We start from the raw sequence: 57671 nt of genomic DNA on the forward strand, positions 1-57671 counted from the left end.
CCCCGGCGCATCGCGCCGAGGCCATCGACTATCTCGAATGCACCTTGGCGGCATTCGAGCAGGGCGCCTGAACTCGACCCCGCCCGCGAGCACAGCCGTCGGATTCAACCGCAGCCATCACAGCCGCCGCAGCTCGCACCGCCGCGCGGTGCGGGCGCGATGCGCCGCCCCAGCGCCCGGATCCAGGCAGGCCGTCCCGGCCGCACCAGCGGCACCGCCAGCGCGATACGCAGGCGCCGTGCGGTCGCAGGCGCCTGCTTCTTCAGCACGATCCAGCCGCTGACCGCGACCAGCAGTGCGACCGCAACGTACTGCAGTGCGAGCTGCAGGTCCGCGCTCACCCGGCCCCCAGCGCACGCGCCACTTGGTAGGTCAGCAGCGAGGCCAGGTAGGCCAGCGCAAACAGGTAGCCGGCATTGATCGCCATCAGCTGCCACGAGCCGGTCTCGCGCCGGATCGTCGCCCAGGTCGAGATGCATTGCGGCGCATAGATGAACCACACCAGCAACGATAGACCGGTCGCCAATGACCAGCCGTCGGTGATGATCGGCGTCAGCGCCTGGGCTGCGGCGGCATCGTCGGCGGCCGATAGTGCATAGACGGTCGCCAGCGATGCGACCGCGACTTCGCGCGCGGCCAGGCCGGGGATCAGCGCGATGCAGATCTGCCAGTTGAAGCCGAGCGGCGCGAACACCAGCGCCAACGCATGGCCGAGGCGGCCACCCAGGCTGTACTCGATCGCCGCCCCGGTGGCGCCGTCGGGCGGCGCCGGGAACGAGAGCAGGACCCACAGCAGCACGGTCAGCGCGAGGATGATCCCGCCCACACGCCGAAGGAAGATCATCGCGCGCTCCTTCAGGCCGATCGCCAGATCGCGCGGATGCGGCAGCCGGTAGGACGGCAGCTCCAGCAGCAGCGGATGCTCGCTGCGATCGTGGCGCCAGCGCTTCATCACGAACGACACCGCCAACGCGCTCAAAATGCCGGCCATGTACAGCGCGAACAGCACCAGCCCCTGCAGGTTGAGCGCTCCCCAGACCTGCCGTTGCGGAATGAACGCACCGATCAGCAACGCATAGACTGGCAGCCGCGCCGAGCACGTCATCAGCGGCGCGACCATGATCGTCGCCAGCCGGTCGCGCGGGTCCTGGATCGAGCGGGTGGCCATGATCCCGGGAATCGCGCACGCGAAGCTCGACAGCAGCGGGATGAACGATCGGCCCGACAGCCCGGCGCCCTTCATCAGCCGATCGAGCAGGAACGCTGCGCGCGGCAGGTAACCCGACTCCTCCAGCGCCAGGATGAAGAGAAACAGGATCAGGATCTGCGGCAGGAAGACGATCACGCCGCCCAAGCCCGCGATGATGCCGTCGGCGAGCAGGCTGGTCAGCGGACCGGGCGGCAAGGTCGCCGACACCCAGGCCCCCAGCGCGGAGGTGCCGGCATCGATCATGTCCATCAACGGCGTCGCCCAGGCGTAGACGGCCTGGAAGATCAGGAACATCACCAGTGCCAGCGCCAGCAGGCCGAATACCGGATGCAGCAGCCAGCGATCGAAGGCATCGTCGATCCGTGCGGTCCGGCGCGGCATGCTCACTGTGGCCGCCAGCAGCGCACGCACCTGGGCGTGCAGGTCGCCTTCGGCGTCGCCGCTCGAGGGCGGCCGCGGTCTTGCGACCGTGTCGGCCAGCCGCTGGCGCAGCGCCTGCGCGCCGTCGCGGTGGATGGCGACGGTTTCGACCACGGGCACGCCGAGTGCGGCCTCCAGCGCCTGGACATCGATGGCGATACCACGCCGTGCCGCGGCATCGGCCATGTTCAGCGCCACCACCATCGGCCGGCCCAGCGTCCGCAACTCCAGCACGAAACGCAGGTGCAGCCGCAGATTGGTCGCATCCACCACGCAGACCAACACATCGGGGGCCGGCTCGCCCGGATAGAAGCCGCGGCACAGGTCGCGGGTGATCTGCTCGTCCAGACTCGCCGGCTGCAGGCTGTAGGCGCCGGGCAGATCGAGCAGCGCCCAGTGCGCGCCATCGGGGCCGCGCATCCGCCCCTCCTTGCGCTCGACGGTGACGCCGGCGTAGTTGGCGACCTTCTGTCGGCTGCCGGTCAGCAGGTTGAACAGTGCCGTCTTGCCGGCGTTCGGGCTGCCGACCAGGGCCAGCCGCGGGATGGCCGCCGTGGTCATGCCGCCTCGCCAGCGTGGACCTGGACGCGCGCGGCCTCGCTGCGACGCAGCGCGAAGCGGGTAAAGCCCACGCGCACCAGCAACGGGTCGCCGCCGAACGGCGCCAGCGCAACCACCTCGACCGACTCGCCGGGCACGAAGCCCAGTTCGCCCAGACGGCGGGCGATCGGATCGTGACTGCCGACCGCCTGGACGGCATCGACGAGGCCCGGGGTGCGCGGCGGCAGCTGGCAGAGGTTCAAGGCAGGTCCGGTGCGAATGGGAATGGGTCGCGATTCTACTCCCGCGCGACCGCGACACAGGCGCCCGCCCCACCCTCCGTCATGCCTGGGTCTGTTTCGCCCGCGCAACGCAGCGCCGCGCGCTCTGGCCGCGCTCGAGGCTCGGCCCACAGACGCCACCTCACGCGCCTGGGCGCAGGCGCGTGGCCCTGCGTCCGCGCGCCATCGTGCCCGGGCGCAGCGGTTAGACTGCGCGCTTTCGTTTCGAAAGGATCGCGCATGCTCCCCGATTCCGTCCGCGCCATCGTCACCGGGGGGGTCTCCGGCCTCGGCCTGGCCGTCGCCCATCGCATCGTCGCCGATGGCGGCCGTGTCGCGCTGCTGGACGTCAACGACGACAAGGGCGCCGAGGCGGTCGAGGCGCTGGGCGCCGATCGCGCACGCTACCTGCGCACCGACGTCACCGACGAGGCCGGGGTCGCGACCAACATCGAGGCCGCGCACGCGTTTCTGGGTGGCCTCAATGCCGCGGTGAACTGCGCCGGCATCCTCGGCGCCGGCCGCGTGCTCGGACGCGAGGCGCCGATGCCGCTGGAGACCTTCAGCCGCACGGTGATGGTCAATCTGGTCGGCAGCTTCAACGTCGCCAAGGCCGCGGCCGCGGTCATGCAGCACAACGCGCCCGGCGAGGACGGCGAGCGCGGCGCGATCGTCAACACCGCCAGCGTCGCCGCGTACGAAGGTCAGATCGGCCAGGCCGCCTATGCGGCGTCCAAGGGCGGTGTAGTGGGCATGACGCTGCCGATGGCGCGCGAACTCGCGCGTTTCGGCATCCGCGTCAACACGATCGCGCCGGGCATCTTCTGGACCCCCATGGTCGACGGCATGCCCGAGGCGGTGCAGCAGTCGCTGTCGGCCTCGATCCCGTTCCCCTCGCGCCTGGGCCGACCGGACGAATTCGCCGACCTCGTCGCCCACCTCCTGGCCAGCCGCTACCTCAACGGCGAGACCATCCGCCTCGACGGCGCGGTCCGGCTGGCGCCGAAGTAAGCGATGTCCGTTTCGTCGCCCGGCCTGGCCTCGGGCCTGCTGCTCGCGCTGCTGTCGCTGGCGCCGGCCCATGCCGGCGACGCGGCGCCCGCCGATGCGGGCGCGCTCACCGGCCTGCTCGCCGCGCGCGGCTACGACACGATCCCGATGCGGCGCTATGGCGCGGCGCATCTCGCGGTCGAAGTCAGCATCAACGGGGTCGCCGGCACCTTCCTGATCGACACCGGCGCTGGGCGGACGGTCATCGACCGGGCGCGCCAAGCGCGCTTTGCCGGTGGACGCCAGGCCGATGCGTCAGGCGGGCTGCAGGCGACCGGCGCCGGTGCCGGCAACCTCGCCATCGAGACACTGCCAGGCAGCCGACTGACGATCGGCGAGTACCGGGACGACGATTTCACCGCGCACTTTCTCGCACTCGACCACGTCACCACTGCCTTCTCGCAACGCGGGCTGCCGACGATCGACGGCGTGCTCGGCGCCGACGTCCTCGACCGCGGCCAGGCGGTGATCGATTACCCGAACCTGCGGCTGCACCTCCGCAATCCCGCCGCACCCGCGGCATCCGTCTCCCACTGAACAACGCAGACACCGATGAAAGCCTACGACGTCAAGAAAGGAAACGTGGTCGAACACAACGGCGGGGTCTACCAGATCCGCGACATCGAACGCAGCTCGCCGCAAGGCCGCGGCGGCAATGTGCGCTTCCGCTTCACCATGTACAGCGTGCCGGGCGGCAACAAGCTCGACGCGAGCTTCGACGGCGACGACGACCTGCGCGAGGTCGATCTGGCCCGGCGCCAGGCCAGTTTCTCGTACAAGGACGGCGACGCCTTCGTGTTCATGGATGACGAAGACTTCACCCCCTACACCCTCGACGCCGATGTCGTCGGCGACGGAGCGGGCTACATCACCGAAGGCCTGGGCGGCTGCTATGTCCAGGTCATCGACGATGCGCCGGTCGGCCTGCAACTGCCGCAGAGCGTGGCACTCGAAGTCGTCGACACCCCGCCCGAACTCAAGGGCGGCACCGCGACCAAGCGGCCCAAGCCCGCCAAGCTCAGCACCGGCATCGAGATCCAGGTGCCCGAGTACATCGGCAACGGTGAGCGCGTCTGGGTCAACACCACGACCGGCGAGTTCGGCGGACGCGCGGACTGATTTTCCGGCTCGGGTCGCGCCGTTGGAAACGCCAGCGACCGAGGCGGCGAATGCTTCAGTCGAGTTGCAGCCCGCCCGCCTCGCGATGCAGTTCACGCAGGTGGGCGCCGAGCATGGCGACGTTGCGCTCGGTCGTCGCCAGGCGTCGTTGCGCGTCCGGCGGCAATGCCGCGCGCCCCTGGGTGTCCAGCGCGTCGCGCAGCGCCCGCAGGCGGTGGCCGAGCGCATCGGCCTGCACCCGCAGCGCCGCGCGCTCGGTCTGCTGTGGCAGGCCGTAGCCGCTGTCGAGCAGTTGCGCCGGACGGCTGAGGCCGTCGCCGGCAGCGAGCAATGCCTGCAGCGTATCGGCCGCGGCGCCCTGGTCCGCGGCCGCGAGATGCCAGCGGCGCTTGAGCATGTTGCGCAGCCGCAGCTCCAGCCGCCGCTGCGCGGCGTGCTCGAGCACCAGCAGCGCTGCGCCGTCGCGCTGCCCTGCCGTTGCCAACCATGGCGCGCGCAGATCGGGATCGAGATCGAGCCAGGTGGCGACATCGCCGGTCGGCAATGGCTGCGCCGCCTGGGCGACCGCCAGCAGGGCCGCGTACTCGCGGTCCGCGGCCGGAAAGTAATACCCCTCACGCATGGCGCGATCGGGCGCATCGAGCACCGCGACGTCGGCGATGCCGTCGCGTACAAGCCTGCGCAGCAGGCCGTTGGGCGTGATGCTGCGCAGGCGCGGGCCGTCGAGCCGCGGCACGCCGGCATCGAGCAGTTTCCAGGTCTCCACCGCACAGTTGTTGCCGACGAACCGGTAGCGGCCGTCGTAGCTCCAGTGCACGCTGGCCGCGCGCTCGAGCAATGTCGCGATTTCGTCCGGCGACAAGCGCAGCGGAATCGACTGCAGCCCGCGCAGTTCGATCCTGGTGTACTCGTCGATCACTTGGTCGAGCGGCAGCACGAACAGCCGCGCCGGATAACGTCCCGTCAGCCCGCGCAGGCTGGAGATCTGCACATCGTCGACGAACGCCCGGAACGACAGCACGCGGTGGTGCGCCAGGTCGTAGCGGCAGTCGGGCCCGGGGGTGCGACCCGGCGCGCAGATCACCAGACGCAGCATGCTGTGGCCCCAGCGACTCATCGGCTGCGCGTTCCCCTCGGCGAACAGGTACTCGACCGACCAGACCCGTGCCGGATCGAGCTCCAACAGCAGGTGGCCGTCCTCCTGCGCCTGCGACTCGGCCTCGATGAACGGCAACCCGCCAGCGCAGTCCGCGGCGGGCGGCGCCCAAGCGAAATGCGCGCTGAAGTACGCGTGCAGTGCGGGCCGCCGGCAGGCGTACTCGGGATCGAGCAGGAAGTGCTCGAGATTGACCGCGACGAATTCCGCCGCAGATGCGGTTTCGTAGGCGTCGGGCCGACGGTCGGTCATCGCATTGTGGCGCGCCCGCAGGCCCAGCCGCAGCGGGGCGCGCGGCCAGCCTGCAAGATCGCGTAGCCGCGGATCGCGCGACAGGCCGCCGTAACGGCTGCGGTCGTAGCGATGCGCGAGCTCGTGCACGAGCGCGGCGGACGCGGCCTGCGTCGCCTGGGCATCCAGGCCATCGGCGACCACGGCATCGAGCAGCGCCCGGCGCAGCACGATGCGGTCGCCGATCGCACGCCCGTGCACCTGCGGCGGCAGGTCGTCGCGCCAGCTCAGCTGCACGTCGAGTCCCTCGGCGGCGCGCCAGGCCGGCGGCAGGCGCGCAAGTACCGTGTCGATCAGCCGGGCCGAGGCGGCCTGCGCGTCGGCATCGAGCGGCGGCGTGCCGGTTCCTGCGTCGATCCGCCAGGCCTGCGCATGCGCAGCGCCGGCGGCGAGCAACAGCGCGACGCCCACGGCCCGCAGGCGACGGCGCGAAACCATCGGCTCAGAGCGCGAGGATGGCCTGCGCCAGTTGCAGGTCGCTCGCCACCTGCGCATCGGGCCGCGTCTGCCGCAGGTGGCGCAATGCGGCCTCGAGACGGGCGCCACGGATCCGGCCGTCGCTGGCGACGAAGCCGGCAGCATCTTCGCGCGCCTGCAGGACGATCTTGTCCTTGCCCGAACTGCTGCCCGACGACGCCGAGCTGCCAGCGGACGTCGCACCGCCCGTCGTACCGGCGAAACTGCCGGCAAACGCCGACGTGGACAGAACGAGCAGCGCACAGGCGAGCGAGGATCGGGACATCAGGGGGCATCTCCATCAGGGAGGCCACACTCCACCCCGCCCTCACGCCGCCTTCATGGCGACGGCCGACCGACAGTCATGCATCGAACAGCTTGCCGGGATTGAGCACACCGTCCGGGTCGAGCGCACGGCGGATGCCGCGCATCACCGCGATCTCGGCCGCGCTGCGGGTCGATTCGAGATAGGGCTTCTTGACCAGCCCGATGCCGTGCTCGGCCGAGATGCTGCCGCCGTGCGCGTGCAGGGTGTCGGCGAGCAGCTTGGTCACGCGCTCGCATTGCGCGACGAACGCCTCGTTGGCGAGGTCGGCCGGCTTGAGCACGTTGATATGCAGGTTGCCATCGCCGATGTGGCCGAACCACACCACGTCGAACTGCGGGTACTCGCGCGCCAGCAGCGCCTGCGCCGTCTCGAGGAACGCCGGCATCGCCGAGATCCGCACCGAGACGTCGTTCTTGTAGGGCACGTGCGGTGCCAGGCTTTCGGTGATGCCCTCGCGCAACCGCCACAGCTGCGCGGCCTGCGCCTCGCTCTGACCGATCACGCCGTCCTCGACCCAACCCTGCTCGACGCAATGCTCGAACGCCGACAGCATGGCGACCTCGCCGGCCTCGCCTTCGCAGGCGAACTCGGCGACGACATAGAAGGGGTGCGCGGTCTCGAACGGCGCCTGCGCGCCATGCGCGACCACGTGGTGCAGGGCGCGATCGGTGAAGAACTCGAAGGCCTCCAGGGCCACCCGCGCGCGCAGCGCTTGGAACACCTGCATCAGGCCCTCGAACGACGGCAGCGCCAGCAGCAGCGTGCGCGTGGCCGGCGGCGGCGCGGTCAGTTTCAGGCTGGCTTCGACGATGATGCCCAGCGTGCCCTCCGAGGCGATGGCCAGGTGCCGCAAGTCGTAGCCGCTGGAGTTCTTGACCAGCCCGCGGCCGAGATCGAGCAACTCGCCGGTGCCGGTCACCAGTTTGAGACCGGCGATCCACTCGCGGGTGTTGCCGTAGCGCAGCACCCGGATGCCGCCGGCGTTGGTCGCGATGTTGCCACCGATCGTGCACGAGCCGCGCGCGGCGAAGTCGACCGGATAGGCCAGCCCATGGCCGCGCGCCGCCTCCTGCACCACTTCGAGCGCGATGCCCGGCTGCACGGTCAGGATCCGGTCGACCGGGTCGAAGTCGAGCACGCGGTTCATCCGTTGCAGGCTCAACACCAGTTCGCCATGGGCGGCGACCGCGCCGCCCGACAGCCCGGTCCGGCCGCCCGAGGGCACGATCGCCACGCCTTCGTCGCGCGCCCAGCGCACCGTGGCCTGGACCTCGGCGATATCGGCCGGCAGCGCGACCGCCAGCGGCGCGGGGGTCCAGCGCCGCGTCCAGTCGACGCCGAAATAGGCCAGATCGGCCGGATCGGTCCGCACCTGCAGGGTCGGGACGGCGGCTTGCAGCCGGGCGATGCGGGCATCGGACATGGTGTGGAGGAATCGCGGTACGGCGGGCCAGCCTGCCAGCCGCGCCCGCAGGCGTCCAGCATCCGCGCCGCCTCGGTCCGCGGCCGAAGCGGCTGGCGCGCATCTCTCGGTCCGACACCATCTGCTGCGCTGCAACAGCGGCGGCCTTCTGGCACCATGATGCGCTCCTCCCGACCGGCGGCCGCAGCCTCGATGAAGACCTCGTTTCCCCGCGCGGACATCCGCGTCCTGCTGCTCGAAGGTGTCAGCCAGAGCGCCGTCGACACCTTCAAGGCCGCCGGCTACACGCAGATCGAGGTGCATCCCAAGTCGCTGCCCGAAGACCAACTGCTGGCCAAGATCGCCGATGCGCACATCGTCGGCATCCGCTCGCGCACCCAGCTCAGCGCTGAGGTCATCGCCCACGCGCGCCGGCTGCTCGCGGTCGGCTGCTTCTGCATCGGCACCAACCAAGTCGACCTGGAAGCAGCCGAACTGGCCGGCATCCCGGTGTTCAATGCGCCCTACTCCAACACCCGCAGCGTCGCCGAACTGGTGGTCGCCGAGGCGATCATGCTGCTGCGCGGCATCCCGCAGAAGAACGCGCAGTGCCATCGCGGCGGCTGGAGCAAGTCCGCGCTGGGCAGCCACGAGGCGCGCGGCAAGACCTTGGGCATCGTCGGCTACGGCCATATCGGCACCCAGGTCGGCGTGCTCGCTGAATCGCTGGGCATGCAGGTGCTGTTCCACGACATCGAGACCAAGCTCTCGCTTGGCAACGCCCGCAGCGCGACCGGGCTGGACGACCTGCTCGCACGCAGCGATGTGGTGACCCTGCACGTACCCGAGACCCCGGCGACCAAGCTGATGTTCGGCGCCGCGGAGCTCGCCGCGATGAAGCCCGGCGCGCACTTGATCAATGCCTCGCGTGGCACCGTGGTCGACATCGACGCGCTCGACGCCGCGCTGCGCACCGGGCATGTCGGCGGCGCGGCGATCGACGTGTTCCCGGTCGAGCCCAAGGGCAACGATGACGTCTTCGACTCCCCGCTGGCCGCCCACGACAACGTGCTGCTGACCCCGCACGTGGGCGGCAGCACGCTCGAGGCGCAGGACAACATCGGCATCGAGGTTGCCGCCAAGCTCGTGCGCTACAGCGACAACGGCAGCACGCTGTCGGCGGTCAATTTCCCCGAGGTCACGCTGCCCGAGCATGTCGGCAGCCACCGCATCCTGCACCTGCACCGCAACGTGCCCGGCGTGCTGGTGAAGATCAACGAGGTGTTCTCGCGCCAGGCGATCAACATCGACGGCCAGTATCTGCGCACCACCGCCAATGTCGGCTACGTGGTCATCGACGTCGGCGCGACCCGCGAGCAGGCCGAGCGCCTGCGCAGCGAATTGTCGAAGATCGACGGCACGCTGCGCACGCGAGTGCTGTACTAGGCCATCGGGATCGGGGCATCGGGCCGGCGGGCCCTCGCGAAGCTCAGCCGACCGGAATCCCCCACCCGTCCAGACACTTGCGCGCCATGCGGCGCAAGGACGCGTCGTACTCGGTGCCGGCGGCGACGTCGGCAAGGGGGCGCCACGCGAGCGCATGGGATTCGGCGCTGACCGCGAAACGCTCGTCGGCACCGGCACGCACGAGATAGCGCACGTCGTAGTGCCAGTGCGCGGGCACGCCCTTGTGCTCGGGGATCCAGTGCCGATCGAGATCGAAGATCGCCGGCAGCACCGCCACGCCCTGCAGGCCGGTCTCCTCCTCGGTCTCGCGCAGCGCCACGCGTGCCAGGTCGATGTCGCCGTCGGCGTGGCCACCCGGCTGCAGCCACAGATTCAGCTTGCGGTGGTGGGTCAGCAAGGTGCGCTGGCCGTCGGCCGAGACCACCAGCGCCGATGCGGTGAAATGGCCCGCGAGGCGTTCGCGCACGAACGGATCGAGCGGATCGTCGAGCAGCGCAACGAACTCATCGACGGTCGCACGCTCGTCAGGATGCCGAACCGCGTAGTGGGCGAAGGCGGCGGCCAGCGCTGGCGCGCGCGATGGGCGGGAAGCGGACATGCGGTGCGGACCTGGAGCAGCGTGGGGACGCGCAGCATCGGCGCTCGGCCGCGCGGCTGCAAGGTGGCCGGCACCCGAACGCAGAATGCCTGCGGCTTGACCGCACCCCGCCCCGCGCCGAAAATTATCTCTGTATCGCGATATGGAGATATTCATGGACCTGGAAGCCTGGTCGGCGCGGCTCAAGACCCTCGCCGATCCGACCCGCGTCCGGCTGCTGGCGCTGCTCGAAGTCGAGGAACTGACGGTGGCCGAGCTGTCGTCGATCACCCGACTCGCGCAGCCGCGCGTCTCCACGCACCTGGCGCGCCTCAAGGAAGCCGGCCTGGTCCGCGATCGCCGTGCCGGCGTGTCGGCTTACTACCGATTCGACGACGCCGCGCTCGACCCGGCACAGCGCGCATTGTGGCAGGCGCTGAGCACCGGCAGCGACGATCCGTTGCTGCGCCAGGACGCCGAACGCATCCCGTCGGTGCTGGCGATGCGCGCCGCAGACCAGAACTGGGCCGACAGCGTGGCCGGCGACATGGAGCGGCACTACTCGCCCGGGCGGACCTGGGAAGCCCTCGCGCGCTCGGCACTGCCGTTGCTCGAGACCGGCGACGTGCTCGACATCGCCTCGGGCGATGGCGTCCTCGCCGAACTGCTGGCGCCGCACGCCCATCGCTACGTCTGTCTCGATGCAAGTGCGCGCGTGGTCGCCGCGTCGGCCGAGCGCCTCAAGCGCTTCCGCAACGTCGAGGTCCGCGAAGGCGACATGCACGCGCTGCCGTTCGAGGACGCCAGCTTCGACCTCGTCGTGCTGATGCATGCGCTGACCTATGCCACGCGCCCGGCGCAGGCGGTCACCGAGGCCGCGCGGGTGCTGCGCCCCGGCGGCCGGCTGCTGCTGTCGAGCCTCGACCGCCATGGCCATGAAGCGGTCGTGCAGGCCTACGGCCATGCCAACCTGGGGTTCCCTGACAAGGAACTGCGCCGCTTCGTCACCAAGGCCGGGCTGGAGATCCACAGCGCCGAGACGGTGACGCGCGAGAAGCGGCCGCCGCACTTCCAGGTGATCTCGATCATCGCGAGAAAGCCGTGACCTGGCTGCACCCCGACCGCGTCGCCGCGCTCGAGGCCGCGCTCGCGCAGCGCATCCTCGTGCTCGACGGCGGCATGGGCACGATGATCCAGCAGCATGGACTGACCGAGGCCGATTACCGCGGCACGCGCTTCGCCGGCGGCTTCGACGCGCTGCACGCTGTCGACGGCCATGCCCATGGCGCCGGTTGCGGCTGCGAGGCCGCCGACCAGCGCGGCAACAACGACCTGCTCACGCTGACCCGGCCCGACATCATTGGCGGCATCCACGCCGCCTATCTCGAGGCCGGCGCCGACCTGGTCGAGACCAATACCTTCAACTCGACCGCAGTGTCGCTGGCCGATTACCGCTTGCAGCACCTGGCACGCGAACTCAATCGCGAGGGCGCCGCGCTCGCGCGCGCGGCCTGCGATGCCGCGCAGGCGCGCACGCCCGGGCGGCCGCGCTTCGTCGCCGGCATCCTCGGCCCAACCAGCCGCACCGCATCGATCAGCCCCGACGTCAACGATCCGGGCTTCCGCGCGGTGACGTTCGAGGACCTGGTGCGCATCTACCGCGAGGCCGCCCATGGCCTGATCGAGGGCGGCGCCGACGTGCTGATGGTCGAGACGGTGTTCGACACCCTCAATGCCAAGGCCGCGCTGTTCGCGGTGGAGACGGTGTTCGACGATCTCGGCGGCCGGGTGCCGGTGATGATCTCGGGCACGATCACCGACGCCTCGGGCCGCACGCTGTCGGGACAGACCGCCGAAGCGTTCTGGTACTCGCTGCGCCATGCGCGGCCGCTGTCGATCGGGCTCAACTGCGCACTCGGCGCCAAGGACCTGCGGCCCCACGTCGACACCCTGGCGCAGATCGCCGAGGTCCATGTCTCCTGCCACCCCAATGCCGGGCTGCCCAATGCCTTCGGCGGTTACGACGAAACCCCCGAAGACATGGCCGCGACCCTGCACGAATTCGCGACCGCCGGGCTGCTGAACATCGTCGGCGGCTGCTGCGGCACCACGCCTGCACACATCCGCGCGATTGCCGACGCGATGCGCAATGTCGCCCCGCGCACGCCGGTCGGCCACCGGGCCGACGCCGCATGAGCGCGCCCGCAGGCCAGTCTCCAGCACCGCGTTTCACTCGCCTATCGGGCCTCGAACCGCTGGTGATCACCCCGGAACTGCTGTTCGTCAACGTCGGCGAACGCACCAACGTCACCGGCTCGGCCGCGTTCCGCAAGCTGATCCGCGAAGACCGCTACGCCGAGGCGGTGGAGGTCGCGCGCCAGCAGGTCGAGGGCGGCGCGCAGATCCTCGACGTCAACATGGACGAGGGCATGCTCGACTCCGAGCGGGCGATGACCACGTTCCTGAACCTCATCGCCGCCGAACCCGACATCGCACGTATCCCGGTGATGGTCGACTCCTCGAAGTGGAGCGTGATCGAGGCCGGCTTGCGCTGCCTGCAGGGCAAGGGCGTGGTCAACTCGATCTCGCTCAAGGAGGGCGAGACGACGTTCCTGGCACAGGCGCGCAAGGTACTGCGCTATGGCGCGGCGGTCGTAGTCATGGCCTTCGACGAGACCGGCCAGGCCGACACCCGCGCGCGCAAGGTCGAGATCTGTACCCGCGCCTACCGACTGTTGACCGAAGTCGTGGGCTTCCCGCCCGAGGACATCGTGTTCGATCCGAACATCTTCGCGATCGCCACCGGCATCCCCGAGCACGACAACTACGCGGTCGACTTCATCGAGGCCACGCGCGAGATCCGCGCCACGCTGCCGCATTGCCATGTCTCGGGTGGCGTGTCGAACGTCTCGTTCTCGTTCCGCGGCAACGAGGTCGTGCGCCAGGCGATCCACGCGGTGTTCCTGTACCACGCGATCGCGGCCGGCATGGACATGGGCATCGTCAACGCCGGCGCGATGCCGATCGTCGACGAACTCGATCCCGAGTTGCGCGCGTGCGTCGAGGATGTCGTGCTCAATCGCCGCTCCGACGCGACCGAACGGCTGCTCGAACTGGCCGAGCGCTACAAGGGCCGCAAGGGTGCGGCCAAGACCGAAACACTCGCCTGGCGCGAAGCGCCGGTCCAGCAACGCCTGACCCATGCCCTGGTGCACGGCATCGACCAGTACGTCGACACCGATACCGAAGAAGCGCGGCTACAGTTCGCGCGGCCGCTGGAAGTCATCGAAGGGCCGCTGATGGCCGGCATGAACGTCGTCGGCGACCTGTTCGGCGCCGGCAAGATGTTCCTGCCGCAGGTGGTCAAGTCGGCGCGGGTCATGAAGAAGGCGGTCGCCTGGCTGCTGCCGCACATCGAGGCCGAGAAGGCGCGCACCGGCGATGCGGGCAAGTCCAATGGCCGCATCGTGATCGCGACGGTCAAGGGCGATGTGCACGACATCGGCAAGAACATCGTCGGCGTGGTGCTGGCCTGCAACAACTTCGAGGTCGTCGACCTGGGGGTCATGGTGCCGGCGCAGACGATCCTCGACAAAGCCCGTGAGGTGCAGGCCGATGTCATCGGCCTGTCGGGGCTGATCACCCCATCGCTGGAAGAGATGAGCCACGTCGCGCGCGAGATGAAGCGTCAGGGCTTTGCGCTACCGTTGCTGATCGGCGGGGCCACCACCTCGCGCGCGCACACCGCGCTGAAGATCGCGCCGCATTACGGCGCGCCGACCGTCTGGGTCAAGGACGCCTCGCGTGCCGTCGGCGTCGTGCAGTCGCTGATCAGCCCCGAACTGCGACCGGCCTTCGTCGCCGCCAACGATGCCGACTACGCCGAGATCCGCGCGCGCCACGCCAATCGCGGCGACGCCAAGCGGCTGGTCGCACTGGACAAGGCGCGCGCCCAGGCCTTCGACGGCGGCTGGGAGACCTATGTGCCACCAACGCCGCGCCGCCCCGGCCTGCACGTGTTCGAGGACTACCCGCTCGACGACCTGCTGCCGGTCATCGACTGGACTCCCTTCTTCAATGCCTGGGAGTTGTTCGGCAAGTATCCAGCGATCCTGACCGACGAGATCGTCGGCGCGCAGGCCAGCGAGCTGCTGGCCGATGCACAGGCGATGCTGCGCCGGATCGTCGAGGAGAAATGGCTCACCGCCAAGGCGGTATTCGGGCTGTGGCCGGCGACCCGCGTCGGCGACGATGTCGACGTGGTCGTCCCCGAGCACGCGCACGGCCGCGTCCGCTTGCACTTCCTGCGCCAGCAGGTCGACAAGCCGGTCGAGCGGCCGGACTTCTGCCTGGCCGACTTCATCGCGCCGGCCGACAGCGGCGTGCAGGACTGGATCGGGGCGTTCGCAGTCACCGCGGGCATCGGGATCGAGCCGCACGTCGCGCGCTTCGAGGCGGCACACGACGACTACAACGCGATTCTGCTCAAGGCGCTGGCAGACCGTCTGGCCGAAGCGTTGGCCGAACGGCTGCACCAGCGCGTGCGGACCGACTACTGGGGCTACGCGGCCGACGAAGCGCTCGACAACGACGCACTGATCGGTGAGCAGTACCGCGGCATCCGCCCTGCCCCAGGCTACCCGGCCTGCCCCGAGCACAGCGAAAAGCGCACGCTGTTCGACCTGCTCGGCGCCGAGGCCAACGCTCGCATGACGCTGACCGAGAGCTTCGCGATGCTGCCCACCGCGGCGGTGTCGGGCTATTACTTCAGCCATCCGCGCAGCCAGTACTTCGTCGTCGGCCGGGTTTCCAAGGAGCAGGTGCACGACTACGCCAAGCGCAAGGGCGTGCCGCTGGCGCAGGCCGAACGCTGGCTGGCCTCGAATCTGGACTACGACCCGGATTGAGCGCCGGGCTGCGCATGCCCATCACGACCGCCCCGCTATCCTCGGCGCCTGCTTCGCGCTGAGGATCTGTGCATGCTTCGACGCCGTACCGCCGGCGCCCTGACGTTGGCCGCGATCGGTTGCCTGGCCGCCGCCTGCAGTCCCGTTACCGGCCCATCGGCGACCATGCAAGCCGATGCGCCGCCCTCGCCCCCGCCGATCGTCATCGAGCATGCTCGGGTGTTCGACGGCGAGCGCGACCTGGGCCAGGTCACGCTGGTGATCCGCGACGGCCTCGTCGCACGCATCGCGCAGCCGGACGCCGACGACCTGCCCATCGACGCCGAGCGCATCGACTACCGCGGCCGGTTCATCGTGCCCGGCCTGGTCAACGCCCACGCGCACGTCGGCAACACCGAGGGCACCGCCCACGGCGACCGCTTCTACACCCGCACGCACGTCGCGCGCGACCTGCGCCAGTTCCAGGCCTACGGGGTCACCACGGTGATGTCGCTGGGCATGAACGGCGCGGCGTTCGGCGACATCCGCAACGCCGTGACCGGCGATCCGACACTGGGTGCGCAACTGCTCGGCGCAGGCGGCGGCATCGGCGCACCCGGCGGCGCGCCGCCCGCCGCGAACATGGGTCTGGTGCACGATCCAGTGGCGCGCCCGGCGACCGCCGCCGCGGCCCGCACCGCGGTCCGGGCGCAGGCGGAAAGCGGCGTCGACATCGTCAAGTTGTGGGTCGATGCCCTCGGCGGCCAGGTCGCACCGATGGCACCCGAGGTCTATCGCGCCACGATCGACGAGGCCCATCGCCAGAAGCTGCTTGCCGCCGCGCATATCCACGATCTCGCGCCGGCCACCGATCTCGTCGCCAGCGGCCTGGACATCGTCGCCCACGGCGTGCGCGACCAGCCGGTCGACCCGGCGTTCGTCGCCGCGCTGCGCACCTCGAACGCCGGCTACATCGCGACGCTGCAGATCGACGAGGCGAACTACATCTATGCCGAGCATCCCGAGTGGCTGGAAACGCCATTCCTGCGCAACGCGTTGCCCGAGGCAGTCCGCGCCCAGTGGTCCGATCCGCAGTGGCGTGCCGACACGCTGCGCGACCCACAGACCGCGAAGGCGCGCGCCGCGCTCGCCACGAACCTGCGCAATCTGTCGACGCTGCGCGAGGCCGGCGTCCGGATCGGGTTCGGCACCGATGCCGGCGCGCTGCCGCGCCGCGTGCCGGGCTTCGCCGAGCACCGCGAACTCGAACTGATGATGCAGGCCGGTTTCAGCCCGCAACAGGCGCTGACGGTGGCGACCCGCGATTCGGCGCACCTGCTGCGCCTGGACGACCGCGGCCTGCTGCAGCCGGGCCGACGTGCGGACTTCATCGTGGTCGCCGCCGACCCACTGGCCGACATCCGCAACCTGCGCACGATCGCAGCAGTCTGGCAGGCCGGCCGCAGGGTCGCGGGCCCGGTTGCCGAGTACCGCGCGCCTTGAGTCACCCCAGAACCGGGGTCAGAGTCGGATTGTCACGCAGAATCTCGCGTGCTGCCGTGCGCTCGATCGCCGTGGGCGCCGCGCGGTCGCCCCTTCCAACCCACGCCGTCAGCGGAAACCGACCGCCACGCCGAAGCCGCCCTGCCAATCGGTCGCGTCGCCGCCGACCCCGCGCAGCAGCGACAAGTCGAACTGCACCCGCGGTTGCGGACGCCAGGTCAGGCCGCTGCCGATGACCGTCCCGGCCTGCGTTCCGCCGCCGACACCCGCCTCGACATAGCCGGCGAACGTGCCGGCCTCGAACAGGTCCAGGCTCGGCGCGATCTGCCAGCCGCTGCCGTCGTCGTCGTGCTGATAGCCGGCGAACAGCGCGTAGCCGCGCCCGCCGTCGGTCTCGCCCTCGACCGACGCGCCAAAGCTGCGCAGGTGGGTGTCGGGACGCAGCCCGCGCGATCCGGTCGCCAGGCCGTAGCGTGCCAGCAGCGCCCAGTCGAGCGCACCGGCGCTGGGCAATGCCCACTTCAGGCCGACACTGCTGTCGCCCGCGCCCTCGGCCACCTGCCGTGCGCCACCGGCATCGCGTGTCGACGTGCGCTGCCACGGCGCTGCCGACAGCTGCACCTCCAGCGCTGCGCCCAGGCCCACGCGCAGCGTACTGCCGGCGGTCGTTTCAGTCGTGCGCACGCCTTCGTCGCGATCGTGCTCGAAGTCAGGCAGGCCCTGCTCCCAGGCCACCTGCCCGGGCGCGAGCACGGCCGCCGAGAACCCGATCCCCGGTCGGTCGAATGCGATCTCCTGCGCCCAGGTGGTGCCGACCGGCAACAATGCGAGGCACAGCCCGGCGGCGCGCATGATCACCAGACCAGGTCGTCGGGCACTTGGTACTTGGGATCACTGTAGGGGTCGTCGCCCACCGGTGTGGACGGGTCCACCTTCAGCGCGACCGCCTGCGCAAACATCGTTTCGGCCTCGGCCAGCACCGCCGCGGTCACCAGCAGGTAGCGGCCGTTGACCTGCACCACACCGAGTTCGCCGGCATTGAGCGCGCGCAGTTGCTCGGCATCGACATGGATGCGCTTGATCTTGCCGCCATATTCGAAATGCCGGGCGATATCGGCATCGGCGCGGTTGAGCGCCTTGTCCTTGACGAACGCTTCGAGCTTGGCGCGCGCCTCGCGGCGCAGCCGGGCCTGTTCCTGCCGCTGGCGCTCGGCCTCGATGCGCTCGTCCTTTTCGCGCTGGGCGCGGATCGCATAGGCCTTGGCCAGGTCGATGTCCTCGCGCAGCGGCCGCGGCTTGCGTGGACCCTGTGCATCGCGTCGGCCGGGCGGCCGCGCCGGTCCATCCGGCCGCCCCCCCTCGGCCCGCTTACCGCCACTGCGGCGCTCGTCCGGACGTCCCCGGCGCTCGTCGCGGCGCGGTGGCGGCTTGGCCGGTTTGGCCGGCGCCTTGAAGCCCAGACCGAGCAGCTGGTCGCGCAGGGTATCGCTCATGGAGGAAGGACCTCGCCTGGAACGGAAACAGTGGACATGGAGAACAATGAAACAGCGGTGGCGGGCACCGACCGGGCACACAGGCCCGGCACTGGACTTTCGATCATGCGGACGCGTCAGTAATGCGGCGGGGGCGGCTCCTGCCCCGGGTCCGGAAACTGCACCGTACGCGCCTGGCGCAGGTCGTCCATGACCCGGCGCAACAGGCCGGTCTGGGCCACGAGTTCGAGCCGCGCGGCGGTGAGCGCGTCGTTGAGCTCGGAGATCGTGTGTTCCTGGAAGGCCAGCCGCGTCTCCAATTCGGTCACCCGCTGCTCGAGCGCCGAATGGACCTCGGCATCGATCTTGGCACCGGTCATCGCACGGCATCCCCACCGTCGCGGCCCGGCGATGCGCGCCGCGACGGTGCGTGGATCACTTGACGATGTCCTGCAGCTCGACCTCGAAGGTCAGCGCCTGGTTCGGACCGATCGGACCCGAGCCCATCTCGCCGTAGCCGAGCTTGGCCGGGATCCACAGTTCGTACTTGCTGCCGACCGGCATCAGCTGCAGGCCTTCCTGCCAACCCGGGACCACCTGGTTGAGCGCGAACTGCGCCGGCTCACCACGATCGTAGGAGCTGTCGAAGGTCTCGCCGTTGAGCAGCGTGCCCTTGTAGTGCACGCGCACGGTGTCTTCGGGACCGGGCTTGGCGCCGGTGCCCTGGGTAACGACGCGGTACTGCAGGCCCGACGCCGTGGTCTGCACGCCTTCTCGCTTGGCGTTCTCGGCGAAGAACGTCTCGGCCTCGGCGGCGTTGGTCTTCGCCTTCTCCTGCATCTCGGCAAGCTGCTTGGCCTGCATGCGCTCACCGAAGGACTGCATCACCTTCATCGCCTGCTCGTCGGTGATCTCGATGGCCTTGTCGTCGAGCGTCTCGGCGATTGCGCGCTGCAGGGTCTTGAGGTCGATCTCGTCCTTGACCTGCTTGAGCGACTCGCCCATCTGGTTGCCGATGATGTAGCTCACCTGTTCGCGCTCGGTCTTGAGCCCGGCGATCTCGGTGCTGCTGGCGGCCTCGCCGCTGGCGTCGGCGGCGCCCTGGACCGGCTTGCCGGTCTCCTTGTCGATCGGCTTGCAGGCGATCATCGCCAGCGGCAGCACGGCCACCAGGCCGACGAGGGCGATACGCGATGTGGTCTTCATCTTGAAGGACTCCGGGAGAAAGGATTGCGGAATTGAGCGTGCGAAAGCGGCAGCGAAACGCCGCGGGAATGGAAACGCGATCAGAGAATGTCGATCAGCTCGACGTCGAACACCAGTGTGGCGTTGGCGGGAATGTTGGGCGGGCTGCCCTTCGGCCCGTAGGCCAGGTCGCCCGGGATCCAGAACCGGTACTTGCCGCCGACCGGCATCAGTTGCAGGCCCTCGGTCCAACCGGCGATGACCTGGTCCAGGCCGAACACCGCAGGCCCGCCGCGTCCGTAGGAACTGTCGAACTCGGTGCCGTCGAGCAGCGTGCCGCGGTAATGCACGCGGACGCGATCGCCCGCACGCGGGCGCGGCCCCTGCCCTTGCCGCTCGACGCTGTACTGGATCCCCGACGCGGTGGCGAACACCCCGGGCTTGCCGCGATTGCCGGCCATGAACGCCGCGCCGGCGCGGCGATTGGCCTCGGCGGCATTGGCGGCGCGTGCCTGGGTCCGGCCCGCCATCGCCTCGCGGATCTGCGCGATCCGCGCCTCGTCGAGCGTCGGCGGCCGGCCTGCGATCGAGTCGGCGACCGCACGCACCAGCGGTGCGACCTCGATCTCGTCCTTGAGCGGCGCGAGCGATCGGGCGATATCCACCGCCACCATCTGGCTGACCTTGGTCGTGTCGATCGCGGGCGGCTCGCTGCCCGGCGGCAGTCCCGGCACCGGACGGCCGCTGCGCGCCGCGATGCGCTGGGCCAGCGCCACGCCAAGCTGTCGAGTCTCCTCGGGCGGCAGCGACGGCGGCTTGCCGTCGAGCGCGCTCGCGAGCGCCTGCTCGAAAACGCGCATGTCCAGGTCCGCGCCCACCTGGCCCAGCGAGCGGCCGACATCCAGGCCGACCACATAACTGGTCTGGGTGCGATCGGCGGCCGGCTCGGCGGCGCCGGCCTGGGCACCGACGGCGATGAGCAGCGCCACGACCCCGGCGCGCATCAGATTGGACATCCGTTGGTTCTCCTGCCCGGTCAGGGCGATGCAGCCGATTATTGTCGCGGCCAGCGCGGCGCGGGGCAATCTCGACCTGCGACGACTCAGATGCGCTTCAGCGCGCAGCCGGTCGCGGTGCCTGCAGCGCGCGCTCGATGGCAGCGACGATCTGCGGGTCGTCGGGCTTGGTCCGGCTGCCCCATTGCGCCAGCACCCGGCCATCGCGCCCGACCAGATACTTGTGGAAATTCCACTGCGGCGCCTGCCCAGTCGCCGCCGCCAGTTGGCGGTACAGCGGCGCCGCGTCCGGACCGACCACGTGCACTTTCTGGAACATCGGGAACTTCACCCCGTAGGTCAGCGTGCAGAAGTCCTGGATCGCCTGCTCGTCCTCGAACTCCTGTTCCTTGAAATCGCCCGACGGAAATCCAAGCACCGCAAAGCCCTGCCCGCGATAACGCGCGTGCAGGCCCTCGAGGGCCTCGAACTGCGGCGTGAAGCCGCACTTGCTGGCGGTGTTGACGATCAGCAGCACGTCGCCGCCGTAGGTCCGTCGCAGATCGACCGGCTCGCGGCCGGCCAGCGGACGAAAGCTGTGGCCGAGCAGGTCGGAGCGTCCCGGCGTCGACTGCGCAATCGCCAGTGACGCGGCCAGCAGGCCCGCCGCACAGGTCGCCAGGATCATGGACAGGTGGATTCTTCGCATCGCGCACTCCCGTGAAGGCACCGGCCTTCGTATGCCATCAGTTGGGTGGACGTCCGCCTCGCGAGGCATTGACACCCCCTGCCGTGGTGTTATAGTTGCCTACAACACCTACCCACCAGAGCAGGACGGTCCCATGACCCGCAGGCTCCAGACCCCGATCATCGCATGTGGCGTTTCCGCTGCGGCCCTGTGCGCCGTGTTGCTGGCCGCTGCCCCCTCGCTGTCGGCCGGCCGCGACGCCACCGCTTCGGCGGCAGGCGGACTGAACGTCGCGACCACGGCCGCCGCCCGCGACGTCGCCATCGGCGATGCCGAACCGCAGGACGCTGCCCCGCGCAGCCGCAGCCGGCGTGGCCGCAGCGCGATCGCGATGCCCTACTTCTCATTCGCCCGGGGCACCGGCGGGAGGGGCTGACATGGCCAACATCGAATGGAGCGACGGCGCCCCGATCTACCGACAGCTCAAGGAGCGGGTGATCGCGATGATGCTCGACGGGGTGCTCAAGCCCGGCGACGCGCTGCCCTCGGTACGCCAGGTCGCCGCGGAATACCAGCTCAACCCGATCACCGTCTCGCGCGCCTACCAGGAACTGGCCGACGAGGCGCTGGTCGAGAAGCGCCGCGGCCTGGGCATGTTCGTGACCGAAGAAGCCTCCCGCAAGCTGCGCACCAGCGAGCGCGAGCGCTTCCTGCACGAAGAATGGCCGCTGGTCGTGGAACGGATCGAACGCCTGGGGCTGTCGGCCCAGGACCTGCTGCAATCCATCGGCCATGGAGCCAATGCATGAACGCCGTGCTCGACGCCCCCGTCATCTCCGCGCGCAACCTCGACAAGACCTACAAGGGCACGCGCGCGCTCGCCGGCGCCAGTTTCCAGATCCCCGCCGGACGCATCGTCGGACTGATCGGCCCCAACGGGGCCGGCAAGACCACCGCGCTCAAGGCGATCCTCGGCCTGATCCGTTGCGATGGCGACCTGTCGGTGTTGGGCCGCGACCCGCGCCGCGAGCGCGATGCGCTGATGAACGATGTGTGCTTCATCGCCGATGTCGCGGTGCTGCCGCGCTGGATGCGGGTCCGCGACGCGATCGACTTCGTCGAGGGCGTGCACCCGCGCTTTGATCGCGCGCGCTGCGAGCGCTTCCTGGCCAATACCAAACTGCGCCCCAAACAGCGCGTGCGCGAAATGTCCAAAGGCATGATCGTGCAGCTGCATCTGGCGCTGGTGATGGCGATCGACGCTCGGCTGCTGGTGCTCGACGAGCCCACGCTCGGCCTGGACATCCTCTACCGCAAGCAGTTCTACCAGCGCCTGTTGGAGGACTACTTCGACGAACAGAAGACCATCGTCGTCACCACCCACCAGGTCGAGGAGATCGAACACATCCTCACCGACGTGCTGTTCATCCGCGACGGCCGGATCGTGCTCGACGCACCGATGGACGATGTCGCCGAGCGCTTCGTCGAGGTCCTGGTCGAGGCCGACCAGCTCGAAGCCGCCCGCGCCCATCGCCCGATCGACGAGCGGTCCCTGCCGTTCGGCAAGACCGTGATGCTGTTCGACAACGTGCCCGCTGCCGCGCTGGCGGCGTATGGCGAGACCCGCACGCCCGGTCTGGCGGATCTGTTCGTGGCCACGATGAAGGGAGCCTACGCATGAATGCCACCATCGAGACCGTCGCCGCGCCCGCACCTGCGCGCACGCCGCCCCATGCCACCCACCGGTTCGGGCTACTGCTGCGCCGCGAATACTGGGAGCACCGCGGCGGCATGCTGTGGGCGCCGCTGATCGCAGGCAGCCTGTCGCTGCTGCTGTCGGTGGGCCTGCTGATCACGATGATCTTCGTCGCACGCCGCCAGATCGCCAGCGGCTCGCGGATCGAGTACGAAGGCGTCACCATCAATGGGCTGGACCTGAGCGCACTGGCCAGCCAGCTCAGCGGCGACGACCTGCGCGAACTCGCCGACGGTCTCTATGCCACCCTGCTGATGTCGGCGGCCTGGCCGTACATGGTGATGATCTTCGTCGCGTTCTTCTATTGCCTGGGCGCGCTCTACGACGACCGTCGCGACCGCAGCGTGCTGTTCTGGAAGTCGCTGCCGGTGTCGGACACCGCGACCGTGCTGTCGAAGGTCGTCACCGCCGCCTTCGTGATCCCGGCAATCTCGACCGCGATCGCCATCGTCGTCATGTTGCTGTTCCTGACGGCGCTGAGCGTGGCCGCCGCCGCGCACGGCGCCAATCCGCTGCCGCTGCTGTGGGGCAACGGCATGGCCTTTCTGCTCGCCGCGCAGTTGGTCGCCGCGATCCCGGTCTACGCCGCATGGGCGCTGCCGACCATCGGTTGGCTGCTGCTGTGCTCGGCCTGGGCGCGCAGCAAGCCGTTCCTGTGGGCGGTGCTGCTGCCGCTGGCCATCGGCGCGGCCGCGTCGATGACCGGGCTGCTGCAGTTGGTGGGCCTGGACCGTCACTGGCTGTGGAACAACGTGATCGCGCGGCTGCTGCTGGGCACCGTGCCGCTGACCGGCGCGGACCTGTCGTATCTGCAGCACGCCGCGGCCAGCGGCGACCAGATCAGCAACCTGCTCAGCGTGACCGGGGTCTACGCGAACTTCACCACGCCCTCGATGTGGGTCGGCATCGTGGCCGGCGCCTTGATGATCGCGCTGGCGATCCGGTTGCGCCGCTGGCGCGAGGAAGGCTGACCACACCCTTGGGCATCCCATTTGACGACCGCAAGGAGCATCCATCCATGAAGTCCGCCGCCTTTTCCGCGCTCGCCGTGTTCGCTCTGGGCCTGTCGCCGGCCGCGTGGTCCGCCCCACCGCAGGACAGCGTCCGCGACGAGGTGCGTCGCGAGCTCGCCGACGCGCGACAGGAGATCAGGGCCGATCTCGCCAAGGCCCGCACCGAGCTGGAGACCGAGGACCTTGATGTCCGCGACAGCCTGCGGTTCGATCGCGACGGGCGCCGCAAGCGCGATCGCGACGCCAAGCTGCCGCGCGCCGCGATCACGCCGCGCGGCGACTTCCTCATCGATGACCGCGCCGTGGCCATCGACGCCCACCAACGTCAGCAACTGCTGGCCTACCGCGGCCTGGTCATCGAGATCGCACGCACCGGCATCGACATGGGCGAGGTCGCGGCGCTGGCGGCTGTGGACGCCGTGGACCGCGGCACGTTCGGGCTCGTGTTCAGCGCCCTGACCGGCAGTCTGGAGCGCCGCATCGAGCGGAACGTACGCCAGATCGTGGAACCCGGCGCACTGCAGATCTGCGCGCGCATGCCGGCGCTGCATGTCGCCCAGCAGCAGTTGGCGGCGGATCTACCCGCGTTCCGTCCCTATGCACGGCTGGAGGCCCGCGATGCCGACTCCTGCCGCGACGAGGTGCGGCGCAGCTTCGCATCGCGCTGACCCGTCCCTGGGCGACGCCTCGGCGCACGTCGCAACGTCCCCGTTCATCCCATCGCCCGCACCATCACCCGAGCACCGGCCCGGGCCAACCACAGGACTCTTGATGATGAAATCGCCTTCCGGTTCCCGCGCCTCCGCCTTCGCTTTCATTGCGTCCATGCTCGCCGCGCCGCTGGGCGCACAGGCCGACGATGCGCCGCAGTGCCGCCACAGCGAACCACGCGAAGCGGCGATGGACTTCGAGGGGATCCGCATCGTCCGTTTCGAGATCGGTCATCACACCTTGCGCGTCGAGGGCGCCGCACAGCCAGACGCGCACCTGCGCGGCCGCGCCTGCGCATCGAGTTCCTCGGCGCTGGCGTCGTTGACGGTCGATGTCAGCCGCGCCGGCGAAGTGCTGACGGTGAAGCTGGGGCGCGCGCCCACGGGCGGCTTGTTCGGCCCCCGCTATGCCTACCTCGATGTGTCCGGCCAGGTGCCCGCCGATGTGCTGGTGCAGGTCATCGCCGGTTCGGGCGAGGCCTGGGTGACCGGGGTCGCAGCGGCCAGCGCGGATGTCGGCTCGGGCGACGCCGAACTGCGGCGGATCGCCGGCCGCGCGACGGTCAAGACCAGCTCGGGCGACATCGTGGTCGAGGACGCGGGCGAGCTGAAACTGCTGTCGGTGGGCTCGGGCGACGTGAGCGCGCAAGCGATCCGCCACGACGTCGAGGTCGGCAGCGTCGGCTCCGGCGATCTCGAACTGCACCGTGTCGGCGGCGATATCCGCATCGGCAGCATCGGCTCGGGCGATGTCGAGATCCGCGACGCGTCGGGCAGCGTGCGCGTCGATTCGATCGGCTCGGGCGACCTGGATGCGCAACGCGTCGCTGGCGACCTGATCGTCTCGTCGAAGGGCAGCGGCGACGTCCTGGTGCGCGAAGTGCGTGGCACCGTCGATCTCCCGCGCAAGCGCTGACGCTTTCGCCCTCATCCATTCCAGGAGCGGGTCCATGCCTCGTTTTCTTCGCTCGAACACGCTTTCCTTGGCGCTGCTGCTCGCCTGCACCGCCGCACTTCCGGGCTGCAGCCGCGATCCCGCGATCGATGCGACCGCGACTGCGCCTGCGACCGACGAGACCACCGCAGCCGCGGCCGACGATGGCTTCGTTGCACGCACCACGCGTCGCGCGCTCCACGCGGCCCGTGCCGAACTGGCCGAGGGCAACATCGCCATCGGCGGCAAGGGCAGCGGGGGCGTCGATATCAACGGGGTCCGCGTCGGCGACAAGGACGGGCGGACCGCGCACCTGCCCAGGGCCGAGATCAGCCCGGCGGGCGACCTGTTGATCGCAGGCAAGCCTTCGGCCATCGACGCGGCCCAGCGCGAACTGCTGCTGGCGCACCGTGGACATATCCTGGCGATCGCCGATGCCGGCATCGCGATCGGCATGCAGGGGGCGCGGCTCGGTGCGGACGCCGCCAAGGGCGCCATCACCAGCGTGCTGTCGGGCAAGTCCGATGTCTTCGAGGCGCGCATGGAGGCAGAAGGCGCGCGCATCGAGGCCGAGGCGCGCAAGCTGTGCGATCTGCTGCCGCCGTTGCTCCAATCCCAGCAGACGCTGGCGAGCGCCCTGCCGGCGTTCCAACCCTACGCCACGATGACTGCCGCCGACATCGACGATTGCCGCGAGGATGTCGCCGAACACAAGGGCGCGGCGGTGGAGGCCGCAGCGGGCGAGACGACACCGTAGCCCGGTTCGGGTCACCGAGCCGATCCAAGGAAGGCGCGTCCCATGCATCCCGATATCCACCACCGCCTCGATGCGATCGAGCGCCGCCATCGTCTCGCCGTGTTCGGGCTGGGTGCCGTCTGCCTGCTGCTGGCGATTGCCTGCATCGCCCTCTGGCTGCGGTCATCGACAACCGAGCTTCCGGACCGCTTGCGGCTACGCGAACTGGTCGTCGTCGATCCGGCAGGCGTCGAGCGCGTGCGCGTCTCCGGCGATTTGCCCGATGCGGTGATCGACGGCAAACGCGTCGATCGCGGCAGCGCCGCGGCCGGCGTCATGCTCTACGACCGCAGCGGCCAGGAACGCGGCGGCTACGTGACCTGGGACGACGGCGACAACGTCGGCCTGACCCTCGACGGCCGAGAACGCCAGAGTGCGCTGTTCGTCGCCGGCCCCGACGGCGCCGCCGCACTGCAGATCTGGCACGGCGGCCGAATGCTGGACCTGCGCGCGGATGCCGACGGCGCGCGCCTGAGCCAGTCGGTCGATGGCCGCGTGCAGGTGCAACTGCCGGAAGTCGCCGCGTTGTCGGCACCGACCTGCACGCTGTTTCGCGGCGGCCTCGCCGAGGAAGTGCCCGGCGGCCTGCCGCCGGCGCAGGTGCGCGGCCTCTGCGAGGGCCGTTTCAGCGAAGCGGCCTGCACCGCGTGCCTGGGGCGCAACGACACCCCCAGGTAACGCGAACGGCCCCATCGGAAGGCGCGTCGCTGCGACAAGCCCGTGCCCCCACCCGACGCGCTGCACGCATCGCCCCCCCCCGCGCTGCGGGGGAAGGTGATCGCCTCCTGCGGGGGAATGATTGCCGCCTGTGCCGGACTATCCGCCGCCACCCGCACCCTCGTGGATGCCACCCCGGGTCAACGCGGCCGGATCGAGCAGCGCGCGCAGATCGGCGGCCGACAGTCCGCTGTCCTCCAGCGCGACATCCAGCACCGGTCGCTCCTCGTTGTAGGCGCGCTTGGCGATCGCGGCGGCCTTCTCGTAGCCGATGATCGGGTTGAGCGCGGTGACCAGGATCGGGTTGCGCGCCAGCGCGGCGTCGACGTTGTCGCGGCGGACCTTGAGGCCGGCGATCGCCTGGTCGGCCAGCAGCCGCGACACGTTGGCGAGCAACTGGATCGAATCGAGCAAGTTGGCTGCGATCAGCGGCAGCGCGACGTTGAGCTGGAAGTTGCCGGTCTGCCCGGCGACCGTGATCGCGGTGTGGTGGCCGATGACCTGGGCGGCCGCCATGACCGTCGCCTCGGGAATCACCGGATTGACCTTGCCGGGCATGATCGAGCTGCCCGGCTGCAGCGCCGGCAGCTCGATCTCGCCCAGGCCGCCGAGCGGGCCGGAGTTCATCCAGCGCAGGTCGTTGGCGATCTTGATCAGCGCGACCGCCAGCGCATTGAGCTGGCCCGACAGTTCGACCGCATCGTCCTGGGCCGCGATGCCCTCGAACTTGTCGTCGGCCGATTCGAACCGGGTCCGGGTCAGGGTCGAGAGCGCGCGCGCAACCTTGCGGCCGAACTGCGGATGGGCATTGATGCCGGTACCGATCGCGGTGCCGCCGATCGGCAGCCGGCGCAGACGCTTGAGCGTGTCCTCCAGCCGCGCCTGGGCGGAGGCCAGCTGCGAGGCCCAGGCCCCGAACTCCTGGCCGAAGGTCAGCGGCATCGCATCCATCAGATGCGTGCGCCCGGTCTTGACCACCTTCTGCAGCGACTTGGCGCGGCGCTCGATCGTGCGCCGCAGGTGCTTGAGCGCCGGCTGCAGGTCCTCGACCACCGCCAGTTGCGCCGAGACGCGGATCGCGGTCGGCACGACGTCGTTGGAACTCTGGCCGAGGTTGACGTGGTCGTTGGGGTGCACCGGTCGGCCGGCCCGCGAGGCCAGCGTCGCGATGACCTCGTTGGCGTTCATGTTCGACGACGTGCCAGAACCGGTCTGGTAGACATCGATCGGGAAGTGCGCGTCGTGCGCCCCGTCGGCGACCTCGAGCGCAGCGGCGCGGATCGCCTTGCCCAGCCGGCCCGGCAGCAGGTCCAGGCCGGTATTGACGTCGGCAGCCGCGGCCTTGATCAGGCCCAGCGCGCGGATGAAGCCGCGCGGCATCGGCCGGCCGGAGACCGGGAAGTTCTGCACCGCGCGCTGGGTCTGGGCGCCCCACAGGGCATCGGCGGGGACCTGCAGGTCGCCCATGCTGTCGTGTTCGATCCGGAACGCCGGGGCGTTCGCTGACGTGCTCATTCGTTCGGCTCCTTGGAGGAAAAGGGTCCGGCTGGCGTGGTCGCTGGCGGATGGGATGGTCCTGGGAAGGATACGCGAGCGCCATGCAGGCTAAAATGACCGCTTCGCCCGCCGCGCTCCCGTCCAATGACCGACTCCCGCACCGCCGACGCCGCCCTGCTCGCCCTGTCTCCGCTCGATGGCCGCTATGCCGGCAAGGTCGATGCGCTGCGGCCGATCTTCTCCGAGTACGGCCTGATCCGGGCGCGCGTGCGGGTGGAGATCGAGTGGCTGATCGCGCTGGGCGACGAGCCGGGCATCGCGGAATTGCCGGCGTTCGACGCGGCCGCGCGTGCGACGCTGCAGGCGCTGGCCGAAGACTTCTCGGTCGCCGACGCCGCGCGCGTGAAGGAGATCGAGCGCACCACCAACCACGACGTCAAGGCGGTCGAATACTTCATCAAGGAGCGGCTCAAGGACGATGCCGCACTCGCGCCGGCGCTGGAGTTCGTGCATTTCGCCTGCACCAGCGAGGACATCAACAACCTCTCGTATGCGCTGATGCTCAGCAAGGCGCGCCAGCATGTGCTGCTGCCCACGCTCGACCGGCTGATTGCGACGCTGCGCGAGATGGCGCACACCCATGCGGCGTTGCCGTTGCTCTCGCGCACCCACGGCCAGACCGCGTCGCCCACGACCGTCGGCAAGGAGCTTGCGAACGTCGTCGCGCGGCTGCAGCGCCAGGGCGAGCAGCTCGCGGCGGTGCCGCTGACCGGCAAGATCAACGGCGCGGTCGGCAACTACAACGCCCACATCGCCGCGTATCCGGATATCGACTGGCCGGCGTTCTCGCGCCGCTTCGTCGAGTCCCTGGGCATCGAGTTCAACCCCTACACCACCCAGATCGAGCCGCACGACTGCGTCGCCGAGATCGCCGACGCCACCCGCCGCATGGGCACCATCGGCATCGATCTGTGCCGCGACGTGTGGGGCTACATCTCGCTGGGCTACTTCAAGCAGGCACTCAAGGACGGCGAGATCGGCAGCTCGACGATGCCGCACAAGGTCAACCCGATCGACTTCGAGAATGCCGAGGGCAATTTCGGCATCGCCAATGCGCTGTTCGAGCATTTCGCCGCCAAGCTGCCGATCAGCCGCTGGCAGCGCGACCTCACCGACTCCACCGTGCTGCGCGCCTTGGGCACGGCGTTCGGCCATACCCAGATCGCGCTCGACGCGCTGCTGCGCGGACTGGGCAAGCTCAGCGCCAATCCCGAGCGTCTGGCGCAGGACCTGGATGCGGCCTGGGAAGTGCTGGCCGAGGCCGTGCAGACCGTCATGCGTCGCCATGGGCTGCCCAACCCCTACGAGCAGCTCAAGGCGCTGACCCGCGGCCAGGGCATCACCGCCGAGTCCATGCGCGCCTTCGTCGACGGCCTCGACCTGCCGGAGGCCGACAAGGCGCGGTTGCGCGCGCTGACGCCCGGGGCCTACACCGGGCTGGCCGAGCAGTTGGCCCGCGCGATCTGACCTCTGCATACGGCGCGCGCCGGTTGGCGCGACGCCGCCTGCACGCACCGCAGCGCAGGCTGCGGTCATCCAGCCCTTGCCCAGGCTTGCCCATGCGCCGCTCCGTGTCCCGCTCGGTCACCGTCCTCGCGCTGCACGTCATCGCCGCGAGCTTGGTCGCCTGCGGCGGGCCTGCCGACGATGCGACGTCCAGGCCCCGCGAGGAGGCACCGCCGACCGCCTCGGGTGCGTTGCGCGATCCGGCCAGCGGCGCCATGTGCGCCGGGCAGGATGTGCAGGTGACGCGCGACGACTTTCATCTCGTGCTCGACGGGGCCTGCGGTGAGGTCGTGGTGACCGCCTCGCGAGGCGCGATCAACGTCGACCATGCGGCCTCGCTCCGGGTCGACGGCGACCATGTCACCGTCCTCAATCGCCGCGTCGGCGACGTCGTGGTGACCGGCAGCGACAACACCCTCAACCTCACCGAGGCCGGCAACGTGCAGATCGGCGGCGACCGCAACACCGTGCTCGCGCGCAATGTCGCGTCGGTCGAGTTCGAGGGCGCCAGCAATACGGTCAACCCGAGCAACACGCCCGACGTGCACGACGACGGCCACGACAACCGCGTGCTGTAGCCCCAGCGCGCAGCGCAGGCCCGCCTCGGACGAGGCGCCGGCTGCCCGAAAGCGCCCGCCGCGTCCATGCGCGCACGCAATGCGCGCCCCCGGCCGATCACGTACGCTTGCGCGCATGAAAGCCCTCCCCTTCGAGATCGATGCCGGCCGCCACGGCCCGCTCGGCATGCCCCCTGCCCGCTTCCTGCGCGACTACTGGCACAAGCGGCCGCTGCTCATCCGCAACGCCTTTCCCGGCTTCCAATCCCCGCTGCAGCCCGAGGACCTCGCCGGCCTGGCCTGCGAGGAACTGGCACTGTCGCGATTGATCCGCCACGACCGCGCCAACGATGGCTGGCAGGTCGAGACCGGCCCGTTCGACGAGGCCATCTTCCCGGGCCTGGGCGACCGGGACTGGACGCTGCTGGTCCAGGACGTGGACAAGTGGGACGCCGACGTCGCCGCGCTGCTGCCGCACTTCTCGTTCCTGCCGCGCTGGCGCATCGACGACATCATGGTCAGTTTCGCTGCGACCGGCGGCTCGGTCGGCGCGCACGTCGATCACTACGACGTGTTCCTGCTGCAGGGCCTGGGCCATCGCCGCTGGATGATCGACGCCTCGCATTCGCTCGGCCACGGTCTGCCGTCGCAGGACTTCCGCGACGATGTCGAGTTGAAGTTGCTGCGCGAGTTCACGCCGACCCACGACTGGGTGCTCGGTCCCGGCGACATGCTCTATCTGCCACCGATGGTGCCGCATCACGGCGTGGCCGAAGATGCGTGCCTGACGCTGTCGGTGGGCATGCGGGCGCCGTCAGCCGCCGAACTGATGGGCGACTACATCGACACGCTGGCCGCCGAGGCCGACGACGCGGTGCGCTACCACGACGAGACGCTCACGCCGCCCAAGGACCCCAACGAGATCGACGCGGCGACGATGGGCCGCGTGGTCGAGGCGCTCAACGCCATCCGCATGAACGACCCCGACCGCCTGGGCGACTGGTTCGGCCGCTTCATGACCGGGTACCGCAATGCCCACCAGGTGGTCGCGGGCGAAACGCCGCCTCCGCCGGAAGAGGTCGATGCACTGCTCACCAGCGGTCGGGCGGTGTTGCTGCGCAATCCGTTCTCGCGCGCCGCCTGGCGCCGCGCGGCACGCGGCGCACGGCTGTTCGTCTCGGGCAGCGCGTTCGCGCTGTCGATCCGCGACGCCCAGCGCCTGGCCGCCGCTGCCCGCATCGACGCCGCCGACCACGCGGCGCTGTCGCCAGCGGGACGCGCCGCGGTCTACGCCCTGCTCGAACAGGGCCACTACACGCTGGCCCGTCCCGAGGACGCGTGAGCGTGCCGGCGTCGCTCCGGGTCTTTCCGATCGCGAACGACGCCGACATGGCCGCCGCGCAGGCCCTGCGCGAGCAGGTCTTCGTGCAAGAACAGGGCGTGCCGGCCGCGCTGGAGCGCGATGCGCTCGATGCGCAGTGCCGGCACGTGCTGGCGGTCGACACCGACGGCACGGCGGTCGGCACCGGCCGCCTGGCGCCGGACGGCCGGATCGGCCGGCTGGCGGTGCGCGCCGACCGGCGCGGCCGGGGCATCGGCGATGCGCTGCTGCGGGCCTTGCTCGACCTGGCGCAGGCCGACGGCCTGCCCCACACCCATCTGCACGCCCAGTTGCACGCGATGAACCTGTATGCACGCCACGGTTTCGTCGCGGAGGGGCCGCAGGTCGTCGAAGCGGGCATCGTGCATCGTGCGATGCATCGGCATGCGCAGGCCGCTTTCGCAGTGGAGGACCTGGAGACTGCGGTCGCGGCCAGCACGACGGTGATCCTGTCCGCCCGCCGCGGCCTGTGGCTGCGCAGCCACGACCTCGACCCCGGCCTCTACGATCATCCCGAGGTCCTGCGCGCGCTGCAGCGGTTTGCGACCGCCGGGCGCGGCGGCGGCGCACGCATTCTGCTGCAGGACGCGGCCGCGCTGCGGACCGGCCCGCCGCCCCTGGTGGCGCTGGCGCAGCGGTTGCCGAGCGCGTTCGCGATCCGCGAGGTCGACACCGCAGCCGACCGCGGCTTCGCCGGCGCCGTGCTCGTCAACGACGTCGGCGGCTTCGTCGTCCGACCGCTCGCGCACCGAATCGAGGGGGAAGCGGCGACCACGCTGCCTGGCCGGGCGCGCCGACTGGTGCAGGCGTTCGAGACGGTGTGGGAGCGTTCACGTCCGGCGACCGAGCTGCGCGCGCTCGGCCTTTGACCGCCACGCCCGGCACCAGCCTCGGCGCACAGGGTGCGCAGACGCCTTCGACCGCGGCACGAGGCCAGCGCATGCGGCCGCGCGGGGTGCATCGCAGCGGAGGACACGCGTATACTGTCGTGACCTCAATGGCCGCCAGATTCCGGCTTTTTCCGGCTTTCCGGCACGCCGCACCCCCCTCCCCAAAGAGTCCGAATCGCCAGACGTGGACAGTCTCCTGAAGCAGTTTGCGCAGTCGTCGCAGTTCGGCGCCAATGCCGCCTATATCGAAGACCTGTACGAGCAGTATCTCGTGGCCCCCGACAGCGTCGGGACGGACTGGAAACGGTGGTTCGACACCTTCAAGGGCCGCGAGGCCGGCGACGTGCCGCACTCGGCGGTGCTGTCGGCGGTCGCCGATGCCGGTCGCCAAGCCGCGCGCGGCGTGGTCCAGGCGCAGGCCTCGGGCGCCGGTGACGAGCGCGAACGCCATGTCGGCCGACTGATCACCGCCTACCGCTCGCGCGGCCACCTGGGCGCCCGGCTCGACCCGCTGGACATGACCCCGCCGGTCAACCCGCCGGACCTGGGGCTGCCGTTCCACCAGCTCACCGAAGCCGACCTCGACGACGAGTTCAGCACCGGCGGCGTGGGCGGCCAGCCGCGCATGAAGCTGCGCGACCTGCTGGCACTGCTCAAGGCGACCTATGCCGGTCCGATCGGTGCCGAGTTCATGCACATCCCGGACTTCGAGCAGCGCAACTGGCTCTACACCCGGCTAGAGAATGCCGGCGGCCGGTTCGCGCGCAGCCCCGAGGAGAAGAAGCGCATCCTCGAGCGGCTGACCGCGGCCGAGGGCCTGGAACGCTATCTGCACACCAAGTACGTCGGCCAGAAGCGCTTCTCGCTCGAAGGCGGCGACGCCCTGATCCCGCTGCTCGACAACGTGATCCAGCGCGCCGGCAAGGACGGCGTCAAGGACATCGTCATCGGCATGGCCCACCGCGGCCGCCTCAACGTGCTGGTCAACACGCTCGGCAAGAATCCGCGCCGGCTGTTCGACGAGTTCGAAGGCAAGTTCGAGCACCAGGACGACGATCGCGCCCACACCGGCGACGTGAAGTACCACATGGGCTTCTCGGCCGACCTGGCCACGCCCGGCGGCGCCGTCCACCTGGCGCTCGCGTTCAATCCCTCGCACCTGGAAATCGTCAACCCGGTGGTCGCCGGCAGCGTTCGTTCGCGCCAGCACCGCCGCCGCGACACCGAGCGCAAGGTCGTGCTGCCGGTGCTGCTGCACGGCGACGCGGCGTTCGCCGGCCAGGGCGTGAACATGGAGCTGTTCCAGATGTCGCAGGCCCGCGGCTTCGCGGTCGGCGGCACGGTCCACGTGGTCATCAACAACCAGGTCGGCTTCACCACCAGCGATCGCCAGGACGCGCGCTCCACGCTGTACTGCACCGATGTCGCCAAGATGGTCGGCGCCCCGGTGCTGCACGTGAACGCGGACGATCCCGAGGCGGTGGTGTTCTGCGCCGAACTGGCCTACGACTTCCGTCAGACCTTCGGCAAGGACGTGGTCATCGATCTGGTGTGCTACCGCCGCCACGGCCACAACGAGGCCGACGAACCGGCGGCGACCCAGCCGCTGATGTACCAGGTGATCCGCAAGCACAAGACGCCGCGCGAGCTCTACGCAGCGCGACTGGCCGCCGAGGACGTGCTCGCCGAGGCCGACGCCAAGGCGATCGTCGACCGCTACCGCGACAAGCTCGATGCCGGTGAGGTCACCGTGGAGCTGGCCGACGCCAAGCCGTCGGACTACGAACTGACGATCGACTGGGATCCCTATCTTGCCGGCCGGCTCAGCGACACGCTCGACACCCGGGTGTCGGTCGACAAGCTCAAGGCGCTCGCCAAGACGATCACCACCCTGCCCGACTCGGTGCACCTGCACCCGCGCGTGGCCAAGATCTACGAGGACCGCCGCAAGATGGCCGCCGGCGAGCTTCCCGGCGACTGGGGCTTTGCCGAGAACCTCGCCTACGCGACCCTGCTCGATGCCGGCAACCGGCTGCGGCTGGTCGGCCAGGACAGCGGCCGCGGCACGTTCTTCCACCGTCACGCGGTGCTCCACGACCAGCAGGACGGCGAAGACTACATTCCGCTGCGCCAGCTGGTGAAGAACCCCGAGGACGCCACGATCATCGACTCGCTGCTCAGCGAAGAGGCGGTCATGGCGTTCGAGTACGGCTACGCCTCGTCCGAGCCGGGCACGCTGTGCATCTGGGAAGGCCAGTTCGGCGACTTCGCCAACGGCGCCCAGGTCGTCATCGACCAGTTCCTGTCCTCGGGCGAAGCCAAGTGGCAGCGTCTGTGCGGCCTGGCGCTGTTCCTGCCGCACGGCTACGAAGGCCAGGGTCCCGAGCACAGCTCGGCCCGCCTGGAGCGCTTCCTGCAGCTGTGCGCGCTCGACAACATGATGGTCTGCGTACCGACCACGCCGGCCCAGGCGTTCCACATGATCCGGCGCCAGCTGTGCATGACCACCCGCAAGCCGCTGGTCGTCATGACGCCCAAGTCGCTGCTGCGCCACAAGCTCGCCGTGTCGACCCTCGACGAGCTCGCCAACGGCGAATTCCAGCATCTGATCCCGGACAACGACGCCGCTCCGGCCAAGGTCAAGCGCGTGGTCGTGTGTTCGGGCAAGGTCTATTACGACCTGCTCGAAGAAGCCCGCAAGCAGTCGCTGGACCACGTCGCGCTGGTCCGCGTCGAGCAGCTCTATCCGTTCCCGCGCGCGCTGCTGACCGCCGAGCTCGAACGCTTCTCCAAGGCCACCGAGGTGGTCTGGTGTCAGGAGGAGCCGCAGAACCAGGGCGCTTGGTACCAGATCAAGCACCACCTCGAGTTCTGCTCCGGGCCCAAGCAGTCGCTGCACTACGCCGGCCGCGCGCGCTCGCCCTCCCCGGCCGTCGGTCACTTCAACGACCACGTCGCCGAGCAGCAGCAGCTCATTGCCGACGCGCTGGTCAACGACCTCGCCGGCAAGGTTCTGTCCGAATAGTTTCCGATCGCATCCCCACATTCCACGCTTTTCCCAGGAAGCCACATGGCCACTGAAATCAAAGTCCCGGTCCTGCCCGAATCCGTGTCCGACGCCACCATCGCCACCTGGCACAAGAAGGCCGGCGATGCGGTCAGCCGCGACGAGAACATCGTCGATCTGGAGACCGACAAGGTCGTGCTCGAAGTGCCCTCGACCGTCGATGGCGTGATCAAGGAGATCAAGTTCGAGGAAGGCGCGACGGTCAACAGCCAGCAGGTCATCGCGATCATCGAGGAAGGCGCCGCCGCGGCCGCGCCGCCGGCCGCCGAGTCGGGCAATCAGGACAAGGAAGCCCCGGCTGCCGGCGCCGAGCAAGTGCAGTCCAAGCCGCAGGCCAAGCAGGCCGACGACAAGGCGCCGTCCTCGACCAAGCCGCAGTCGGTCTCCGGCGACAAGACCGCCGACCTGCCGCCTGGTGCGCGCTTCACCGCCCAGAGCCAGGGCATCGACCCGTCGCAGGTCGAAGGCACCGGCCGCCGCGGCGCGGTGACCAAGGAAGACCTGCTCAACTACGCCGCCGGCAAGACCCCCGGCGTGTCGGGCGGCGCCCGTCCCGAAGAGCGCGTGCCGATGACCCGCATCCGCAAGCGCATCGCCGAGCGCCTGATGCAGTCCAAGGAATCGATTGCGATGCTGACCTCGTTCAACGAGGTCAACCTGGGCAAGGTGATGGCGCTGCGCAAGGAGCTGGGCGAACAGTTCCAGAAGGAACACGGCATCAAGCTCGGCTTCATGAGCTTCTTCGCCAAGGCCGTGGCCAACGCGCTGCAGCGCTACCCGATCGTCAACGCCTCGGTCGATGGCGACGACATCATCTACCACGGCTACGCCGATATCTCGATCGCGGTCTCCACCGACAAGGGGCTGGTCACGCCGGTGCTGCGCAACGTCGAGCGCATGGGCTTTGCCGAGATCGAACAGGGCATCGCCGACTACGCCAAGAAGGCGCGCGACGGCAAGCTGGGCCTCGACGACCTGCAGGGCGGCACGTTCACGATCACCAACGGCGGCACCTTCGGCTCGCTGATGTCCACGCCGATCGTCAACCCGCCGCAGTCGGCGATCCTGGGCATGCACGCGATCAAGGAACGCGCGATCGTCGAGAACGGCCAGGTCGTCGCCGCCCCGATGATGTACATCGCGATCTCCTACGACCACCGCATCATCGACGGCAAGGACGCGGTGCTGTTCCTGGTCGACATCAAGAACCAGCTGGAAAATCCGCACCGCATGCTGCTCGGGCTCTAAGCCCGTTGCATGCGATGCCGTGATTGGGGATGCGTGCGTGGTGATGCCGGCCCGTGGCTGTTGAAAGCCCAAGACCGGATCGCCCCGCGCATCGGGCCTGGGCCCTCCCCATCACGAATCCCCCATCACGTGAGCGAATGAAATGAGCGAACAGCAGAAATTCGATGTCGTCGTCATCGGCGCCGGCCCGGCCGGCTACCACGCCGCCATCCGCGCCGCGCAGCTGGGCATGAAGGTCGCGTGCATCGACGCCGCGCTCGGCAAGGACGGCAAGCCGGCGCTCGGCGGCACATGTCTGCGCGTGGGCTGCATCCCGTCGAAGGCGCTGCTCGATTCTTCGCGCCAGTTCTGGAACATGGGCCACATCTTTGGCGACCACGGCATCAGCTTCAAGGATGCCAAGATCGACGTCGGCGCGATGGTTGGCCGCAAGGACAAGATCGTCAAGCAGTTCACCGGCGGCATCGCGATGCTGTTCAAGGCCAACAAGGTCACGCCGTTCTACGGCTTCGCCACGCTCCACCCCGACCGCGTGGTGAAGGTGAAGCAGCACGACGGCGCGGAGATCGAGCTGACCGGCACGAATGTCATCATCGCCGCGGGCTCCGATTCGATCGAGCTGCCGTTCGCGAAGTTCGACGGCGAGACCATCGTCGACAACGTCGGCGGCCTGGACTTTACCGAGGTGCCCAAGCGCCTGGCGGTGATCGGGGCCGGCGTCATCGGTCTGGAGCTGGGCAGCGTCTGGAAGCGCCTGGGCAGCGAAGTCACGATCCTCGAAGCACTGCCCGACTTCCTCGCCGCCGCCGATGCCGAAGTCGGCAAGGCCGCGCTCAAGGAATTCAAGAAGCAGGGCCTGGACATCAAGCTCGGCGCGAAGGTCTCCAAGACCGAAGTGACCGGCAAGGGCAAGAAGAAGGAAGTCGTCGTCAGCTACGCCGACAAGGACGGCGAGCAGTCGATCACCGTCGACAAGCTGTTGGTCGCCGTCGGCCGCAAGGCCGCCAGCCAGGGCCTGCTGGCCGAAGGCACCGGCGTGAAGCTGACCGACCGCGGCCAGATCCAGGTCGACGACCATTGCCATACCGGCGTCGACGGCGTCTGGGCGGTCGGTGACTGCGTGCGCGGCCCGATGCTGGCGCACAAGGGCTTCGAGGAAGGCATCGCCGTCGCCGAACTCATCGCCGGCCTGCCGGGCCACGTCAATTTCGACACGATCCCGTGGGTCATCTACACCGAGCCCGAACTGGCTTGGGTCGGCAAGACCGAGCAGCAGCTCAAGGCCGAGGGCATCCCGTACAATGCCGGCAGCTTCCCGTTCGCCGCCAACGGCCGTGCGGTCGCGATGGTCGAGCCGGCCGGCTTCGTGAAGGTGCTCGCGCACGCCGAGACCGACCGCGTGCTGGGCATGCACTTGGTGGGGGCCAATGTCTCCGAGCTCGTACACGAAGGCGTGCTGACGATGGAGTTCAAGGGCTCGGCCGACGACCTGGCGCGGATCTGCCACGCGCATCCCTCGCTGTCGGAAGTCGTCCACGACGCCGCGATGGCCGTCGACAAGCGCGCGATCCACAAGGCGAACTAAAGCGCCCTCGCCTTGCCCCGGAAGGCTCCGCTTTGGCGGAGCCTTCTGCTTTCCGGCCCGGCCCCGCAGATGCGGCCCTGGCGATCACCTGCAAGAGGACACCCTCGCATGAAATCGATCTGCGTCTATTGCGGCTCCAACTCCGGCAGCAAGCCCGTCTACGCCGAACGCGCGATGGCGTTGGGCGATCGCATTGCCCGCGACGGGCTGCAGCTGGTCTACGGCGGCGGCAACGTCGGCCTGATGGGCACGGTGGCCAATGCGGTGCTCGAGGGCGGCGGCTCGGTCACCGGCGTCATCCCCAAGCAGCTCGCCGACTGGGAGGTCGCGCACCGCGGCCTCACCCAGCTGGAGATCGTCGACTCGATGCACGCGCGCAAGATGCGCATGTTCGAGCTGTCGGACGCCTTCGTCGCCCTGCCCGGCGGCTTTGGCACGATGGAAGAGATCTTCGAGATGCTGACCTGGCGGCAGCTGGGCATCGGCAACAAGCCCTGCGCCTTCCTCGATATCGACGGCTTCTATGCGCCGCTGATCGGCATGATCGACCGGATGGTCGATGAGCGGTTCCTGCATCCCGACCAGCGCGCCGACTTGTGGTACGGCGACGACATCGACGCGATGCTGGCGTGGATGCGGGGGTATACGCCGGCGCGGGCGGAGAAGTGGATCGATGAGAAGCGGCGGAGTGCGTTGAAGTAGCACCGCATCGCTTGACGTGGTCGGACCAAGCGTCTGGTGGACACGCCGGCCCACATGCGCGCGCCAGCTCAGATGAACAGCGACCGGGCCGATGTCTGGGCCCACACGACGACGCGCTGGCGACTGGAATGGCAAACGGATCTGCCATGACGTCGCTGCAGACGACGCCGGGTTGAGAAGGGCGCGACTGAAGACTGCGCCATAGCACGCCCGCGCCAGTGCTCCGATCCGCATCTGGCGAACACAAGTCGGGGGCCTGGCCAGGCCTGGCGCACCACCAGCGACTCGAACACCTCGGTTCGAGTCACGATGACGGCGTTAACCGGCCAAGCGCAGATGCAGCAAGGGGAAACGACGGCCCTCGCCATCAAGAGGGGACCGGCCGGTTTGAACAAACCCGTAATGCAAATAGAACCCGACCGCTTCGGGGTTCTGCTCGTTCACATCCACCGTCATGTCACGACGCGACCCGCGGGCATGATCCAGCAGCGCGCGGCCAATTCCTCGCCCTCGCAGATCCGGCTCGATGAAGAGCATTTCCACGTGGCTTTCATTGAGCCCGATAAACCCTAGCGGTCTGCCCTCGACATCGACCGCCACCCACAATTCAACGGCAGGCAGGTAAGCATCACGGACCTGAGGCAGCAAGGCCGCTATATCGGATGCTTGCAAGAACAGGTGCGTGGCGCGAACCGAGCGCAGCCAAATGCTGAGCAGGTGCGGATGGTCGGCGTCAGTCGCCTGACGAATGGTCATGATCTTTTCACACCGGATATTGGACGCCACCTTCGCGATCAAAGCGTCGCCGAACGCGGACGTGTCATGACGCGTGGCGACGCGCCAAACTAGCGGGCGCCCTTGGTGTCGCCAGGTGCGCTTTCGCCGGAGAAGGCATCGCGCAGCGCCTCGTAGGCGGCCGTCTGCGCGGCGCTGCGCGGCGGCGGCGCCTGGATTTCGAGCTCGACGAGCTGGTCGCCCGCAGGCGCGCCGGCCGTGCCCGGCAGGCCTCGGCCTCGCAGCCGCAACTTGCGGCCGGCTTCCGAGCCCGGCGGGATCTTCAGTTCGACGCGGCCGCCGAGCGTCGCCACGCTCAGTGTCGCGCCGAGCGCCGCATCCCACGGCGCGATCGGCAGCGAATGGATGATGTTGCGGCCATCGACCTCGAAGTCGGGATGCGCCGCGTACTCGATCTCCAGCAGCAGATCGCCGCCCTGCTGGCCTTGCCCGGGCAGACGCACGACCTGGCCCGGGCGGATGCCCTTGGGAATGCGCACGTCGAAGGTCTTGCCCAGCACGGGCACACGGACGCTGTCACCGCGATAGACCGTCTCCAGCGGCACCGCCAGCCGCGCGCGCGTATCGCCCCGCGGCGCCGGCCCGCGGGCACCGGGGCCGGCATGGCCGCCGACACCGCCGGCGCGCCGGCCGAACAGTTCCTCGAAGAAATCGCTGAAGCCGCCGCCGGCGCCGCCACCGGCGAAAATCTCGTCGAAATCAACGCCGCCCGCCCCTGCGCCGCCGAAGCCGCCGGGGGGCGGTCGGACCTCGTCGCCGGGACGGTAGCCGCGCGCGCGCAGCTGATCGTAGGCCTTGCGCTTCTCCGGGTCGCGCAGCGCCTCATAGGCTTCGTTGATCGCCTTGAAGGTCTCCTCGGCGCCCGCCTCCTTGCTGACGTCCGGGTGGTACTTGCGCGCCTTGCGGCGATAGGCGGTCTTGATCTCCGCATCGCCGGCATTGGGCTCGACGCCGAGAATCTCGTAGTAGTCCTTGAATTGCATGTGGGGAGTTCCGATGCGGCGCGCACGGCGCCGCGACAAGGGAAGTCGTCGAATCCAGGAGCCGGATGCGACAGCGGCCCGCAGAATACCTGCAGGCCGCCGTCTCCGTCTTCATCGTGCCGCGCCGGTGCGCGGTGCGATCCCTGCGCCCGCTCAGGCCTGCGTCACAGCCTGGGTCCCGGTGTCCTGGGCCGCGCCGACCTGGATCCGTCGCGGCGTGGTCTCGGGACGCTTGGGAATGCTGATCTCCAGCACGCCGTTGTGGCCGGTCGCGGTGATCGCATTGGCATCGGCGCTGTCGGGCAGCGAGAAGCGACGGTGGAACTGTCCGGTCGCACGTTCGATGCGCGAGAACCGCGGTTCGCTCCGGCCAGCTTCGGCATCGCCAGCAGACTCGCCGCCGACATGGGGCCGGCGCTCGCCCTTCAGGCTCAGGATGCCCTTGTCCATCCAGATCTCGACGTCCTGCGGATCGATGCCCGGCAGGTCGGCCAGGATCACGAACCGGTCGCGCTCTTCGTGGATGTCCACGCGCGGGACCCACTGGCTGGTGACGACCGACGACTCGTCCTGGGCATCGCCGCCCTGCACGAACTGGTCGAAGAATCGCCGCATTTCATCCTGGAACGTCGCACGCCCGGCGAAGGCCGGCTGGCGGGCGACAGCACGATAGGCTTCATGTCGCATGGAGTGGCTCCGTGTTGAAAAGCGGCCCCGTCGGCCGCGATGTCCGAAAATTGGGGAACGGGCCCGACGCTTTCAAGAGCGCTCGCATCGACGCCACGCGCGAGCGGATAGACTGCGTTCACCCTGTTGCTTGCGAGCCCCCCATGACCATCCAGATCGGCGACGCCATCCCCGAAGTCACCCTCAAGCACATCCACGACGGCGTGCGCGTCATCGACACCCCGACCGTGTTCTCCGGCAAGCGCGTACTGCTGTTCGCCGTCCCCGGCGCATTCACGCCGACCTGCTCCGAACGCCACCTGCCCGGCTTCGTCGAACACTTCGAAACGTTCCGCGGCCGCGGCATCGACGTGGTCTGCATCGCCGTCAACGATCCGTTCGTGATGCAGGCCTGGGGCGAGAGCGTCGGGGTGCCGGACGGGCTGCAGATGCTCTCGGACGGCAATGCCGACTTCGTGCGCGCGCTCGGCCTGGAGATGGACGCGACCGCCTACGGCATGGGCACGCGCGCCAAGCGCTTCGCGCTGTACGCCGACGACGGCGTGGTGCGTCATCTGTTCGTCGAGGCCCCGGGCGAGTTCAAGGTGTCTTCGGCCGAGCACGTGCTCGCGCATCTGGACTGAAGCATCCATCGACGTCGCCGCCGGTAGCGCCGACCGCCGCTACGGCGCCACGTGGAAGGCGACGCTGCGCCAGGCGCCATCGTCGGCGAGCGCGGTCAGTTCGTGGCGGCCGGGGGTTTCGAACTCGGTGCGCAGCCAGCGTGCGCCCTGGGTTTCGCCGATCCAGCGTCCGTCGAGCAGCCACTGCACGCGCGACTCGGTGCCCAGCGCCCGCAATTGCAGCCGCACGCCATGCGCGCTGCCCGGTGGCGGCACCAGGGTCACGCCAGGCTCCAGGCCCTCGATATGCAGGGCGGCGACGGTCTCGCGGCCGTCGGGCCGGCAGTCGGGTGCCAGCGCAGGCAATTGCGAGGCCCGCCGCGTGGCCGCGGGCAGCCAGGGCGAGACCAGGGCCGGCCAGCGCGCGATCTCGCGTGATGCGCGCGGGTGCGGGGCCTCGCACTCGGCCGACAGCCGCTGCCCGCTGCGCGGGTCGATCTCGAAGCGCAGCCGACCTGCGCTCCAACGCCCTGCATCGCGCTCGGCGAACGTTGGCGGCACATTGCCGTCGAGGGTCCAGGCGGTCAGCCGACGCTGGCACAGCGGGGCGGCCTGCGTGTCGGCCGCAGTGCCCAGCGGCCAGCAGATATCGAGTTCCCGCACGTTGCGCGGCGGCGGCACGCGCAGCGCGTCGCCCCGCCCGCGCGGGAGGCTGTCGACCGTCTCGAGCAGCAGCGGCAGCGCAGTGATCGCGCCGTACTGTCCCGGCAACGGCGTGCCGTCGGGACGCCCCACCCAGACACCGACCGTGTAGCGATGGGTGCCGCCGATCGCCCAGGCATCGCGATAGCCGTAGCTGGTCCCGGTCTTCCAAGACACCCGCGGCCGGTCGCCGGTGTCGAACGTGTCGGCGCGCTCGCCCGGCCGATCGGCCGCTTCGAGGATTTCGCGCACGATCCAGGCCGCCCCCGGCGACAGCAGTCGGCGGTCGCGCAAGGCCGGGCCCGGGGTATAACGCACGCGCCCGGCGATGCCATCGCGATGCAACGCGGCATGGGTGCCGACCAGTTGCTCGAGCGTCGCGCCGGTGCCGCCCAGAATCAACGACAGGTTCGGCACCGCGCCGCGCGGGAACCGCAGTGTGACCCCAGCATTGTCGAGCCGCGCGGCGAAGCGCGCCGGACCGACTCGGTCGAGCAGGTCTACCGCCGGCACGTTCAACGACAGGCGCAACGCATCGGCGGCCGCGACCGGCCCATTGAACGCGGCATCGAAGTTGCCCGGGCGATAGCCGCCGAACGACTGCGGGGCATCGACCAGCAGGCTGGCCGAGTGGATCAGCCCATCGTCGAGCGCCATGCCGTAGAGGAACGGTTTGAGCGTCGAGCCGGGCGAGCGCCAGGCGCGCACCATGTCGACATGGCCCAACCGCGCACGATCGCCGAAGGCGACCGAGCCAACGTAGGCCAACGCCTCCAAGTTGCGATTGTCGACCACCAGCAGCGCCGCGGAAGTGCGCTCGGGCAACTGCGAGAAGTAGCTGGCGACCCGCTGCTCGAGCATGCGCTGCAGACCGATGTCGATCGTCGAAACGATCCGCGCCTGCCCGGGATGGGCGGCCCGCAGCCGCTGCGCGAGCAACGCGGCGTGCAACGGCGGCCGCAGGCTGCGCGCCACGACTGGTTCGATCTTCGCATCGTCCACCTCTGCGCGCGTCCACACGTCCAGCGCGACCATGCGCTCGAGTACCTTGTCGCGCGCCGTGCGCGCCGCCTCGGGTGCGCGGTCGGGGCGCAACCGACTCGGCGCCTGCGGCAACACTGCCAGCAACGCGGCCTCGGCCCGCGACAACCGCGCCGCCGGCTTGCCCAGATACGCCCAACTGGCCGCCTCGACCCCCTCGATGGTGCCGCCGAACGGCGCGCGCGTGAGGTACAGGGTCAGGATCTCGTCCTTGGACAGATGCGCCTCGAGCTGCAATGCCCGCAGCAGCTGCACCAGCTTGCCGCGCAGCGTCCGCCCGCGTGCAGGCTGCGGATCGAGGATGCGCGCGACCTGCATCGTCAGCGTCGAACCGCCCGACACGATCCGCCCGCCCCGCGCCCATTGCCAGGCCGCACGCGCCATCGCCAGCGGATTGACGCCCGGATGGCGCTGGAACCAGCGATCCTCGTAGCCGAGCAGCGCCTGCAGGTAGTACGGCGACACGCTCTGCGGCGTGGCCGGGTGGCGCCAGACCCCATCGGCATCGGCGAACGCGCGCAACGGCGTGCCGTCGCGCGCGACCACCAGCACGCTGGTGTCGTCGCGTGTGGGCAGTTGCGGCGGGAATGCCAGATCGAGTGCGAGCAGCGACAGCAGCAGCGCAACCGTTCCCCAGCGCAGCCCACCCAGCGCGCGGCGCCACCAGAGCTGGCGCGCCGCCGTCCCACGCGCAGGCGGATTCACGCCAGCCATCGCACAGCGCGCGCCGCCCCCCGTTGCTTCGCCTGCGCGCTCAGGGCTCGACCACCGTGATCGTCGCAGGCGTCGCAACGCCGACGCCGCGCAGCTGCGGCCGGTACATGTCCTCGACCAGCGGCGGCGGCACGGTGTAGGTGCCGGGGCTGACCGCGCGGACCAGGTAGAACACGCGTGCGGTGCGGCCGCTGTCGAGCTTGAGCGCGGCGACGAAGCGGTCGTCGCGGTACTCCTCGTGCTGCACCGTCGCCTGGCTGCCACGTTCGGTGATCCGGATGCCGTCGACCACGACGTCGGCCCACTGCTTGCCGTCGCCGAGGTTGAAGTTCTCCACCTCAAGGCCCGCCGGCAACAGGTCGGTCAACAGCGCATCGGGCATGTCGCGGTCGGCGACCACCGAGACCGCGACGATCAGCGCTTCGCCTTCGGTCAGCGGCCCGGGCGTCCACGGCTGGCCGTCGGTGCCGTAGAGCCGACGCTCGACCTTGAGCGCACTGGCATCGGCGGCCGGCGCCTGCAGCGGCACACCCGCGACGTCGATGCTGGCGTACATCGGCGGTTCGCCCTTGGGCACGAAGCGCACGCCGCGACGCAGCCCGGCCTCGTCGAAGGCACGCCCGACGATCGCCGCCGGGGCGATCGCCTCCTCGACCTCACCCTCCTGCAGGGTACCCGACACCCGGCGGCTTTGATCGGCCATCAGCGCCCGGCCCAGCCGCGCGATCGCGATCTGCTCCTGGGTGCTCAGGTACATCCAGCTGCGCTGCCGACGGGCGTCGATCTCGCGGCCGATGTCGACCGCACGGGCGTCGTAGGCGGACTTGGCCATGGCGCGCTCGTGGGTCAGCGCGATCATCAGCGAGGCATCGCGCAGCGGCGAGCCGTAGTCCCACAGATAGCCCGGACGGTCGCCCTTGAACGCGAAACCGGCGTCGATCGCCCGCTCGCCGCGGGCCTTGTCGCCCTGCAGCGACAGCGCCAGGCCCAGATGCACCAGCGGCAGGCCGGTCCGCGTCTTCGCGCGCTCGTTGTCGTAGAGCCCGCGCAGCGTGCCCAGCGGCGCACGGTTGACCCGCGCGAGCACGTAGCCGGCGTAGGCCTGGTAGGCGAAGCGCAGGTGGTCGCGCTCGTTCTGGCCGTAGAACCCGTCGCCGCCCGACAACAGGTCTTCGGACAAGCGCTCGAGCGCCTTCTGCAGCACGGCTTCCGGCACCGCGAAACCGGCGTCGCGGGCGTCGAGCAGGAACTCGACGATGTACGGCGTGAGCATCGGATTGACGTCGCCGTCGTTGCCCCACATCGAGAAGTGGCCGGTGCCGACCTGCATCGCCGCCAGTCGCCCGAACGCGGCCTCGACCACCCGGCGCCGTTTGCCGGCATCGATGTCGCGGATGCCGAGCATCGAGACGGTGGCATCGTCGAGCTGCAGCGCCGCGTAACCGCGACTGGTGGTCTGCTCGGCGCAACCGTAGGGATAGTGCAACGCCCCATCGATCGCGGCCGCGAACGGAATCGGCGGCAGCGCGCTGACCGAAATCCGCGCCGTGACCGAGCCGGCCATCAGCCCGGACATCGTGGTGGTGTCGAGGGTCAGCGGCGTGGCGCCGTCGAGCACCCGCGTGCTCGAGCGCAACACCGCCGGCCACGCCGGCCGCACCGGCAGGTCGTAGCTGCGATCGACCCGGTGGCCGTTGCCATCGACGCGCACGCGGACCTTGGCGACGGTGTAGCCGGGCTGCGCGGTCACCGGGAAGCGCAGCGTTGCCTTGCCGCCAGCCGCCAACGAGACGCGACGACTGCCCTCGCCGACCGCCAGCGGCCCCACGCCGTCGACGCGGACGTCGAAGTCGCCTGCCCGGCCGCTGAAATTGGTCAGGTCCAGGGTCACCGTGCTGCGGTCCCCGGGCGCGAGCACCCGCGGCATGCTGGCCTCGGCGACGATCGGCGCCCGCACCAGGGTCTCGACGTCGCGGCTGCCATAGCGATCGGCCGAGAACACCAGCGCCGAGACCCGCAGTGTGCCGTTGAAGTCGGGCAGTTGCAGCGGCACGCGCGCATTGCCGCGGGCGTCGAGCTTCACCGGGCCTGCGAACAGATCGACGGTCTGCACGCGTGCGGTGGGGCGACGGGCCTGCGGCAGCGAGGCCAGCGGCGCGTCACCGCCGAAGCGCAGCTTCGCCGTGCCGCCCTCGTAGCTTTCGATGATCCGCCCATAGACATCGTAGGCATCGACGCCGAACCGGCGCTGCGCGAAGAAATGCCGCCAGGCGTCGGGCACCGGGAAGCGGGTGATGTTGAGGATGCCCACATCGACCGCCGACACCGTGACCCAGGCCGACTGGCCGGCCAGTTCCGGTGCGCTCACAGTGACCTGCATCGGGCCCTCGGGGCGGATCTGTTCCGGCGCGCGCAGCCCGACCGCGACCCGGCGCTCGCGGCGCTGCATCGGCACATGCGCGATGCCCACCGCACGCGCCGGCGTGACCGCGCTCGCGGCACTGCCGCCGCGGAACACCAGCGCGGTCACGTAGACGTCGTGACGCTCCCAGTCCTCGGTGACCGGAATCTCGAACGTACTGCCCGGCTTGGCATCGATCTCGTGCAGATAGAGCATGCGGTCGCTTTCGACCATCAGCAGGCCCTTGCCCGGATGCGGCGGCGTGACCGTGACGCGCATCGTGTCGCCGGCGCGGTAGCCGGTCTTGTCCAGCGCGACCTTGACCTTGTCGGGGCGCGCGTCGAGCCCGCGGTTGTCGTCGTCCCAGCCCCAGCCGGCGCGGAAGGGATAGCGCGAGACCAGCTTGGTCTGCGGGTCCTCGACATCGATGCGGTACTCGCCCCACTCCACCGGCACATCGAAGCGCGCGGCCGCGGTACCGGCATCGACGCTACGCGTGTCCACGGTCTCGAAGCGCTGCGTGTACTCGTAGCGCCAGCCATCGTCGTCGTTGCGCCAGTGGTAGTCGCGGTGCTCGCGCACCAGCGACACCTTCAGGCCCTGCAGCGGCCGAGGCTTGCCGTCCTGGCCCACGCGCACCAGTTCGAAGCGTGCCGTACCGTTGGCGTCGGCGCCGTCGTCAGGATCGAACAACGGGCGCACGCCGACCAGCGCCTCGGCTGGCCACAGCACCCGCTTGAGCGTGCGGTTGACGCTGCGCCCGCCGGTTGCGAACAGGCTGCCGGAGACGATCGCGGCGATCGGCGTGACCGGTCGGGCCTCGTCGGGCAACGCGATATCGACCTGCAGGCGACCCTGCGCATCGAGCGCCTGATCGACGACATCCTTGGCCTCGCGCGGCAGCGTCACGGTCGGGTCGCCGAAGACGAAGCCCGGCAGGCCTTCGACCGGCGTGCGCTCGACAGCGACCGCCAGCCGGGCGGTGAAGCGGTTGCCCGCCGCCGGTGCGCCGTAGAGATAGGCGCCGGTCGCCTGCAGCCGCAGCGGCTGACCCGGGCGCAGCGTCGCCTGCGCGGCGTCGAGGTCGAGCTTCATCCGCTCAGGCAGGAACTCCTCGATCCGCAAGGTCATGCCCTGCACCGCCTCGCGGCTCGCCGGATCGGTGCGGAACTCCACGCGCCAGCTCCCGGTCGGCGCATCCACCGGAATCTCCTGCTCGAACCGGACGTAGCCGCCCTCGCCCGGTTCGATGCGGCGTTCGAGGAAGGTCTTGCCATCGGGCTGGCGCAGGCGGGCGAACAAGGTCTGCGCGCGGCCGTCCTTCGCCTGCACCGGGCGTCCGTCCTGGTCGCGCAGCAGCGCCGAGACACGGACCGTTTCGCCGGGGCGGTAGAGATCGCGTCCCGACCAGGCGAACACATCGAACCAGGCCTGCGCCCGGCCGCCGACTGCGAACTCCGACAGGTCCAGCGCCGGCTGGTTGAACGGCAGCATCGACACGTCGCCGCCCCGGGTGGCGACCAGCACATGCGCTGCGTCGAGCGTGTAGTCGAGCATTGCATTGCCGCGCGCGTCGGTCTTGGCGCGGAAGACCGTCTCGCCCTTGCCGTCGAGGACCTTGAGCTCGGCATTGCCGATCGGCGCGCCGTCCTGCAGCGACGCGGTATGTACGAACATCCGCTCGCGGTAGGCGCGTGCGTGCAGGCCGATGTCGCTGACGGTGAAGAACGCGGTCTCGAACTGGTCGGCGAACGCACCGGTGCGCTTCATCACCACGAAGTACAGCCCGGGCTGCTGCAGCTCCTTGATGCCCTGCAGCGGCAGGTAGGTCAGCACGCGCTCGTTGCGCGCACCGTCGATCGAGAAGCGATTGACGTAGACCGGCTGAGCCAGCTTCGACAGCGGCGTGCGGCCGCTGTAGCCGTAGCGATCGTCGAGGTCCCAACTGCCGCGCCGACCGCCGCGCTGGTACTGGGCGAAAAAGGCCGGCAGCGAAGCGTCGTCGACGCGCAGGAACTCGACATCGACCTCGTCGACGTTGATCGAGACGATCGGCAGGCCACGCGATTCCTTCGCCGGCAGCACGCTGCCCTGCGATGCGAAGCCGACCACCGGGTCGAGATCGCCGGTGAACACCTTGCGCTCGAGATCCTGGCCCAGCGTGCTGCCGTCGGCCGCGGTCAGCGTGCCGGAAATGCGCACTGTGTAGTCGCGGTTGGCCTCGACGTGCGGGAAGCGCAGCACCTTGCCGTCATCGTCGAGCGTCCAGCTGCCGTCACGGCCGGCATTGTCGGCCAACGTCACCAGCGCATCGAAATCCTGCGTGCCGACCAACGGCTGCGAGAACTCGAGCGCCAGCGACAGCGCGCCATCATGCTGGTCGGGAAACGCCCGCGCCAGGCCGAAGCCCTCGACCTGCGCGCGCTCGGTGCGGATCGCCTCGCCGCCTGCGGCGGGTACCTGACCACCGGCATCGCGCCGGCAGCCGGCCACGAACGCGACTGCCGCCACGAGGGCCAGCACCGCGACGCAACGGGCGCCAATGCGCCCCCACACTCTGATCGACATTCCAATTCCCCGCCTGGCAACCGGCGCAGTATAGGAATGCAAAGGGCCCGAAACCGGGGTCAGAGTGCCTTGTCCTTGCGAAAAGCCCGCTGACCCCGGTTTCGGGCCCGGTTTGGCGCCGCCGTCAGGCGTCGGGCGTCTGGGCGTCGATGGCGGCGGCCGGGGCGTCGCCCGCAGGCGGCGGTGCGATCGGGTCGGCGGTCTCGTCGTCGATCGCGCCATCGACGCGTTCGATGCCCTGCAGGCGCTCGTCCTTGGACAGGCGCATCAGGGTCACGCCCTGGGTGTTGCGGCCGACCCGGGCGATCTCCGAGGCGCGGGTGCGCACCAGGGTGCCGCCGTTGGAGATCAGCAGCACCTCGTCGGCGTTGCGCAGCAGCACCGCACCGACCAGGCGACCGTTGCGCTCGGTGGTCTGGATGCCGATCACGCCGCGCGTACCGCGGCCCTTGCACGGGTACTCCGACAGCGGCGTGCGCTTGCCGTAGCCGTTCTCGGTCGCGGTGAGGATGTAGCCGATATCCTCGCCGGCGCCGGTTTCGACCACCACGGCCTCGCCGTTGGCCTCACCGCTCGCTTCGGGCGCCGCGTCCTCGACCGTCTCCTCGAAGGTCTCGTCCTCGATGCCGCCCGCGCTCTCGGCGACGATCAGACTCACGACGTGCTCGCCGGCATCGAGCCGGATGCCGCGCACGCCGCCGGCGGTGCGGCCCATCGAGCGCACGCGGTTCTCGCTGAAGCGCACCGTCTTGCCATTGGAGGCGAACAGCAGCACATCGCGGTCGCCGTCGGTCAGCGCGACGCCGACCAGCGCATCGCCATCGTCGAGGCGGATCGCGATCTTGCCGCGCGCCAGCCTGTAGGCGAACTCGGTCAGCGGGGTCTTCTTGACCGTACCGCTGCGGGTGGCGAAGAACACGTACTGGCCTTCGACGTACTCACGCACCGGCACCACGGCCTGCACCTTCTCGTCGGCCTCGAGCGGAATCCAGTTGATGATCGGCCGCCCGCGCGCGTTCGGGCCGGCGTCGGGCAGCTGGTGCACCGGCAGCCAGAACACGCGGCCGGCGCTGGTGAACGTCAGCAGCGTGTCGTGGGTATTGACCAGCCACAGCTGCTCGATGAAATCCTCGTCCTTGGTCGCCGCCGCGTTGCGGCCGCGGCCGCCACGCTTCTGCGCGCGGTAGGCGCTGACCGGCTGGCGCTTGGCGTAGCCCGAATGGGACAACGTGACCACCACGTCCTCGGGCGCGATCAGGTCGAGGATGTCCAGATCCTCTTCGCTGGCGCGGATCTCGCTGCGGCGCTCGTCGCCGAACTCGGCCTTGACGTTGCGCAGCTCGGTGCGGATCACCTCCAGCAGCACGTCAGGATCTTCGAGGATCTCGATCAGGCCGCGGATGGTCTCCAGCAGCTGACGGTACTCGTCGGTCAGGCGGTCCTGCTCCAGCCCGGTCAGGCGGTGCAGGCGCATTTCCAGGATCTGCTGCGCCTGGGCCTCGGTCAGCTGGTAGCTGCCGTCGATCAGGCCCACGCCATCGGGCAGGTCCTCGGGACGCGAGGCCTCGGCGCCGCTGGCGGCGAGCAGCGCACCGACCAGCCCGGCGTCCCAGCGCCTGGCGAGCATCCGCTCGCGGGCGACGTTGGGATTCTCCGAGGTCTTGATCAGCTCGATCATCTCGTCGATGTTGGCCAGCGCGACCGTCAGGCCTTCGAGGATGTGCGCGCGGTTGCGGGCGCGGCGCAGCTCGAAGATCGTCCGGCGGGTGACCACCTCGCGGCGATGGCGGACGAACGCCTCGAGGATCTGGCGCAGGTTCAGCAACTGCGGGCGGCCGTCGACCAACGCCACCATGTTGATGCCGAACACCGACTCCATCTGCGTCTGCGAGTAGAGGTTGTTGAGCACGACCTCGGCCGACTCGCCGCGCTTGACCTCGATGTAGATGCGCATGCCGTCCTTGTCGGACTCGTCGCGCAGCTCGCTGATGCCCTCGAGCTTCTTTTCCTTGACCAGCTCGGCGATCTTCTCGATCAACCGCGCCTTGTTCACCTGGTACGGAATCTCGGTGACGATGATCGACTCGCGGCCATTGTCGGCCACCTCGACCTCGGCCTTGGCGCGCATGCGCACGCGGCCACGACCGGTGCGGTAGGCCAAATGGATGCCGCCCACGCCGTTGATGATGCCCGCGGTCGGGAAATCGGGGCCGGGGATGTATTCCATCAACCCGTCGATGTCGATCTCGGGGTTGTCGATCAACGCGATCAGCGCGTCGACCACCTCGCCCAGGTTGTGCGGCGGGATATTGGTCGCCATGCCGACCGCGATACCGGCCGAGCCGTTGACCAGCAGGTTCGGAAAGCGCGTCGGCATCACCGACGGCTCGAGCTCCTTCTCGTCGTAGTTGGGCTGGAAATCGACCGTTTCCTTGTCGATGTCGGCCATCAACTCGTGCGTCAGGCGCGACATGCGCGCCTCGGTGTAACGCATCGCCGCTGCCGAGTCGCCGTCGACCGAACCGAAGTTGCCCTGCCCGTCGACCAGCAGATAGCGCAGCGAGAACGGCTGGGCCATGCGCACCAGCGTGTCGTAGACCGACTGGTCGCCATGCGGGTGGTACTTACCGATGACGTCACCGACGATACGCGCCGACTTGTAGTACGGCTTGTTGCTGTGCGCGCCGAGCTCGTTCATCGCAAACAGCACGCGGCGGTGGACCGGCTTGAGGCCGTCGCGGACGTCGGGGAGCGCGCGCCCCACGATCACGCTCATCGCGTAATCGAGGTAGCTGCGGCGCATCTCGTCTTCGAGATTGACGGGAATGATTTCTTTCGCGGAATCGACCATCTAGAGGGCTTGCATCCTGTCTGCGCGGCCCGGTTTTTCCGGCATCGACGCAAGGCGCCGACGCTGCGCGTACCGGCCGCCGGCGACGCGATCAAAATGACAGGAAATCATAGCACAAATGCCATGCCCGGCCCAGGGTTTCCGACGTAAAAACAAGCACTTGGCTCGATACGGTGCGGTATTTTCGGGCCCTGGCCCGCTTTCCGGCCGACATGCCGCCGATCGGACGCACCGCCGCCGATCGCGCAAAGGCGCCACGCCTCAGCCAAACAGTACGCGCATCGCCTCGGTCGTCGGGCGCTCGACGACCCCGCGCTCGGTCACGATCGCGTCGATCAGCGCTCCCGGCGTCACATCGAACACCGGATTCCAGGCCTGGATGCCGTCGGCGACCGTGCGGCTGCCGCCCAGGCCGAACAGCTCGCCCGGGTCGCGCTGCTCGATCTCGATCATCTCGCCCGACGCCGTGTCCATGTCGACGGTCGAGGACGGCGCGACGACCATGAACTTCACGCCATGGTGGCGGGCGGCGATCGCCAGCTGATAGGTGCCGATCTTGTTGGCGGTGTCGCCGTTGGCGCAGATGCGGTCGGCGCCGACCACCACCCACTGCACGAAGCCGCCCTTCATCAGGTGCGAGGCGGCGGAATCTGCGATCAGTGTCGCGTCGATGCCGTCCTGCTGCAGTTCCCACACTGTGAGCCGTGCGCCCTGCAGCCACGGCCGTGTTTCGCCAGCGAAGACCTTGGCGATGCGTCCTTGCGCCATGCCCGCGCGAATGACACCCAGTGCGGTGCCGAAGCCGGCGGTGGCCAGCGAGCCGGTATTGCAATGGGTCAGCACCCCGCTGCCCGGCGCGATCAACGCCGCGCCGAGCGCGCCCATGTGGCGGTTCGCGGCGAGATCCTCGTCGGCGATCACCTGCGCCTCGCGCGCCAGCACTTCGCGCCAGTCGCTGCCTGCAGCCGCCAGCACCCGGCGCATGCGCGCCAAGGCCCAGGCCAGGTTCACCGCAGTCGGGCGCGCAGCGTTCAACCGCTGCAGCGCCGGCTCGAGCTTGGCCAGCGCAGCCGCGCCGTCGTCGGCCTCGATCTCGCGCGCCGCCAGCACCGCCCCCCAAGCGGCCGCGATACCGATCGCCGGCGCGCCGCGCACCGTCAACGCGTGGATCGCCTGGGCGACCTCGTCGCTGGTCGTACAGGTCGCATGCTCGACCACGAACGGCAGCTTGCGCTGGTCGAGCAGTTCGAGCGTGTCGCCGGTCCACAGGATCGGGCGGATGTGGTCGTAGCGATCGAAATCGAGGGGGGATGTGTTCATGGGGGCATTGTAGTTCGGGGCGGTTGGATTGCTGTTGAGCAGGCCGCTTGGGGGCTCCCGCGCCCCGCTCCTAACCCACCAGACCTCGGTGCCCTGCTCGATTCTGGCTCTGGCTCTGGCTCTGGCTCTGGCTTTGGCTCTGGCTCTGGCTCTGGCTTTGGCTCTGGCTTTGGCTCTGGCTTTGGCTCTGGCTTTGGCTCTGGCTTTGGCTCTGGCTTTGGCTCTGGCTTTGGCTTTGGCTTTGGCTTTGGCTTTGGCTTCGAGCTTTTGATGTATCGAGCCGTAAAGCGAGCCGAGCACCGGAGCCTGGCGCGGCCGAAGAGCAGCCCTTGTCTGAGCGCAGCGAGTTTGGGCTGCGTGCCGCGCCAGGCGAGGCGCGGAGGGCACCGCCGCGGCTTCATGCGGCGGATCGCGTCCGGCGACGGCGGTTTTGCTTACTTTTGCCAAGACAAAAGTAAGCCGCGCGCGTCGCGCGCGGAAGCTGTGGACTTGATCTTGCTTCCCGCTTCTTCCTTAAAAACAAACCAAAGCGGCAAAGCCAATGCCAAGGCACGTGCACGGCTTTCACCCGCTGCGCGGGCGAGTTTCTTTTGGAGGGACCCAAAAGAAACCAAAAGGTCCTTTCGCCGGACGCGATCCGCCGCGATACAACCGCGGCGGTCCCCTGCGCTTCTCGGCCGACGGGGCACGCAGCCCAAACTCGCTACGCTCAAACAAGGGCTGCTCTTCGGCCACGCCAGGCTCCGGTGCTCGGCTCGCTTTACGGCTCGAAGGCAAAGCAAAAGCAGAAGCAGAGCAAAAGCAGAGCAACGGCAACTGCAACGGCAACGGCAACTGCAACGGCAAAGCAAAGCAAACAGCTACGCCCTCGCGAAATCGAACGCGATCACCTCCGCGATCCGCGACGTCTCCAGCATCGCCATCATCAACCGGTCCACACCCAGCGCGACCCCGGCGCAGTCGGGGAAGCCGGCATCGAGTGCATCCAGCAGCGCCTCGTCGATCGCCGGCAGCGCCGCGCCGCGTGCGGTGCGCACCGCGTGGTCGCGCTCGAAGCGGGCCCGCTGCTCGGCGCCGTCGGCCAGTTCGTGATAGCCATTGGCCAGCTCCAGCGCCCCCAGGTACAGCTCGAAACGCTCGGCCACCGGCACGCCGTCGCGCGAGGCAATCCGCGCGAGCATGCATTGCGAGGCCGGATAGTCGTGCACGACCAGGATGCGGTCGGCGGGATTGGCCGGCTGGAGGCGATGGGTCATCAGCAGGTCGAGCCAGTCGTCGCGGCCCAGGCCGTCCGGATCGATCCGCACGTCGCCCAGGGCCGCCCGCAGTACCGCCTCCGGTGCGGTCATCGGGTCGATGCCCAACTGCTCGCGGTAGAGCGTGCGGTAGTCGGTCTCCACGACGTCCGCCCGGCGCCCGACCAACGCCAGGGCAGCCTGCACCAGCGCGACGGTCTCGGCGGCGAGCCGGCGATGGTCCCAGCCGACGCGGTACCACTCGAGCATCGTGAACTCGGGGTTGTGGCGCCCCCCCGCCTCGCCGTCGCGGAACACCCGACCCAGTTCGTAACAGTCGCCGAACCCCGCGGCCAGCAACCGCTTGAGCGGGAACTCGGGCGATGTGCGCATCCAGCGCAGCGGCGGCCCGGCATCGACATGGCCGCCGAAGCGCGTGGCGAAGCTGGCGACGTTGGGATCGGTATTACCGGCACGCGAGAGCACCGGCGTTTCGACCTCGACCACGTCGCGCTCGGCGAAGAAGCCACGCAACACGGCGTTGAGGCGCGCGCGCAGGCGCAGCGCCTCGAACGACGCAGTCGGTCCGCTCGGCACGCTCACGCCTGCGCCTCCAGGAACGCCAGCAGCGCGGCCTCGTCCCAGATCTCCACGCCCAGTGCCTGGGCCTTGTCGAGCTTGGAGCCGGCCGCCTCGCCGGCAACGACCAGCGACGTCTTCTTCGACACGCTGCCGACGATCTTCGCGCCCAGCGCTTCGAGCTTCTCGCCGGCTTCGTCGCGGGTCATCGACACCAGCGTGCCGGTCAACACCACACTCTTGCCGTCGAGCGGGCCGCTGCTGCGCATCGCACGCGCGGGGGCTGCAGCAAGCACGCGCTGCATCGCCGCGTCGGCGTCGGTGAGCGCTTGGCGCGCCCGGTCGTCGGCCAGGTACGCCGCAAGATTCGCCGCGCCCGCGCTGGACGCACCCGCACCGGCCCAGCCGCTTTCGTTCGCACGCAGCAGCGCCGCGAGCGTGCCGTAGGTCTGCGCCAGGCGCTCGGCGCTCTTGCCGCCGAGCTTGTCGACCGGCAACGTGGCCAGCAGGTGCGCCAGATCCAGCCGATCGCGCAGCTCGGCAGACGGCGCCGCTTCATCGGAGAAATGCAGCCCGGCCGCGAGCAGCGCATCGACCACCGCGACATTGCCGGGTTGCTCGAAGAACGTCGCGATCGAGCGGGCGACCTCGCCGCCGATGTCGGGCAGCGCCTGCAGCAACACCGCGGGCGTGCTGCGGATGAACTCGAGCGTGCCCAGCCACTGCGCCAGCGATTTGGCCGTCGTTTCGCCCAGGTGCGGAATGCCGAGCGCGAACAGGAAACGCGCCAGCGTGGTGTGGCGGCTGGCGTCGATGCCGGCGACGAGGTTCTCGGCCCACTTGGTGGCGAGCTTGCCGCCGGTCTCGACGGTCAAGTGCGCGCGCAGGAACACGGCGTCCTTCCAGACCGGCGCTTCCTCGGCCAGGACGGCCGCGCCTTCGGCATCGAGCACCAGCCCGCCTTTGCTGTCGGCGATCGCCTGCTGGACGTCGGCGGCGGTCGCGGCGTCGAGCGCGGTCTTCATCCGCACGAGATCCGCGACCGTCAATGCGTAGAGATCGGCAGGCGAATGCACGAAGCCGAACTCGACCAGGGCCTCGGCCTGCTTGTCGCCCAGGCCCTCGATGTCCAGCGCGCGACGCGAGGCGAAGTGCCGCACGGCCTCCTTGCGCTGCGCCGGACACGCCAGGCCGCCGCTGCAGCGCCAGGCGATGGCGCCGTCCTCGCGCACCAGTTCGGAGCCGCAGACCGGACATGCGGCCGGCATCGTCCACGGCACTGTCCCGGGCGGACGCTGGTCTTCGATCACGCGCACGATCTCGGGAATCACGTCGCCGGCGCGGCGCACGATCACCGTGTCGCCCTCGCGCGCGTCGAGCCGCGCGATCTGGTCGGCGTTGTGCAGCGTGGCGTTGGTCACCGTGACCCCGGCGACCTGCACCGGCTCGAGCCGCGCGACCGGGGTGACTGCGCCCGTCCGGCCGATCTGCACCTCGATCGCGCGCAGCAGCGTCGACTGCTCCTGCGCCGGGAACTTGTGCGCCAGCGCCCAGCGCGGCGAGCGCGACACGAAGCCCATCGTCGCCTGCTGGTCGTAATCGTCGAGCTTGTAGACCACGCCGTCGATGTCGTACGGCAGGTCGTCGCGCAGCGCACCGATGCGACGGAAGTAGGCGATCAAACCGTCGAAGCCGGTGGCGGTGTCGACCTCGGGCGCGACCGGAAATCCGAACCCGCGCAGCAACGC

The 57671-nt window shown here is 69.6% G+C and carries 49 protein-coding genes (2 of these 49 cut by a window edge); 26 read left to right on the plus strand and 23 right to left on the minus strand.

Annotation, left to right across the window (positions count from 1 at the left end; genetic code table 11):
• Positions 1-71, plus strand: partial view of a hypothetical protein gene (locus tag ABE487_RS08030; protein WP_346451459.1) — the 3' portion only. 466 nt of this gene lie to the left of the window's left edge; only the last 71 of its 537 coding nucleotides appear in the window; the start codon falls outside the window, past its left edge; the stop codon is at positions 69-71.
• Positions 72-104: 33 nt separating this feature from the next.
• Here ABE487_RS08030 and ABE487_RS08035 read toward each other — a convergent pair whose 3' ends face one another.
• The 3 genes from ABE487_RS08035 to ABE487_RS08045 are packed head-to-tail and all read right to left on the minus strand — an operon-like array spanning position 105 to position 2433.
• A complete protein-coding gene (locus ABE487_RS08035) occupies positions 105-329 on the minus strand; it encodes a DUF6587 family protein (protein WP_346451493.1) in 225 nt (74 codons plus the stop codon).
• Between the two features lie 8 nt (positions 330-337).
• Positions 338-2191: a ferrous iron transporter B gene (locus ABE487_RS08040; protein ID WP_346451460.1), complete on the minus strand. Its 1854-nt coding sequence runs from the start codon at positions 2189-2191 to the stop codon at positions 338-340.
• On the minus strand, positions 2188-2433 hold the full coding sequence (locus tag ABE487_RS08045) for a FeoA family protein (RefSeq protein WP_346451461.1): 246 nt from the start codon (positions 2431-2433) through the stop codon (positions 2188-2190). Before ABE487_RS08045 ends, ABE487_RS08040 begins: the two co-directional genes overlap by 4 nt.
• Positions 2434-2691: 258 nt before the next feature.
• On the opposite strand from ABE487_RS08045, the gene ABE487_RS08050 reads away from it, so the two are divergent.
• The 3 genes from ABE487_RS08050 to yeiP are packed head-to-tail and all read left to right on the plus strand — an operon-like array spanning position 2692 to position 4620.
• Positions 2692-3462 carry an SDR family oxidoreductase gene (locus ABE487_RS08050; RefSeq protein WP_346444359.1) on the plus strand — a complete coding sequence of 257 codons (771 nt, stop codon included), beginning with the start codon at positions 2692-2694 and terminating at the stop codon, positions 3460-3462.
• 3 nt (positions 3463-3465) lie between these two features.
• Positions 3466-4038, plus strand: a complete 573-nt coding sequence (locus ABE487_RS08055; RefSeq protein WP_346451462.1) for a retropepsin-like aspartic protease — start codon at positions 3466-3468, stop codon at positions 4036-4038.
• A 15-nt stretch (positions 4039-4053) separates the two neighbouring features.
• Complete coding sequence (gene yeiP, locus ABE487_RS08060) at positions 4054-4620, plus strand: elongation factor P-like protein YeiP (protein ID WP_346444355.1); 567 nt, start codon at positions 4054-4056, stop codon at positions 4618-4620.
• Between the two features lie 55 nt (positions 4621-4675).
• On the opposite strand, the gene ABE487_RS08065 is transcribed toward yeiP, so the two are convergent.
• The 3 genes from ABE487_RS08065 to ABE487_RS08075 all read right to left on the minus strand — a co-directional run bounded on the left by ABE487_RS08065 (position 4676) and on the right by ABE487_RS08075 (position 8274).
• A complete protein-coding gene (locus ABE487_RS08065) occupies positions 4676-6505 on the minus strand; it encodes a DUF4105 domain-containing protein (RefSeq protein WP_346451463.1) in 1830 nt (609 codons plus the stop codon).
• A gap of 4 nt (positions 6506-6509) precedes the next feature.
• Positions 6510-6809, minus strand: a complete 300-nt coding sequence (locus ABE487_RS08070) for a DUF2388 domain-containing protein (protein WP_346444352.1) — start codon at positions 6807-6809, stop codon at positions 6510-6512.
• Positions 6810-6885: 76 nt separating this feature from the next.
• Positions 6886-8274 (minus strand): FAD-binding oxidoreductase, encoded by a 1389-nt coding sequence (locus tag ABE487_RS08075; protein ID WP_346451464.1) that lies wholly within the window; start codon positions 8272-8274, stop codon positions 6886-6888.
• Positions 8275-8466: 192 nt separating this feature from the next.
• Between ABE487_RS08075 and serA the strand changes: the two genes are divergently transcribed.
• Positions 8467-9699: a phosphoglycerate dehydrogenase gene (gene serA / locus ABE487_RS08080; RefSeq protein ID WP_346444417.1), complete on the plus strand. Its 1233-nt coding sequence runs from the start codon at positions 8467-8469 to the stop codon at positions 9697-9699.
• 43 nt (positions 9700-9742) lie between these two features.
• Here serA and ABE487_RS08085 read toward each other — a convergent pair whose 3' ends face one another.
• Positions 9743-10318, minus strand: coding sequence for an NUDIX hydrolase (locus ABE487_RS08085; protein WP_346451465.1), 576 nt, complete (start codon positions 10316-10318; stop codon positions 9743-9745).
• Between the two features lie 154 nt (positions 10319-10472).
• Here ABE487_RS08085 and ABE487_RS08090 point away from each other — a divergent pair, with 154 nt between their 5' ends.
• From ABE487_RS08090 to ABE487_RS08105, 4 genes are all read left to right on the plus strand, one after another.
• Positions 10473-11402, plus strand: coding sequence for a metalloregulator ArsR/SmtB family transcription factor (locus tag ABE487_RS08090; protein WP_346444346.1), 930 nt, complete (start codon positions 10473-10475; stop codon positions 11400-11402).
• On the plus strand, positions 11399-12493 hold the full coding sequence (locus ABE487_RS08095) for a homocysteine S-methyltransferase family protein (RefSeq protein ID WP_346444344.1): 1095 nt from the start codon (positions 11399-11401) through the stop codon (positions 12491-12493). Before ABE487_RS08090 ends, ABE487_RS08095 begins: the two co-directional genes overlap by 4 nt.
• Positions 12490-15204 (plus strand): methionine synthase, encoded by a 2715-nt coding sequence (gene metH / locus ABE487_RS08100; RefSeq protein WP_346451466.1) that lies wholly within the window; start codon positions 12490-12492, stop codon positions 15202-15204. Before ABE487_RS08095 ends, metH begins: the two co-directional genes overlap by 4 nt.
• 72 nt (positions 15205-15276) lie before the next feature.
• The gene (locus tag ABE487_RS08105) at positions 15277-16686 is read left to right on the plus strand and encodes an amidohydrolase family protein (protein WP_346451467.1); all 1410 of its coding nucleotides are present in this window, start codon (positions 15277-15279) and stop codon (positions 16684-16686) included.
• Positions 16687-16794: 108 nt separating this feature from the next.
• Here ABE487_RS08105 and ABE487_RS08110 read toward each other — a convergent pair whose 3' ends face one another.
• The 6 genes from ABE487_RS08110 to ABE487_RS08135 all read right to left on the minus strand — a co-directional run bounded on the left by ABE487_RS08110 (position 16795) and on the right by ABE487_RS08135 (position 21047).
• Entirely contained in the window at positions 16795-17538 is a 744-nt protein-coding gene (locus ABE487_RS08110) for a transporter (protein ID WP_346451468.1), read from the minus strand.
• A gap of 2 nt (positions 17539-17540) precedes the next feature.
• Positions 17541-18179 (minus strand): DUF2058 family protein, encoded by a 639-nt coding sequence (locus tag ABE487_RS08115; RefSeq protein ID WP_346451469.1) that lies wholly within the window; start codon positions 18177-18179, stop codon positions 17541-17543.
• Positions 18180-18295: 116 nt separating this feature from the next.
• A complete protein-coding gene (locus tag ABE487_RS08120; RefSeq protein WP_346444338.1) occupies positions 18296-18538 on the minus strand; it encodes a SlyX family protein in 243 nt (80 codons plus the stop codon).
• Positions 18539-18593: 55 nt separating this feature from the next.
• Positions 18594-19364: an FKBP-type peptidyl-prolyl cis-trans isomerase gene (locus ABE487_RS08125; RefSeq protein WP_346451470.1), complete on the minus strand. Its 771-nt coding sequence runs from the start codon at positions 19362-19364 to the stop codon at positions 18594-18596.
• 80 nt (positions 19365-19444) lie between these two features.
• Entirely contained in the window at positions 19445-20359 is a 915-nt protein-coding gene (locus ABE487_RS08130; RefSeq protein WP_346451471.1) for an FKBP-type peptidyl-prolyl cis-trans isomerase, read from the minus strand.
• 97 nt (positions 20360-20456) lie between these two features.
• Positions 20457-21047, minus strand: a complete 591-nt coding sequence (locus ABE487_RS08135; RefSeq protein WP_346451472.1) for a glutathione peroxidase — start codon at positions 21045-21047, stop codon at positions 20457-20459.
• 133 nt (positions 21048-21180) lie between these two features.
• On the opposite strand from ABE487_RS08135, the gene ABE487_RS08140 reads away from it, so the two are divergent.
• The 8 genes from ABE487_RS08140 (at position 21181) to ABE487_RS08175 (ending at position 26913) form a co-directional block, all read left to right on the plus strand.
• A complete protein-coding gene (locus tag ABE487_RS08140; protein ID WP_346444332.1) occupies positions 21181-21462 on the plus strand; it encodes a hypothetical protein in 282 nt (93 codons plus the stop codon).
• A gap of 1 nt (position 21463) precedes the next feature.
• Positions 21464-21835, plus strand: coding sequence for a GntR family transcriptional regulator (locus ABE487_RS08145; protein ID WP_346444331.1), 372 nt, complete (start codon positions 21464-21466; stop codon positions 21833-21835).
• Complete coding sequence (locus ABE487_RS08150) at positions 21832-22707, plus strand: ABC transporter ATP-binding protein (protein WP_346444329.1); 876 nt, start codon at positions 21832-21834, stop codon at positions 22705-22707. The genes ABE487_RS08145 and ABE487_RS08150 overlap by 4 nt, the downstream gene beginning before the upstream one ends.
• Complete coding sequence (locus ABE487_RS08155; protein ID WP_346444328.1) at positions 22704-23753, plus strand: hypothetical protein; 1050 nt, start codon at positions 22704-22706, stop codon at positions 23751-23753. The genes ABE487_RS08150 and ABE487_RS08155 overlap by 4 nt, the downstream gene beginning before the upstream one ends.
• Positions 23678-24463, plus strand: coding sequence for a hypothetical protein (locus ABE487_RS08160; protein WP_346447722.1), 786 nt, complete (start codon positions 23678-23680; stop codon positions 24461-24463). Before ABE487_RS08155 ends, ABE487_RS08160 begins: the two co-directional genes overlap by 76 nt.
• Positions 24464-24569: 106 nt before the next feature.
• Positions 24570-25421: a DUF4097 family beta strand repeat-containing protein gene (locus ABE487_RS08165; RefSeq protein WP_346447724.1), complete on the plus strand. Its 852-nt coding sequence runs from the start codon at positions 24570-24572 to the stop codon at positions 25419-25421.
• 34 nt (positions 25422-25455) lie between these two features.
• Entirely contained in the window at positions 25456-26196 is a 741-nt protein-coding gene (locus ABE487_RS08170; protein ID WP_346444325.1) for a hypothetical protein, read from the plus strand.
• Positions 26197-26238: 42 nt separating this feature from the next.
• Positions 26239-26913 (plus strand): hypothetical protein, encoded by a 675-nt coding sequence (locus ABE487_RS08175; RefSeq protein ID WP_346447726.1) that lies wholly within the window; start codon positions 26239-26241, stop codon positions 26911-26913.
• Positions 26914-27051: 138 nt separating this feature from the next.
• Here ABE487_RS08175 and ABE487_RS08180 read toward each other — a convergent pair whose 3' ends face one another.
• On the minus strand, positions 27052-28467 hold the full coding sequence (locus tag ABE487_RS08180) for a class II fumarate hydratase (protein ID WP_346447727.1): 1416 nt from the start codon (positions 28465-28467) through the stop codon (positions 27052-27054).
• Between the two features lie 126 nt (positions 28468-28593).
• Between ABE487_RS08180 and purB the strand changes: the two genes are divergently transcribed.
• From purB to ABE487_RS08220, 8 genes are all read left to right on the plus strand, one after another.
• Entirely contained in the window at positions 28594-29976 is a 1383-nt protein-coding gene (gene purB / locus ABE487_RS08185; RefSeq protein ID WP_346444322.1) for an adenylosuccinate lyase, read from the plus strand.
• A gap of 92 nt (positions 29977-30068) precedes the next feature.
• Positions 30069-30593 (plus strand): DUF3060 domain-containing protein, encoded by a 525-nt coding sequence (locus tag ABE487_RS08190; protein ID WP_346452887.1) that lies wholly within the window; start codon positions 30069-30071, stop codon positions 30591-30593.
• 115 nt (positions 30594-30708) lie between these two features.
• Positions 30709-31914, plus strand: a complete 1206-nt coding sequence (locus tag ABE487_RS08195) for a cupin domain-containing protein (protein ID WP_346444319.1) — start codon at positions 30709-30711, stop codon at positions 31912-31914.
• Positions 31915-31916: 2 nt separating this feature from the next.
• A complete protein-coding gene (locus ABE487_RS08200) occupies positions 31917-32822 on the plus strand; it encodes a GNAT family N-acetyltransferase (protein ID WP_346444318.1) in 906 nt (301 codons plus the stop codon).
• Between the two features lie 205 nt (positions 32823-33027).
• The gene (locus ABE487_RS08205) at positions 33028-35868 is read left to right on the plus strand and encodes a 2-oxoglutarate dehydrogenase E1 component (RefSeq protein ID WP_346451473.1); all 2841 of its coding nucleotides are present in this window, start codon (positions 33028-33030) and stop codon (positions 35866-35868) included.
• A gap of 45 nt (positions 35869-35913) precedes the next feature.
• Positions 35914-37158 carry a dihydrolipoyllysine-residue succinyltransferase gene (gene sucB / locus ABE487_RS08210; protein WP_346451474.1) on the plus strand — a complete coding sequence of 415 codons (1245 nt, stop codon included), beginning with the start codon at positions 35914-35916 and terminating at the stop codon, positions 37156-37158.
• A gap of 142 nt (positions 37159-37300) precedes the next feature.
• The gene (gene lpdA / locus ABE487_RS08215; protein ID WP_346451475.1) at positions 37301-38743 is read left to right on the plus strand and encodes a dihydrolipoyl dehydrogenase; all 1443 of its coding nucleotides are present in this window, start codon (positions 37301-37303) and stop codon (positions 38741-38743) included.
• Between the two features lie 108 nt (positions 38744-38851).
• Positions 38852-39445 carry a TIGR00730 family Rossman fold protein gene (locus tag ABE487_RS08220; RefSeq protein ID WP_346447730.1) on the plus strand — a complete coding sequence of 198 codons (594 nt, stop codon included), beginning with the start codon at positions 38852-38854 and terminating at the stop codon, positions 39443-39445.
• Positions 39446-39763: 318 nt separating this feature from the next.
• On the opposite strand, the gene ABE487_RS08225 is transcribed toward ABE487_RS08220, so the two are convergent.
• The 3 genes from ABE487_RS08225 to ABE487_RS08235 form a co-directional block, all read right to left on the minus strand.
• On the minus strand, positions 39764-40201 hold the full coding sequence (locus ABE487_RS08225) for an acetyltransferase (RefSeq protein ID WP_346444308.1): 438 nt from the start codon (positions 40199-40201) through the stop codon (positions 39764-39766).
• Between the two features lie 89 nt (positions 40202-40290).
• Entirely contained in the window at positions 40291-41223 is a 933-nt protein-coding gene (locus ABE487_RS08230; protein WP_346444307.1) for a DnaJ C-terminal domain-containing protein, read from the minus strand.
• Positions 41224-41376: 153 nt separating this feature from the next.
• Positions 41377-41838, minus strand: coding sequence for an Hsp20/alpha crystallin family protein (locus ABE487_RS08235; RefSeq protein ID WP_346444416.1), 462 nt, complete (start codon positions 41836-41838; stop codon positions 41377-41379).
• Positions 41839-42053: 215 nt separating this feature from the next.
• Between ABE487_RS08235 and ABE487_RS08240 the strand changes: the two genes are divergently transcribed.
• Positions 42054-42533: a peroxiredoxin gene (locus ABE487_RS08240; RefSeq protein WP_346444306.1), complete on the plus strand. Its 480-nt coding sequence runs from the start codon at positions 42054-42056 to the stop codon at positions 42531-42533.
• 39 nt (positions 42534-42572) lie between these two features.
• On the opposite strand, the gene pbpC is transcribed toward ABE487_RS08240, so the two are convergent.
• The 6 genes from pbpC to ligA form a co-directional block, all read right to left on the minus strand.
• Positions 42573-44906: a penicillin-binding protein 1C gene (gene pbpC / locus ABE487_RS08245; protein ID WP_346451494.1), complete on the minus strand. Its 2334-nt coding sequence runs from the start codon at positions 44904-44906 to the stop codon at positions 42573-42575.
• Positions 44907-45009: 103 nt separating this feature from the next.
• On the minus strand, positions 45010-49938 hold the full coding sequence (locus ABE487_RS08250) for an alpha-2-macroglobulin (protein WP_346451476.1): 4929 nt from the start codon (positions 49936-49938) through the stop codon (positions 45010-45012).
• A gap of 124 nt (positions 49939-50062) precedes the next feature.
• A complete protein-coding gene (gene gyrA, locus ABE487_RS08255) occupies positions 50063-52789 on the minus strand; it encodes a DNA gyrase subunit A (protein WP_346444304.1) in 2727 nt (908 codons plus the stop codon).
• A gap of 261 nt (positions 52790-53050) precedes the next feature.
• Positions 53051-54109 (minus strand): S-methyl-5-thioribose-1-phosphate isomerase, encoded by a 1059-nt coding sequence (gene mtnA / locus ABE487_RS08260; RefSeq protein ID WP_346447746.1) that lies wholly within the window; start codon positions 54107-54109, stop codon positions 53051-53053.
• Between the two features lie 860 nt (positions 54110-54969).
• A complete protein-coding gene (gene epmA, locus ABE487_RS08265; protein WP_346451477.1) occupies positions 54970-55947 on the minus strand; it encodes an EF-P lysine aminoacylase EpmA in 978 nt (325 codons plus the stop codon).
• Positions 55944-57671 carry the 3' portion of an NAD-dependent DNA ligase LigA gene (gene ligA / locus ABE487_RS08270; protein ID WP_346451478.1) on the minus strand. 777 nt of this gene lie beyond the right edge of the window, so only the last 1728 of its 2505 coding nucleotides appear in the window; its start codon lies off the right edge, out of view — the gene reads right to left on this strand; the stop codon is at positions 55944-55946. The genes epmA and ligA overlap by 4 nt, the downstream gene beginning before the upstream one ends.

This window comes from Luteimonas sp. TWI596, from assembly GCF_039674105.1.
Lineage (GTDB): Bacteria > Pseudomonadota > Gammaproteobacteria > Xanthomonadales > Xanthomonadaceae > Luteimonas.

What these genes read in the sequence shown, in the direction of transcription:
- ABE487_RS08040 (WP_346451460.1), bottom strand. Translation starts at nt 2,191, where the DNA reads ATGACCACGGCGGCCATCCCGCGGCTGGCCCTGGTCGGCAGCCCGAAC.
- ABE487_RS08050 (WP_346444359.1), top strand. Translation starts at nt 2,692, where the DNA reads ATGCTCCCCGATTCCGTCCGCGCCATCGTCACCGGGGGGGTCTCCGGC.
- ABE487_RS08055 (WP_346451462.1), top strand. Translation starts at nt 3,466, where the DNA reads ATGTCCGTTTCGTCGCCCGGCCTGGCCTCGGGCCTGCTGCTCGCGCTG.
- yeiP (WP_346444355.1), top strand. Translation starts at nt 4,054, where the DNA reads ATGAAAGCCTACGACGTCAAGAAAGGAAACGTGGTCGAACACAACGGC.
- ABE487_RS08065 (WP_346451463.1), bottom strand. Translation starts at nt 6,505, where the DNA reads ATGGTTTCGCGCCGTCGCCTGCGGGCCGTGGGCGTCGCGCTGTTGCTC.
- ABE487_RS08070 (WP_346444352.1), bottom strand. Translation starts at nt 6,809, where the DNA reads ATGTCCCGATCCTCGCTCGCCTGTGCGCTGCTCGTTCTGTCCACGTCG.
- ABE487_RS08075 (WP_346451464.1), bottom strand. Translation starts at nt 8,274, where the DNA reads ATGTCCGATGCCCGCATCGCCCGGCTGCAAGCCGCCGTCCCGACCCTG.
- serA (WP_346444417.1), top strand. Translation starts at nt 8,467, where the DNA reads ATGAAGACCTCGTTTCCCCGCGCGGACATCCGCGTCCTGCTGCTCGAA.
- ABE487_RS08085 (WP_346451465.1), bottom strand. Translation starts at nt 10,318, where the DNA reads ATGTCCGCTTCCCGCCCATCGCGCGCGCCAGCGCTGGCCGCCGCCTTC.
- ABE487_RS08090 (WP_346444346.1), top strand. Translation starts at nt 10,473, where the DNA reads ATGGACCTGGAAGCCTGGTCGGCGCGGCTCAAGACCCTCGCCGATCCG.
- metH (WP_346451466.1), top strand. Translation starts at nt 12,490, where the DNA reads ATGAGCGCGCCCGCAGGCCAGTCTCCAGCACCGCGTTTCACTCGCCTA.
- ABE487_RS08105 (WP_346451467.1), top strand. Translation starts at nt 15,277, where the DNA reads ATGCTTCGACGCCGTACCGCCGGCGCCCTGACGTTGGCCGCGATCGGT.
- ABE487_RS08110 (WP_346451468.1), bottom strand. Translation starts at nt 17,538, where the DNA reads ATGCGCGCCGCCGGGCTGTGCCTCGCATTGTTGCCGGTCGGCACCACC.
- ABE487_RS08115 (WP_346451469.1), bottom strand. Translation starts at nt 18,179, where the DNA reads ATGAGCGATACCCTGCGCGACCAGCTGCTCGGTCTGGGCTTCAAGGCG.
- ABE487_RS08120 (WP_346444338.1), bottom strand. Translation starts at nt 18,538, where the DNA reads ATGACCGGTGCCAAGATCGATGCCGAGGTCCATTCGGCGCTCGAGCAG.
- ABE487_RS08125 (WP_346451470.1), bottom strand. Translation starts at nt 19,364, where the DNA reads ATGAAGACCACATCGCGTATCGCCCTCGTCGGCCTGGTGGCCGTGCTG.
- ABE487_RS08130 (WP_346451471.1), bottom strand. Translation starts at nt 20,359, where the DNA reads ATGTCCAATCTGATGCGCGCCGGGGTCGTGGCGCTGCTCATCGCCGTC.
- ABE487_RS08135 (WP_346451472.1), bottom strand. Translation starts at nt 21,047, where the DNA reads ATGCGAAGAATCCACCTGTCCATGATCCTGGCGACCTGTGCGGCGGGC.
- ABE487_RS08140 (WP_346444332.1), top strand. Translation starts at nt 21,181, where the DNA reads ATGACCCGCAGGCTCCAGACCCCGATCATCGCATGTGGCGTTTCCGCT.
- ABE487_RS08145 (WP_346444331.1), top strand. Translation starts at nt 21,464, where the DNA reads ATGGCCAACATCGAATGGAGCGACGGCGCCCCGATCTACCGACAGCTC.
- ABE487_RS08150 (WP_346444329.1), top strand. Translation starts at nt 21,832, where the DNA reads ATGAACGCCGTGCTCGACGCCCCCGTCATCTCCGCGCGCAACCTCGAC.
- ABE487_RS08155 (WP_346444328.1), top strand. Translation starts at nt 22,704, where the DNA reads ATGAATGCCACCATCGAGACCGTCGCCGCGCCCGCACCTGCGCGCACG.
- ABE487_RS08165 (WP_346447724.1), top strand. Translation starts at nt 24,570, where the DNA reads ATGAAATCGCCTTCCGGTTCCCGCGCCTCCGCCTTCGCTTTCATTGCG.
- ABE487_RS08170 (WP_346444325.1), top strand. Translation starts at nt 25,456, where the DNA reads ATGCCTCGTTTTCTTCGCTCGAACACGCTTTCCTTGGCGCTGCTGCTC.
- ABE487_RS08175 (WP_346447726.1), top strand. Translation starts at nt 26,239, where the DNA reads ATGCATCCCGATATCCACCACCGCCTCGATGCGATCGAGCGCCGCCAT.
- ABE487_RS08180 (WP_346447727.1), bottom strand. Translation starts at nt 28,467, where the DNA reads ATGAGCACGTCAGCGAACGCCCCGGCGTTCCGGATCGAACACGACAGC.
- purB (WP_346444322.1), top strand. Translation starts at nt 28,594, where the DNA reads ATGACCGACTCCCGCACCGCCGACGCCGCCCTGCTCGCCCTGTCTCCG.
- ABE487_RS08190 (WP_346452887.1), top strand. Translation starts at nt 30,069, where the DNA reads ATGCGCCGCTCCGTGTCCCGCTCGGTCACCGTCCTCGCGCTGCACGTC.
- ABE487_RS08195 (WP_346444319.1), top strand. Translation starts at nt 30,709, where the DNA reads ATGAAAGCCCTCCCCTTCGAGATCGATGCCGGCCGCCACGGCCCGCTC.
- sucB (WP_346451474.1), top strand. Translation starts at nt 35,914, where the DNA reads ATGGCCACTGAAATCAAAGTCCCGGTCCTGCCCGAATCCGTGTCCGAC.
- lpdA (WP_346451475.1), top strand. Translation starts at nt 37,301, where the DNA reads ATGAGCGAACAGCAGAAATTCGATGTCGTCGTCATCGGCGCCGGCCCG.
- ABE487_RS08220 (WP_346447730.1), top strand. Translation starts at nt 38,852, where the DNA reads ATGAAATCGATCTGCGTCTATTGCGGCTCCAACTCCGGCAGCAAGCCC.
- ABE487_RS08225 (WP_346444308.1), bottom strand. Translation starts at nt 40,201, where the DNA reads ATGACCATTCGTCAGGCGACTGACGCCGACCATCCGCACCTGCTCAGC.
- ABE487_RS08230 (WP_346444307.1), bottom strand. Translation starts at nt 41,223, where the DNA reads ATGCAATTCAAGGACTACTACGAGATTCTCGGCGTCGAGCCCAATGCC.
- ABE487_RS08235 (WP_346444416.1), bottom strand. Translation starts at nt 41,838, where the DNA reads ATGCGGCGATTCTTCGACCAGTTCGTGCAGGGCGGCGATGCCCAGGAC.
- ABE487_RS08240 (WP_346444306.1), top strand. Translation starts at nt 42,054, where the DNA reads ATGACCATCCAGATCGGCGACGCCATCCCCGAAGTCACCCTCAAGCAC.
- ABE487_RS08250 (WP_346451476.1), bottom strand. Translation starts at nt 49,938, where the DNA reads ATGTCGATCAGAGTGTGGGGGCGCATTGGCGCCCGTTGCGTCGCGGTG.
- gyrA (WP_346444304.1), bottom strand. Translation starts at nt 52,789, where the DNA reads ATGGTCGATTCCGCGAAAGAAATCATTCCCGTCAATCTCGAAGACGAG.
- mtnA (WP_346447746.1), bottom strand. Translation starts at nt 54,109, where the DNA reads ATGAACACATCCCCCCTCGATTTCGATCGCTACGACCACATCCGCCCG.